This is a genomic window from Nostoc sp. (assembly GCF_036917535.1).
Lineage (GTDB): Bacteria > Cyanobacteriota > Cyanobacteriia > Cyanobacteriales > Nostocaceae > Nostoc.
Genome location: NZ_JBALDA010000075.1, coordinates 1 through 57,671 on the forward strand (window position 1 = coordinate 1; position 57,671 = coordinate 57,671).

General features: G+C 41.0%; 51 protein-coding genes and 1 pseudogene (1 of these 52 running past the window's edge). 20 read left to right on the plus strand and 32 right to left on the minus strand.

All coding sequences use genetic code 11. The annotated features are described in order from the left end of the window. Positions 1–296: 296 nt before the first annotated feature. The 3 genes from V7K56_RS23825 to V7K56_RS23835 form a co-directional block, all read right to left on the minus strand. Positions 297–524, minus strand: a complete 228-nt coding sequence (locus V7K56_RS23825; RefSeq protein WP_334914224.1) for a hypothetical protein — start codon at positions 522–524, stop codon at positions 297–299. A 19-nt stretch (positions 525–543) separates the two neighbouring features. Beyond that, positions 544–2,859: a heavy metal translocating P-type ATPase gene (locus V7K56_RS23830; protein ID WP_334914226.1), complete on the minus strand. Its 2,316-nt coding sequence runs from the start codon at positions 2,857–2,859 to the stop codon at positions 544–546. Positions 2,860–3,044: 185 nt separating this feature from the next. Next, positions 3,045–3,239, minus strand: a complete 195-nt coding sequence (locus tag V7K56_RS23835; protein ID WP_334914228.1) for a heavy-metal-associated domain-containing protein — start codon at positions 3,237–3,239, stop codon at positions 3,045–3,047. 417 nt (positions 3,240–3,656) lie between these two features. Between V7K56_RS23835 and V7K56_RS23840 the strand changes: the two genes are divergently transcribed. Further along, positions 3,657–5,120: an RtcB family protein gene (locus tag V7K56_RS23840; protein WP_334914230.1), complete on the plus strand. Its 1,464-nt coding sequence runs from the start codon at positions 3,657–3,659 to the stop codon at positions 5,118–5,120. A 527-nt stretch (positions 5,121–5,647) separates the two neighbouring features. On the opposite strand, the gene V7K56_RS23845 is transcribed toward V7K56_RS23840, so the two are convergent. The 3 genes from V7K56_RS23845 to V7K56_RS23855 all read right to left on the minus strand — a co-directional run bounded on the left by V7K56_RS23845 (position 5,648) and on the right by V7K56_RS23855 (position 10,006). After that, positions 5,648–6,844: an acyl-CoA dehydrogenase family protein gene (locus V7K56_RS23845; RefSeq protein WP_334914231.1), complete on the minus strand. Its 1,197-nt coding sequence runs from the start codon at positions 6,842–6,844 to the stop codon at positions 5,648–5,650. An 856-nt stretch (positions 6,845–7,700) separates the two neighbouring features. Further along, positions 7,701–8,030, minus strand: coding sequence for a hypothetical protein (locus tag V7K56_RS23850; RefSeq protein WP_334914233.1), 330 nt, complete (start codon positions 8,028–8,030; stop codon positions 7,701–7,703). Between the two features lie 410 nt (positions 8,031–8,440). After that, a complete protein-coding gene (locus tag V7K56_RS23855) occupies positions 8,441–10,006 on the minus strand; it encodes a protein kinase domain-containing protein (RefSeq protein ID WP_334914235.1) in 1,566 nt (521 codons plus the stop codon). Between the two features lie 557 nt (positions 10,007–10,563). Here V7K56_RS23855 and V7K56_RS23860 point away from each other — a divergent pair. From V7K56_RS23860 to V7K56_RS23880, 5 genes are all read left to right on the plus strand, one after another. After that, complete coding sequence (locus tag V7K56_RS23860) at positions 10,564–11,349, plus strand: HAD family hydrolase (RefSeq protein ID WP_334914237.1); 786 nt, start codon at positions 10,564–10,566, stop codon at positions 11,347–11,349. Between the two features lie 171 nt (positions 11,350–11,520). Next, on the plus strand, positions 11,521–12,699 hold the full coding sequence (locus V7K56_RS23865) for a DNA double-strand break repair nuclease NurA (protein WP_334914239.1): 1,179 nt from the start codon (positions 11,521–11,523) through the stop codon (positions 12,697–12,699). A gap of 408 nt (positions 12,700–13,107) precedes the next feature. After that, on the plus strand, positions 13,108–15,801 hold the full coding sequence (locus V7K56_RS23870; protein ID WP_334914241.1) for a PAS domain S-box protein: 2,694 nt from the start codon (positions 13,108–13,110) through the stop codon (positions 15,799–15,801). 149 nt (positions 15,802–15,950) lie between these two features. Further along, complete coding sequence (locus tag V7K56_RS23875; protein WP_334914243.1) at positions 15,951–16,148, plus strand: hypothetical protein; 198 nt, start codon at positions 15,951–15,953, stop codon at positions 16,146–16,148. A gap of 21 nt (positions 16,149–16,169) precedes the next feature. Further along, on the plus strand, positions 16,170–16,679 hold the full coding sequence (locus tag V7K56_RS23880) for an FHA domain-containing protein (RefSeq protein WP_334914245.1): 510 nt from the start codon (positions 16,170–16,172) through the stop codon (positions 16,677–16,679). A 135-nt stretch (positions 16,680–16,814) separates the two neighbouring features. On the opposite strand, the gene V7K56_RS23885 is transcribed toward V7K56_RS23880, so the two are convergent. Further along, the gene (locus tag V7K56_RS23885) at positions 16,815–18,989 is read right to left on the minus strand and encodes a DEAD/DEAH box helicase (protein ID WP_334914247.1); all 2,175 of its coding nucleotides are present in this window, start codon (positions 18,987–18,989) and stop codon (positions 16,815–16,817) included. A 138-nt stretch (positions 18,990–19,127) separates the two neighbouring features. Between V7K56_RS23885 and V7K56_RS23890 the strand changes: the two genes are divergently transcribed. Then, on the plus strand, positions 19,128–19,559 hold the full coding sequence (locus tag V7K56_RS23890) for a DoxX family protein (RefSeq protein WP_334914249.1): 432 nt from the start codon (positions 19,128–19,130) through the stop codon (positions 19,557–19,559). A 29-nt stretch (positions 19,560–19,588) separates the two neighbouring features. Continuing rightward, entirely contained in the window at positions 19,589–20,146 is a 558-nt protein-coding gene (locus V7K56_RS23895; RefSeq protein ID WP_334914251.1) for a DUF2808 domain-containing protein, read from the plus strand. Between the two features lie 397 nt (positions 20,147–20,543). Here the strand turns inward: V7K56_RS23895 and V7K56_RS23900 are convergent, their stop codons facing one another. The 3 genes from V7K56_RS23900 to V7K56_RS23910 form a co-directional block, all read right to left on the minus strand. Then, entirely contained in the window at positions 20,544–20,987 is a 444-nt protein-coding gene (locus tag V7K56_RS23900; RefSeq protein WP_334914253.1) for a type II toxin-antitoxin system VapC family toxin, read from the minus strand. Between the two features lie 2 nt (positions 20,988–20,989). After that, positions 20,990–21,262 (minus strand): DUF2281 domain-containing protein, encoded by a 273-nt coding sequence (locus V7K56_RS23905; RefSeq protein ID WP_334914255.1) that lies wholly within the window; start codon positions 21,260–21,262, stop codon positions 20,990–20,992. Positions 21,263–21,478: 216 nt separating this feature from the next. Beyond that, positions 21,479–22,867 carry a serine/threonine-protein kinase gene (locus V7K56_RS23910; RefSeq protein ID WP_334914257.1) on the minus strand — a complete coding sequence of 463 codons (1,389 nt, stop codon included), beginning with the start codon at positions 22,865–22,867 and terminating at the stop codon, positions 21,479–21,481. Positions 22,868–23,037: 170 nt separating this feature from the next. Here V7K56_RS23910 and V7K56_RS23915 point away from each other — a divergent pair, with 170 nt between their 5' ends. Then, on the plus strand, positions 23,038–23,274 hold the full coding sequence (locus V7K56_RS23915) for a hypothetical protein (protein ID WP_334914259.1): 237 nt from the start codon (positions 23,038–23,040) through the stop codon (positions 23,272–23,274). 17 nt (positions 23,275–23,291) lie between these two features. On the opposite strand, the gene V7K56_RS23920 is transcribed toward V7K56_RS23915, so the two are convergent. After that, positions 23,292–24,341: a serine/threonine protein kinase gene (locus tag V7K56_RS23920; protein ID WP_334914261.1), complete on the minus strand. Its 1,050-nt coding sequence runs from the start codon at positions 24,339–24,341 to the stop codon at positions 23,292–23,294. Between the two features lie 336 nt (positions 24,342–24,677). Here V7K56_RS23920 and V7K56_RS23925 point away from each other — a divergent pair, with 336 nt between their 5' ends. The 3 genes from V7K56_RS23925 to V7K56_RS23935 all read left to right on the plus strand — a co-directional run bounded on the left by V7K56_RS23925 (position 24,678) and on the right by V7K56_RS23935 (position 27,971). Then, a complete protein-coding gene (locus tag V7K56_RS23925; RefSeq protein ID WP_334914263.1) occupies positions 24,678–25,997 on the plus strand; it encodes an acetyl ornithine aminotransferase family protein in 1,320 nt (439 codons plus the stop codon). 29 nt (positions 25,998–26,026) lie between these two features. Continuing rightward, positions 26,027–26,923 (plus strand): alpha/beta hydrolase family protein, encoded by an 897-nt coding sequence (locus V7K56_RS23930; protein ID WP_334914265.1) that lies wholly within the window; start codon positions 26,027–26,029, stop codon positions 26,921–26,923. Positions 26,924–27,056: 133 nt separating this feature from the next. After that, positions 27,057–27,971: a DUF1338 domain-containing protein gene (locus tag V7K56_RS23935; protein ID WP_334914267.1), complete on the plus strand. Its 915-nt coding sequence runs from the start codon at positions 27,057–27,059 to the stop codon at positions 27,969–27,971. Between the two features lie 66 nt (positions 27,972–28,037). On the opposite strand, the gene V7K56_RS23940 is transcribed toward V7K56_RS23935, so the two are convergent. Continuing rightward, entirely contained in the window at positions 28,038–30,572 is a 2,535-nt protein-coding gene (locus tag V7K56_RS23940) for a beta strand repeat-containing protein (RefSeq protein WP_442940157.1), read from the minus strand. 674 nt (positions 30,573–31,246) lie between these two features. Between V7K56_RS23940 and V7K56_RS23945 the strand changes: the two are divergent. Further along, positions 31,247–31,506 (plus strand): annotated as a pseudogene (locus V7K56_RS23945) (IS5/IS1182 family transposase); the annotation flags it as partial. A gap of 366 nt (positions 31,507–31,872) precedes the next feature. Here V7K56_RS23945 and V7K56_RS23950 read toward each other — a convergent pair. The 14 genes from V7K56_RS23950 to V7K56_RS24010 all read right to left on the minus strand — a co-directional run bounded on the left by V7K56_RS23950 (position 31,873) and on the right by V7K56_RS24010 (position 44,302). After that, on the minus strand, positions 31,873–33,255 hold the full coding sequence (locus tag V7K56_RS23950; RefSeq protein WP_334914271.1) for an HlyD family secretion protein: 1,383 nt from the start codon (positions 33,253–33,255) through the stop codon (positions 31,873–31,875). 118 nt (positions 33,256–33,373) lie between these two features. Then, positions 33,374–34,714: a polysaccharide lyase family 7 protein gene (locus tag V7K56_RS23955; RefSeq protein WP_334914273.1), complete on the minus strand. Its 1,341-nt coding sequence runs from the start codon at positions 34,712–34,714 to the stop codon at positions 33,374–33,376. Between the two features lie 89 nt (positions 34,715–34,803). Then, complete coding sequence (locus V7K56_RS23960; protein ID WP_334914275.1) at positions 34,804–37,026, minus strand: peptidase domain-containing ABC transporter; 2,223 nt, start codon at positions 37,024–37,026, stop codon at positions 34,804–34,806. A 115-nt stretch (positions 37,027–37,141) separates the two neighbouring features. Beyond that, complete coding sequence (locus V7K56_RS37210) at positions 37,142–37,327, minus strand: beta/gamma crystallin-related protein (RefSeq protein WP_442940153.1); 186 nt, start codon at positions 37,325–37,327, stop codon at positions 37,142–37,144. Next, entirely contained in the window at positions 37,317–37,487 is a 171-nt protein-coding gene (locus tag V7K56_RS23965; protein ID WP_334914277.1) for a hypothetical protein, read from the minus strand. Before V7K56_RS23965 ends, V7K56_RS37210 begins: the two co-directional genes overlap by 11 nt. A 91-nt stretch (positions 37,488–37,578) precedes the next feature. After that, entirely contained in the window at positions 37,579–37,959 is a 381-nt protein-coding gene (locus tag V7K56_RS23970; RefSeq protein ID WP_334914279.1) for a beta/gamma crystallin-related protein, read from the minus strand. 692 nt (positions 37,960–38,651) lie between these two features. Then, positions 38,652–38,981 carry a hypothetical protein gene (locus V7K56_RS23975; protein ID WP_334914281.1) on the minus strand — a complete coding sequence of 110 codons (330 nt, stop codon included), beginning with the start codon at positions 38,979–38,981 and terminating at the stop codon, positions 38,652–38,654. 215 nt (positions 38,982–39,196) lie between these two features. Then, positions 39,197–39,955 carry a helix-turn-helix domain-containing protein gene (locus V7K56_RS23980; RefSeq protein ID WP_334914284.1) on the minus strand — a complete coding sequence of 253 codons (759 nt, stop codon included), beginning with the start codon at positions 39,953–39,955 and terminating at the stop codon, positions 39,197–39,199. 318 nt (positions 39,956–40,273) lie between these two features. Beyond that, the gene (locus V7K56_RS23985; protein WP_334914286.1) at positions 40,274–41,044 is read right to left on the minus strand and encodes a biotin/lipoate A/B protein ligase family protein; all 771 of its coding nucleotides are present in this window, start codon (positions 41,042–41,044) and stop codon (positions 40,274–40,276) included. A gap of 80 nt (positions 41,045–41,124) precedes the next feature. After that, positions 41,125–42,327 carry a bifunctional phosphopantothenoylcysteine decarboxylase/phosphopantothenate--cysteine ligase CoaBC gene (gene coaBC / locus V7K56_RS23990; RefSeq protein ID WP_334914288.1) on the minus strand — a complete coding sequence of 401 codons (1,203 nt, stop codon included), beginning with the start codon at positions 42,325–42,327 and terminating at the stop codon, positions 41,125–41,127. Positions 42,328–42,445: 118 nt separating this feature from the next. Then, positions 42,446–42,658 carry a protein IsiD gene (gene isiD / locus V7K56_RS23995; RefSeq protein ID WP_094351471.1) on the minus strand — a complete coding sequence of 71 codons (213 nt, stop codon included), beginning with the start codon at positions 42,656–42,658 and terminating at the stop codon, positions 42,446–42,448. Positions 42,659–42,813: 155 nt separating this feature from the next. Continuing rightward, positions 42,814–43,428, minus strand: coding sequence for an alpha/beta hydrolase (locus V7K56_RS24000; RefSeq protein ID WP_334914290.1), 615 nt, complete (start codon positions 43,426–43,428; stop codon positions 42,814–42,816). Between the two features lie 120 nt (positions 43,429–43,548). Continuing rightward, positions 43,549–44,016: an SDR family NAD(P)-dependent oxidoreductase gene (locus V7K56_RS24005; protein WP_334914292.1), complete on the minus strand. Its 468-nt coding sequence runs from the start codon at positions 44,014–44,016 to the stop codon at positions 43,549–43,551. After that, entirely contained in the window at positions 44,000–44,302 is a 303-nt protein-coding gene (locus V7K56_RS24010; protein ID WP_334914294.1) for an SDR family NAD(P)-dependent oxidoreductase, read from the minus strand. Before V7K56_RS24010 ends, V7K56_RS24005 begins: the two co-directional genes overlap by 17 nt. A 498-nt stretch (positions 44,303–44,800) precedes the next feature. Here V7K56_RS24010 and V7K56_RS24015 point away from each other — a divergent pair, with 498 nt between their 5' ends. Next, the gene (locus V7K56_RS24015) at positions 44,801–46,099 is read left to right on the plus strand and encodes an MFS transporter (protein WP_334914296.1); all 1,299 of its coding nucleotides are present in this window, start codon (positions 44,801–44,803) and stop codon (positions 46,097–46,099) included. A gap of 517 nt (positions 46,100–46,616) precedes the next feature. On the opposite strand, the gene V7K56_RS24020 is transcribed toward V7K56_RS24015, so the two are convergent. Next, positions 46,617–47,186: a Uma2 family endonuclease gene (locus V7K56_RS24020; RefSeq protein WP_334914298.1), complete on the minus strand. Its 570-nt coding sequence runs from the start codon at positions 47,184–47,186 to the stop codon at positions 46,617–46,619. Positions 47,187–47,443: 257 nt separating this feature from the next. On the opposite strand from V7K56_RS24020, the gene V7K56_RS24025 reads away from it, so the two are divergent. Beyond that, positions 47,444–47,653, plus strand: a complete 210-nt coding sequence (locus V7K56_RS24025; RefSeq protein ID WP_334914299.1) for a hypothetical protein — start codon at positions 47,444–47,446, stop codon at positions 47,651–47,653. A 244-nt stretch (positions 47,654–47,897) separates the two neighbouring features. Further along, a complete protein-coding gene (gene purH / locus V7K56_RS24030; protein ID WP_334914301.1) occupies positions 47,898–49,418 on the plus strand; it encodes a bifunctional phosphoribosylaminoimidazolecarboxamide formyltransferase/IMP cyclohydrolase in 1,521 nt (506 codons plus the stop codon). A 609-nt stretch (positions 49,419–50,027) separates the two neighbouring features. On the opposite strand, the gene V7K56_RS24035 is transcribed toward purH, so the two are convergent. The 3 genes from V7K56_RS24035 to V7K56_RS24045 form a co-directional block, all read right to left on the minus strand. Next, entirely contained in the window at positions 50,028–50,453 is a 426-nt protein-coding gene (locus V7K56_RS24035) for a hypothetical protein (protein WP_334914303.1), read from the minus strand. Beyond that, complete coding sequence (locus V7K56_RS24040) at positions 50,450–50,749, minus strand: hypothetical protein (RefSeq protein WP_334914305.1); 300 nt, start codon at positions 50,747–50,749, stop codon at positions 50,450–50,452. Before V7K56_RS24040 ends, V7K56_RS24035 begins: the two co-directional genes overlap by 4 nt. A gap of 154 nt (positions 50,750–50,903) precedes the next feature. Beyond that, positions 50,904–51,422 carry a DNA topology modulation protein gene (locus tag V7K56_RS24045; protein ID WP_334914307.1) on the minus strand — a complete coding sequence of 173 codons (519 nt, stop codon included), beginning with the start codon at positions 51,420–51,422 and terminating at the stop codon, positions 50,904–50,906. A 274-nt stretch (positions 51,423–51,696) separates the two neighbouring features. Here V7K56_RS24045 and gatB point away from each other — a divergent pair, with 274 nt between their 5' ends. Both gatB and V7K56_RS24055 read left to right on the plus strand, forming a co-directional pair. Continuing rightward, positions 51,697–53,172 (plus strand): Asp-tRNA(Asn)/Glu-tRNA(Gln) amidotransferase subunit GatB, encoded by a 1,476-nt coding sequence (gene gatB / locus V7K56_RS24050; protein WP_334914309.1) that lies wholly within the window; start codon positions 51,697–51,699, stop codon positions 53,170–53,172. Between the two features lie 52 nt (positions 53,173–53,224). Continuing rightward, positions 53,225–53,491: a hypothetical protein gene (locus V7K56_RS24055; protein ID WP_334914311.1), complete on the plus strand. Its 267-nt coding sequence runs from the start codon at positions 53,225–53,227 to the stop codon at positions 53,489–53,491. Here V7K56_RS24055 and V7K56_RS24060 read toward each other — a convergent pair. Together V7K56_RS24060 and larC are read right to left on the minus strand one after the other, a co-directional pair. Next, complete coding sequence (locus V7K56_RS24060) at positions 53,456–54,052, minus strand: hypothetical protein (protein ID WP_334914313.1); 597 nt, start codon at positions 54,050–54,052, stop codon at positions 53,456–53,458. The two genes, V7K56_RS24055 and V7K56_RS24060, sit on opposite strands and share 36 nt — an antisense overlap. Before the next feature lie 471 nt (positions 54,053–54,523). Further along, entirely contained in the window at positions 54,524–55,813 is a 1,290-nt protein-coding gene (gene larC / locus V7K56_RS24065; RefSeq protein ID WP_334914315.1) for a nickel pincer cofactor biosynthesis protein LarC, read from the minus strand. Positions 55,814–55,916: 103 nt separating this feature from the next. Between larC and V7K56_RS24070 the strand changes: the two genes are divergently transcribed. Then, on the plus strand, positions 55,917–56,576 hold the full coding sequence (locus tag V7K56_RS24070; protein ID WP_334914317.1) for an L-threonylcarbamoyladenylate synthase: 660 nt from the start codon (positions 55,917–55,919) through the stop codon (positions 56,574–56,576). A 405-nt stretch (positions 56,577–56,981) separates the two neighbouring features. Beyond that, positions 56,982–57,671, plus strand: the 5' portion of a protein-coding gene (locus V7K56_RS24075) for a HetZ-related protein (protein ID WP_334914319.1). The gene runs 531 nt beyond the window's last position; the window shows 690 of its 1,221 coding nt (coding positions 1–690); the start codon lies at positions 56,982–56,984; its stop codon lies beyond the right edge, outside the window.

Genomic DNA, 57,671 nt, shown 5'->3' on the forward strand with positions numbered 1-57,671 from the left:
ACGAGTTATTAATAACCTCCAAAAAAAGGCTCTAGCTTTAGGTTTTGAGCTTGTTCCTCAGCCCGAAGTAAATACGGTTTCTTAGGAGAGGGATACCTTTTGCGGGTTTATCCGGTTAGGTGCAAGATATGAGATGACAAGCGTGAATGTCAGGAAGAGTAATGTTTTTACCTCCTGCCCCCTGCCCCCTGCCTCCTGCTATAAAAGCATTACTTTCAGGCTGGAAGAATATCAGCGACCATCATGAGAAGACAATTTGTGCGATTATTCAAAACACCTCTTAGGACTGACACTAATCAGGAATCAGGACTTTTATAAAGAATAAACCACCACAACTCTAGTCCAATTAAAGCTAAACCAGCGATCGCAACACCAGTTTTCAAGCCCAAAGGTTGCTCAATGCTTTGAAATTGGCTAGTTTGCCTTGATGAATGGGCTGGCATTTCTGCTAATGTTACACCTGATGTCCCAGTGATCAGCACTAAAGCTATCAGGCTTTCCCAAAGCATTTTTTGACTGAACATTTGCTAAATTACCCTGCAATTATGAGCTAATTTTTGGTTGAAATTTACGCAATCTGAGGGCATTGCTAACAACAGACAGCGAAGAAAGAGCCATCGCCGCGCCGGCGATAATTGGATTGAGTAACCAACCAAAGATAGGGAACAAAATTCCCGCCGCAATCGGAATACCAATGACGTTGTAAATAAAGGCAAAGAAGAGATTTTGTTTGATATTGTTGATAGTGGCGCGACTAAGTTGAATTGCTGTCACAATTAAGAGCAAATCGCCAGAAATTAAGGTGATATCGCTAGCTGCGATCGCCACATCTGTTCCCGTACCAATGGCAATTCCCACATCAGCTTGTGCTAAGGCTGGCGCATCATTTATCCCATCACCAACCATTGCGACAATTGAGTGCTGAGTTTTCAGTGAGAATTTACGAGAATTCTCTCCCCTTGCTCCTCTGCCCCTCTGCTCTGTTTGCAAAGCTTGAATAATCGCTGCCTTCTGATCTGGACGCACTTCAGCAAAGATTCGCCCAATGCCAACTTGTAGAGCGATCGCATCAGCAGTTTTACGATTATCTCCGGTGAGCATTACTACTTCTAAACCTAACTTTTGTAAGGCTTTCACTACTGCTGCTGACGAAGGTTTTAAGGCATCAGCAATACCAATTATTCCTTGTAGTTCACCATCTACAGCAATCAAAATAACTGTTTTACCAACCGCTTCCCAGACATCTTTATATTGCTGGAGACTGATGGTGTTAATTCCAAGTTCTGTTAACCAGCGTTGTGTACCAATTTGCACAAGCTGATTTGCAACAACTGCTTGCACACCACTACCTGCATTAGCCACGAAGTTCTTTGCATCTATTAAATTCACTTCTTGAGACTGGGCGTATTTCACCACCGCTTCTGCTAAAGGATGCTCAGAATTGCGTTCTACCGTTGCTGCTAATTGTAAAAGCTGGAGTTCATTACCATTAGCCGTGCCGTTGACAGTTACAAAGTCTGTAACTGTCGGTTTCCCTTGAGTTAAAGTGCCAGTTTTATCTAGAACGATGGTTTGAATTTTGTGTGCTAGTTCTAAGCTGTCAGCACCTTTAATCAAGATGCCATTTTCTGCACCTTTGCCCGTCCCCACCATTACAGATGTGGGGGTAGCTAAACCCAAAGCACAAGGACAAGCGATAATCAGTACACCCACTGTTGTCATTGTTGCTAAGGTGAGGTTGCCAGTGAAATTAAACCAAATGATGAAAGTGGCGATCGCAACGGCAATCACAGCTGGTACAAACCATCCTGTCACTTGATCTGCCAAACGTTGAATAGGTGCTTTAGAACCTTGGGCTTGTTGCACTAATTTGACGATTTGAGCTAAAAATGTATCATTTCCGATTCGTGTCACCCGAAACTGAAATGCACCTGCACCGTTTATCGTCGCCCCAATCACCTCATCTCCTGGCTGCTTTTTGACTGGCAAACTTTCACCCGTCACCATTGCTTCATCTACTGTCGAAGCGCCTGCAATCACTTCCCCATCTACCGGAATCTTTTCACCAGGACGCACCAAAATCACATCATTGATTCTGACTTCGGCGATGGGGACATCAATTTCTATTCCATCACGGATAACTCTGGCATCTCTAGCTTGCAGTCCAATTAGTTTGCGGATGGCTTCAGAAGTTTGTCCCCTAGCGCGATTTTCTAACAACCGCCCCAGCAAAATTAAGGTAATGACAATAGCGGCAACTTCATAGTAAAGATGAGGAATCAAACCCTGAGCAATAAAAAATTTCGGAAAAACAGTGACAAACAACGAATATAGATAGGCTGCACTTGTACCCAAAGCAATTAACGTGTCCATCGTCGCCGTATGGCGCTTGAGGGATTTCCAGCCATTGCGGTAAAAAGATCCACCACACCAAAAGATTACGGGTGTTGTCAACACTAACTGCACCCAAGAATTCTGAAGAAAACTTGGAATTAAGGGTAAATTTAGCCCAGTCATCATGGGCAACGATCCTAAAAGTAGGAAAATGCTGATTACACCTCCCACAACTACCTTGAGAGAGAGTTGGCGTTGTAATGCTTGCCTACTCGCTTTCTCAGCATCATCTTCTTCAAAAAGCAATTCTTCTTGGAGTGAATCAGAAGAGTATCCCGCAGCAGCGATTGCAGCTTGGATTTTCTCTAAATTCGCTACAGAGCGATCGTATTTGATGGTAGCTTGCTCTGCTCCAAAGTTAACGTTGCAGTCAATCACCCCAGAAACAGAGCGAATTGCCTTTTCGATATTGTTGGCGCAAGCAGCGCAACTCATGCCTCGAAGTTTGAGTGTGAGAGTATCCATAAATAGATAAACCCCTGTAATTAGTGTGAGAGGAGCGTGAAGGAGGCAGGAGGCAGGAATATTATCTGTTGTTCTCAACTCCATCTAATTCCAAGCCACCAAATCATAAATTTTGATTGGGGACTTAACACGACAGGAGGCTCCAGAGCATTATTCCTTCTGCCTCCTGCCTTTCTTGTTAAAAATTAAGCAACTGGATAACCCGCAGCAGCTAACGCTTCCTTAATTGCTGTTTCTGATGCTTGAGTTTCTACACTGACAAGCTTGGTTGTTGGATCAGCCTGAACGCTAGCATTGGCATCGACTGCCTGAAGTGTTTTGGTGATGGTGGTTGCACAAGCAGAACAAGCCATATTGGGCACTGTGAGTTGGAGAGTCATAGATTTACGGGATAAAATGAACAACTTAGCCAGATCGAGCTGGATGACTGAGACGTATCCCTCACACATCAGAAATTTCTGGTTGAGAGTCGCCTTGAATTTATCCTAGACTCTCCAGCCGACTGGAGAGTCTAGAGATTTTTAAAAGTTTTTCGCTAAACTTCAAATTTCTTTACAACTTTGGTTTAACTGAGTAACGTTGCCCATCAAAATACAACGTACTACAAGACACTTGTCATCTGCTGAAAGTGTATGTTATTAAGGCTATATAACCACATTAGTCAGAATTAACCTGTTGTTTTCCCCACAGTTCTGGGAAAATGACCTTCTGCATTAATTGAGACGCGGCTGCTGAACCCAAGTCTCCTCATTTCTTCACAACAAAGGATCTTTTTTAAGACCTTATTTGGAGTATTCATGCAGCCAAAAAATCTCAAACGTCTCCTGCGTGCTTTAGAGCGGCAAGGTTTAGATGTAACTTATAACAATCGCACTTATTTAGTTCGTTTAGTTAATTCTCCCGATGCTCCTGTAGCAGAAGTACTACTACCGGAAGACTTCCTTGTAGAAGCTAAGGCACTGAAGCAGTTAGCGAATTTAGCAAGCGTCCGTCACCCGTCAGGTGGATGCGTTTGTCGTGCCTGTGCCACGCCTGACTTTCACCCAGGTGATGCGGGTGTTGCCATTGGTTCAGTGATAGAAACTGTGGGTCAGATCATCCCTGGTGCTGTCGGTTCTGACATTAATTGTGGGATGCGCCTCCATGTTGTTGATTTGACAATTGAGGAATTCCTGACAAAGCGCGACCAATTCGTAGAAAAGATGAAAGGGGATTACTTCTTTGGTACGCGTGATGTGACAATGACTGCTCAAGCAATGCAAGCTCTATTTCAGTATGGAGTTCCCGGTTGGCTGGATACCATGCTAGATAAGCCTACAGGGAGTGTAATCAAATCTGATTTGCAGCAACTTGCTCAAGAGAGTGATGGCTTTGCCAACGCCAAGGGCGAACGCATCTTCTTAGGTGGTTCAATGGATGGTAACTGGAAACTAGCGCCTGAAGAATTAGTTCCCGACGCTGGATTAGTACGCGATGGTGGACTAGCAACCATTGGCGGTGGTAATCATTTTGTCGAAGTGCAGCGGGTTGATAAAGTCGAAAATCGCCCACTTGCTCACGTCTGGGGAGTGCGTGAGGGACAGCTAGCTTTTATGATTCACTCTGGTTCTCGAAATGTGGGTAAGTATATTGGGGGAAGGTGGCGAGATAAAGCTAAGGCGATTTGGCAAAAAGGTCTAAAGTACCCTGATTCTCAGATTTTTCCTCTCTCTACCCATTCTCACCCTGAATTAGTCGCCAGTTACTTGCAAGCTGAGGCAACTGCTGCTAACTATGCCTTTATCAATCGTCTGCTGTTAGCGGAACTGCTACGTCTGCGTTTACGGGAAGTATACAAAGATGTAGAAGCACCTTTAGTTTATGACTTGCCCCATAACATCACCTTGCCAGAAGGTCAGGGATGGGTAACACGCAAGGGCGCTTGTCCTGCCCATCTAGGGCAACCAGTGATTATCCCTGGTTCAATGGGTGCTTATTCTTATCTGATGGTGGGTAGAGGCAATCCAAGATTTTGTAATTCGGCTTCACATGGGGCGGGAAGAATTCGTTCTCGCTTCAATCTCAGTCGTAAAGGTGCATCTCAAAGTGAAGCAGAACTGGGATTAACTGGGATAGACTGCATCACCCTGCGTGAAGAACGTCGAATTGAGGAAGCACCTGCTGCATACAAACCGATTCAGTCTGTGATTGATGTGCAGGTTGAAGCAGAAATGGTAGACGTTGTGGCGCGATTGAGTCCGGTGTTGACGTTTAAGGCGTAGCTGCCCAATAAAAAGCCCCTGGTTAAAACCAGGGGTATCCATCTTTATTCCCTCATTTAGAATCGCATCTGTGAAGCTATAATAAATCCGTGTTAATGCGATAACTGCATATAATAATGATTATTTTGCAATCAGCAAATGAAAAGGGGCTGGAAGGTTAGGTTTGAATCATTCGTGAGAGGTTTAGGTCTGATATCATTTGTCAATAAGCAAGAGTACTCAAAATATAGCTGAAAAGCCGGGTTAGAAACACAATTTTTAAGCAGGCGATGCCTACAGCGGGCTACGCCTACGCGTCATCTTAAAAAGCATCACTCATTCTTACGTAAAAAAAATATATAGTATTAAATTTGATACTTAACTTTGATACAAATTTTTAGCGTAACTACTATTGACAAAACTCACTTTGTTTTTAAATATTACGAATGAGGATTGGTGAGGCTTCTGGAAAACTTTTCGGTCTACTAAATTTAGCTAAAGAAGCGCGATCGCACTCACAAGTTTTAGAGTCAAGCTTATTCAATCCATTATAAAAAATTCACGATTCCCAGGCGCAAGACTTCTCGCGTAAAGTCGCAGGAATACCCGATAGTTGCATCGGCAAGAAACTTGCCAGCCAAACACTCTCTTGTCACCCCATAGCCCCCAAGAATTTCAACTGCTGTTTGTGCGTTTTTGATTGCAACATCCACTGCAAAAGTTTTGGCGGCTGGTGCTTTGACTGTGGTAGCAAGTTGGGGAGAAGTTTCTGCTTGAAGGGCTGCATCCCATACTACCAGTCGTGCAGCCTGGGTGTTAATCATCATATTCGCTAATTTTAAAGCTACTGCCTGATGTTCGATAATCGGACGACCCCAACTAACTCTTTGCTTGGCATAATTCAAAGCATACTCATAAGCAGCACGAGCCAAACCAACATAAGAAGCTGCCAGCCCAATAGCTACTTCTGGAACTAACATCAATAGTTTTCCTGCTTCCCCTTCAAGTCCAATCAGATTTTGTGCAGGGACTAGGACGTTATCTAGGGAAATCTCAGCATGATGCGAGGCTTTCCAACCAATCATTTGTGTCTTTTTGCCAAACTTAATCCCAGGTGTATCTGTTGGAACATAAAAGATGGACAAACTTTCGCGCAATGGTTTATCCATCGCTGTACGGGCAATGATAAAGTAGGCATCCGCAATTCCAGCATTTGTAACTAAGGAGGATTTTGTTCCATTGAGGATGTATCCATCACCTTCACGTACTGCAAAGGTCTTCATCCCAATATTGGAATCTGGGAACGGGCAGAATATATCAGAGGTGGCGACATTAGGTTCACTCTCTGCGGCGCTGAATAGATGTGGTTTTCCTGATTTTACAAAAGATAATATTCGTTCTTGCTGTTCTTGGGTTGCTGCTCTGCTGACAAACAGCGACATCGCTGCGGTGAGATTAAAGTAACTACAAGCAATGCTGACATCAACAGCGCCTATTTCTTCTAACACTACAGCCAAGTCTATGCACTTTCCACCCACACCTCCTAGTTCTTTTGGAACCATCAAGGATGTGAATCCCAATTCAGCTCCTTTATAAAACACCTGTTTGCAGAAATCCCAAGGTTCCATCTCTAGATTGTTAGACTCTTCGATTATCTGAACAATAGGCCCAATCTTATTTTGAGCAAAGTCACGCGCTTGTGACTGCAACATCTGCTGTTCTTGAGTGAGGCTAAAGTCAATCATTTTTTATTTTTTCTTTATTCTTACAACGCAAATATATAGCTTTCTAAGCAAATGCTTTACAATATACTTTTTTCAACATTATTTAATCTAATTTTTGAACCATGTTAAAAAATATTTTAAATTTATTTCTTTACGACTTCAATGATTTATTTTTTGATAGAGAATAGATTATTTTTAGATCTAGTTGCATGAAATATTTGAGAAATGCTGACAGCTATTATGTTTGCATTCGTGATAATTTAAGATAAGGCGTATTTTGTCAATCAGTTAAAATACTCAAAATTTTCTTCTTGAAAAAGATAATGGTGCTGAGACAGAGGGGAAAGATACAAGCGTCGCTTGCCTTCTTCCCCTCTTTATTTAATTATCATTATCTTTAATGTCTTTAATAGTTTAAATAGGGACTGAAAAAGTATTGTAACAAGAGAATAACTTTGTAAAAAGTGAGGCTCACTTCTCAGGTAAATTAAATTATCATACGTTGAAGTTTTGGCACTCGTTTTGTGTAAATACTAGCAAATTTAAGTAACCTAGATTGTGGCGATCGCCTTTTGATCGAGTGTAGATTTTAGTTCCTATCATAGCCTTTGAACATGGAAACCACTGTTTCAAGATATTCTTCAATCATCAACAACAGTAGAGTTAGGGCACAAAGATTATCAATCGTCTAACAGCCGACTTGCAGAAAACTTCTCCAGAGATGAAGGTATTTCCAGTTCGCAATCTCAAATATGTGCAAGTATGTGCGGAGATTTGCTAAAGCTTATGCAGACGAAAAATTTGTACAAGGAGATACAAAAAACGGAGAAATTATCAAATACTTTCTCCGTCTTTCTGCATCTTCAATAAATAACTACTAAAAAATTCTATTTCCTTCTTCGTCAACTCGCATTTCCCGAATTACGTCAGAAATCTCTTCAGCATCTTTAACATGGTGAAGTGCCTTTTTTTCGCCGTTGGGTTCATCTACAACGAAGTAAGTCGGGACTGTGATTCTCTCGCCTGTAATGTCTGGTACATCATCAACCGCTGCCTGTTTAGCCTTCTCTTCAACTGATTGAGGCTTATCAGAAATTTTATCTCCTGGATTCACGGTTAAATTTTCTTTGTTTACGTCTAGCTCACGAGAATCCCGATCTTCAGTTACTGGTTGATTAATTTGATTTTCTTGATTTTTCTCACTCATGGCGCTTTCAGTTGTTAAAATATGGAACTCGACTAACAACAGCTTAAAAAATTAAAGGTATAAAGAATTCTTTCTCTGGAGAGAGTTTAAGAGTATATTTTGAAGATATTTTTTGAAGAACATATCTTAGGTTATAGTCTAGCTCTGAAGTTGATAAATAACCTCATACTTCAGAAATAAATAGTAATTAAAAATTTAAAGCTCAGGAGCAACTCTTAAAAAAAGCAAACTTTCTGAAAATTAACCGATAGTAAACACAAATATACATTAATCTAGTGCGATCGCACCGTAGTATAGTAGAAGACCTTTGTTAGAAATAGAACTGTAAAGTGGGGCAAAGCCCCTCCAAAAACGCCCACTTCACCGCGTTGAGGGATTACCAGACTACCTACTAAAACCTTTAGAGCGAACTATTTGGTATCATTAACAATCCATCTGCTATTTTGGGCATCCCACAAAAGGAAAAAGCGTACAGAACCAGGAATTACTTTTCCAGTGTTCATCAAATATTTTAATTTAGCATTTACTGTAGCTGTTTGTGTACTTGCCTCTACCAAACTAACTTGTTCGATATCTACACTTTGAACCTTCCCCCCCCACCAGTCAATGTATGAAAGATAGCCATCTGGATGCAGCCGTTTATTATTTTGATAACTAGGAGATAGTTGATTCCATCCAGTTTGAAAATCACGTTTATTAATAGTTTCAAAATAATTTTGCACAGCTTGTTCTGGTGTTAGTCTATCGATTTGAGGCTGTGTTGAAGAAGGCAGTTGAGCAGATTGAGTGGGACTAGTAACGTTATTGCTGGGAAATTGCGATCGCGCAGATAATACTTCTTGATCCTGTGTTTCTTTACTTGTAGTAGGTTCTGGAGTGATGGAAACTGGAGATTGTGCAGGTGTCGGCGTATCTTGCACTTCATCGCGGGTTGGGGATGAAACGCTTGACTGTACCACTGATTGAGGCGATTTACTAAGGACAAAACCAATGATTATAGAACCACCAATCAAACCACCTGCAATTAGACTAGCGAGAAATATTTCTCTGTGCCCAGTATTTTGATGGGGAGGTTGATACGAAGGCGCTGGGCTGACAGAAACTGTATTTTGAAGCGTTGCAGGAGGTGCAGTTACTGTAGGCGGGAAGGTTGCTGCACCAAATTGCAAGACTTCCAGCATTTCTTTAGCAATGGCAAAGCGATCGCGTGGATGGTAGGCGATCGCCCGATCTATCACCTGTACCATTGTCTGGCTTACACTCCAAGCATATTTGTGCCAGACAATTTCCCCGGTACATGGATCTGTTTCTAATTCTTGTGGCTGTCTCCCCGTGAGGAGATAAATTGCTGTGATTCCTAAACTATATAAATCACTAGAATAAACTGGTCTACCTGCTGCTTGTTCACTTGGCATATATCCAGGCGTACCAATCACAATCGAACTGGTAGGATTTCCTTGGGAATTCACCACTGTTCCCATCGTTTCCCGTATCGCGCCAAAATCAATCAGCACTGGCTTACTATCGCTATGACGCAAAATGATGTTATCTGGCTTGATATCTCGATGAATAATCCGCTGATTGTGTACGTATTCTATTACTGGTAATAAATCTACTAATATTTCTTTTACTGCACTTTCACTTAATGAGCCTTGCTCGTGAACTTTTCTAGTTAAGGTATCACCTTCAATCCACTCTTGAACTAAATAGAATTGACCATCTAGCTGGAAGTAAGCATACAAAGTGGGTATCTGTTTAGTTGCACCGCCCAAGTCTTCTAAAATTGACGCTTCACGCTTAAACCTCTCTTGCACCAACTGGTAAATTTGAGGATTATTTTGAATTGGTCTAAGTTGTTTAATTACACAACGACGGTTAGAAGGCATTTGGGTATCTTCTGCCAAGAAAGTTTCACCAAATCCGCCACTTTCCAAAGTCCGAATTACTCGATAGCGTTTGTTTAGCAGTGTTTGCATAAATTAGCACTAGTAAGGACAAGAGGGTTTTGTCCTGTTGTCCCATTTACTTTCTTTACAATTTAGTTTTTTGGTTAGCAGCAATCTAAACATTCTTGAGTTCATTTCACTAAAACTTAGTATATTATGCGTCAATTAGGCTACTGCCTGAAACAGTTAAAATCACTAGAATATAAGTATTTTAAATGTTAATTACTGCGTACTAATACTGAAAATAAAGCTAAGTGCAGCGTCTGTTAGAAAAGCAAATAGAATCTTGAGAAGAATCAGTTTATTTGTCCTTGTTATGGATCTCAATACGATTTTCAGGGTCGAGTTGTTCGTGGTCTAGTTAAACGTTCTTTACCACTAATCACCGTAATAGTCAAGCAAAAGCAAATTCGTTTAGTTAATCGCAAACCTACTGTAGATTCTGGTTAATCTACTAATAACCAATCAAATGTCACAATTTCACCATACTTTTTCAGCAAGTTATAAATTATAAAAGACTAACAAAAATTACTGCATGATTTAAATTTGTCGGATAAGCTGACAACAGCAGTTTTATTCTCAAACCAATGACCACAAGTAGTCCCAAAATTTTAGCCCTGGACTTTGATGGAGTGATTTGCGACGGATTAATTGAATATTTTGAGGTAGCATGGCGTACCTACTGTGAAATTTGGTCTTCTGCTAACGACACACCGCCAGATGATTTAGCTTTAAGATTCTATCGGCTAAGACCTGTTATTGAAACAGGTTGGGAAATGCCCATTTTAATTAAAGCCTTGATAGATGGAATTCCTGACGAAAAAATTCTTCATGAATGGGTAAGCATTGCCCCACAAATTTTGTTAAATGACAAGCTACAAGCAAAAGAAATAGGTGCAAAAATAGATAAGCAGCGAGATGAATGGATTACCAGAGATTTAGGTGGTTGGCTGAGTCTGCATAGATTTTATCCGGGGGTAGTAGAAAAAATCAAATTAACTATTGACAGTGGAGTTAAGTTATACATCGTGACAACTAAAGAAGGGCGTTTTGTCCAGCAGTTGTTGCAACAAGAAGGAGTGAATTTACCACCAGAAGCAATCTTTGGGAAAGAAGTCAAGCGTCCCAAATCTGAAATTTTGCGAGAATTAATCCAGTCAGCAGAAGACAAGTCGGTTAGTCTCTGGTTTGTAGAAGATAGACTCAAGACATTACAGTTAGTCCAACAGCAAGCAGACCTTGAGAATGTGAAACTTTTCCTTGCAGACTGGGGCTATAACACCCAAGCCGAACGGGAATCTGCTCAAAACGATCCGCGAATTCAGTTGTTATCACTTTCTTTGTTTGCCAAAGATTTCTCAGCTTGGCTTTAATATATTAAATATCTAGTGAAAAAGAGACGTAGCAGTGCTACGTCTCTACAAGGGTTCTAAATAATGCATATTTAATTTATGGACATATTTATATAAATCAAATATGTATTTTATAAAATTAGATGAAATAATAACTTACAAGTATTCACTCCTCACATCGCACTTACTTTTATGCTTGACCTAACAAAACTGGCGCGAGAAATGCAGGGTTTAAGTCAGCATCTTACTTTAGAAGCTGCTGCCAGTCGTCAGCGTTTAGAACTGGCACAACAACATTTAAAAAAGGCTTACGAGTCTCAACAAGATTTAATTGATCGCCAAGAAAAATGGCGCGATCGCATTCTCTTTACTAATGCTACCCCAATAGAACCACTAGAAACCTGCATCGATATCCCAGTTCCGCCAAAAATTCATACTGTCATTGCTACCGATGGTTCTCAAATTGCCCCTAACCATCATGAAATTGCTTACTGTTATCTGCTAAATATCGGCAGAGTCGTCTTACACTACGGACAAAATCGCCATCCGCTACTCGATAGTTTGCCAGAAGTATTTTACCGCCCAGAAGATTTATATATGTCTCGGCAGTGGGGAATTAGAACTGAGGAATGGATGAGTTTTCGCCGCACTGCTTCAGAAACAACGGTGTTAGCAGAACTTGCGTGTAGTGCAGCGCCAGCAGAAACGCCAGCGCTAGCGATGGTAGATGGTTCGCTAATTTACTGGTTTTTAGAACAATTGCCGATGGATGCACGCGATCGCATTTTACCCCCCATCCTGGAAGCTTGGCAGCAGATGCGTGAGGCTAAAATTCCGTTGATGGGCTATCTTAGTGCTTCTCGCAGCATCGAAACCATGAACTTTTTACGGCTATTGGCTTGTCCCCATCCAGTACCAGACTGTAAAAGTCATTGCCCAAATCAGCTAGAAAAAGTACCTTGTAAAATTTTTGAACAGTTACGAGATACTTCTGTTTGGGCAACCAGGCTCAAACCCGGACAACGCAGTACTTTATGGCGCAGTAATTCCCCAATTCTCGAACTCTACGGCGATCAAACCATTTACTTTTGCTATGTCCACGTTGGTACCGAAATCGCCCGAATTGAAGTTCCGGTATGGGTAGCGGAGAATGCAACTATGTTAGACCAAGCACTAGGACTGATGTTAGCACAAGTGCAAAAAGGATATGGCTACCCTGTAGCGATCGCTGAAGCGCATAATCAAGCAGTAGTAAAAGGTGGCGATAAAGCGCGTTTCTTTGCCCTACTCGAACAACAAATGATTAAAGCTGGTTTAAAAAATGTTGGAACTTCCTATAAAGAAGCTAGAAAGCGCGGGAGTATTGCTTAAAATAATTCGTAATTCGTAATTCGTAATTCTTAATTCATAATTGAATTCTTAACTACGAATTACGTCTTACAATCTTAATGCCTTAGCTACTTAAGGAAAATGACAAATAAAAAATTACGTAACACTTCTTATCTTAAATTTAAAATCTAAATGTTTACTTTACAGCTTTTTAGGGAACCCTTTATTTAGTAGAGAATTAAGTCAACAGCTAGCTTACTCAGTAAAAACTAGTAGATACTTATTAGCTTTACTATCAAGTTCATTACGTTTTTATTCGTAAGTAACCAGTCTTAGTCCTAACTGACATTAGGCAAGTCTCTAGATTGAAATATTTTATTGCAATGATTATTCCATTTTAACAATAAACGTATTAACTTTTCTTTCAAAACCTTCATACCTAAAAAGCTGATGAAACTAGTTAAATCTGAGTACAAACAATCTGAAGAAAAATATTCTCGATTTTTCTCACTTTCTATAGATTTATTGTGTATTGCTAATTTTGATGGTTATTTTAAGTATTTAAATCCAGTATGGACAAAAATATTAGGTTGGTCAATTGATGAACTAGTTGCTAAACCTTTTATCGAATTTATTCACCCTGAAGACCGTGAATCAACTATTGCAGTAGCCCAAAAAATTACACAATCTGTAGACGCAATCAGGTTTGAAAACCGCTATCTTTGTCAGGATGGTTCTTACAAATGGCTATCATGGAATGCGACTGGCTTTACTGAAGAAAAATTGATTTATGCAGTAGCTCATGACATTACTATTAATAAAAAAAATCAGATAGCGCTAAATAATTCTATCCACGAGTTAGAAGCTTTTAAATTTGCCTTAAATGCCCATTCACTGGTAGCTATTACTGATAGAACTGGAAGAATAACCTATGCCAATGACCTATTTTGTAAAGTTTCTCAATATTCTCCAGAAGAACTTTTAGGGCAAGATCATCGAATTATAAACTCTGGACACCACACAAAAGAATTTTTTGCAAATTTATGGAAAACTATTGCTCAAGGAAAAGTATGGAAAGGAGAAATTCAAAATAAAGCCAAGGATGGTACTTTTTATTGGGTAGATACTTTGATCGCCCCAATGTTGGGACAAGATGGAAAACCTTATCAATATGTATCAATTCGTACAGATATTACACAGCGCAAGCTTTCAGAGTTAGCTTTATTAGAGCGATCGCGCTTGTCAGTTTTGAGTGCAGAAGTCAGTTTGGCCTTATCTCAAAGTGGCACACTTCCAGAAATTTTGCAAAACTGTACAAATACTATTTCCAAATATCTTGATATCGGCTTTGTTTGTATCTGGACATTTGAAAGACAGACAAACCAGTTACAATTGCAGGCTGGCGTTCATTGCACAGATATTACTTGTAGTGCTTTAAGCGATACCCAAGATTTCCCAGAGCATATCGCTTTAGTCAATAATATTATTGGCTTAATGATTCAAAATCATCAAGCAATTTTTAACGAAGAATTATCAATTAATAATTCCAATGAACTTCTCAATTCTACATTATCAATTTTACGATTTTCTGCTTATCCCCTAATAGTAGAGCAGCAAACAATCGGTATAATGGCTTTATTTAGCAAGCAATTATTTACCGAAGCAACTCATAACCTATTAAATTGGATTGCTAATAATATTGCTGTAGCTATTGACCGAATCTGGGCACGAGAAGAACTTTTCAGTCGTCGGGAAGCTTTATTACTGCGTTTAGCTAGTCAAATCCGCAGTTCTCTTAACCTAGATATGATCTTAGAAACTGCTGTGAATGAAATTCGCAGCTTATTACAAATTGACCGTTGCTACTTTCTTTCTTATTTACCGCATCCATCTCAACCAAGCCTGACTATTAGCTATGAAGCACGAAACCCTAACTTGGCAAGTATGTTAGGCAGTATTCCACTGCAAAAAAGCACTTTTTTGACTCAAAACCTTCTGTCTCAAGAACTAAGCTGCATCGACAATATTAATAGCAAATCACATCTCGAATATGATGTGCAAGAATTTTTAACTGAGTTTGGTATCACATCTCAACTAATGCTACCAGTTAAGAGTAATTCTGGGGAAATTGGAGCAATTGTGTGCAGTCATTGTAGTGGCGATCGCATTTGGAATAACAGTGAAATTAGCTTGCTACAAGCTGTTTGCGATCAACTAGCGATCGCTATCGATCACGCACAACTTTATACCCAAAGTCGCGCTGCTACTTTAGAAGCTCAAACTCAAGCTGAAAAACTCACCGAAACCTTGCATAAATTGCAACAAACTCAATCTCAACTGATCCAGAATGAAAAAATGTCTAGCTTAGGACAATTAGTCGCTGGAGTTGCCCATGAAATTAACAATCCAGTTAATTTTATTCATGGCAACTTAACCTATGCTAACGAATACTTTCAAGAGATGCTAACTCTTTTGCACCTTTATCAGCAACACTATCCCCAACCCGTAGCAGAAATCGAAAAGTTTGCTAATAGAGTTGATTTAGAATTCATTACTGATGATCTTTCTAAACTCCTATCTTCGATGAATATGGGTACTAATCGTATCCGGGAAATTGTTTTAGGATTGCGAAATTTTTCTCGTCATGATGAAGCAGATAAAAAACGAGTTGACATTCATGAAGGAATTGACAATACGTTATTAATTTTGCATCATCGCTGGAAAAATAATGGAATTGGCTTGGATATCTCTATAGTTAAAGAATATGGTGAGTTGCCTTTAGTTGATTGCTATCCTGGGCAGCTTAATCAAGTATTTATGAATATTTTGACTAATGCGATCGATGCCTTAGAAGAGTCAATGGTCAGGATAAAAACAAATCAAAAACCACAAATTATAATTCGTACTGAAATTTTAGAGAGTAAATTTGTTGTTATCCGAATTGCTGACAACGGATTAGGAATGGGAGAAGATATTAAGAAGCGGTTATTCGATCCATTTTTTACCACAAAACAGGTAGGTAAGGGAACAGGTCTAGGATTGTCAATTAGCTATCAAATTATAATAGAAAAACATGGTGGAATTTTGAATTGTTTATCAGAACCAGGAAAAGGCACAGAATTCTGGATTCAAATTCCAATTTAAAAATACTCTACGTTTAAAACGCCACGATTTTATATAAAGCTGTACAAAAATATGTAAATTGAGTAGTAGTGAAAATTGCAGATAATGGGCCAGGTATGACCTAAAAGGCGAAAAATAAACTGTTCGATCTATTTTTTACCACCAAACCTATGGGTCAGAAAACAGGGTTAAGCTTATCGATTAACTACCAGATTGTGGTGCAGAAACACTCCGAAGTACTGCGGTGTGAACCAGAATTGAGTAAAGAAACCGAGTTTTGGATTAAGATTCCTTTATATCAGATGGGGGAATCGGTAAGCCATAATGGATTTAAATTACCTACTGATTTGCAAAAGTCAAAAGTTTAGAGAAATTATTGACTAAAAACTATGCAAAATTTAAGTACATCTAGCATCATAGGACTGAGTTTAGAGCTTTTTCATGTCCAAAGCAACACTACTTTTGATTTACCACCAAATACTGCGGTGTTTCATATCGGTAAACCCAATGACCAAATTCCGCCAGATATTGATGTTTCCAACTTGCCAGATGCAGATGTAGTTTCTCGCATCCATGCACAGATTCAAATCTACAAAAATAATTACTTTATTGAAGATTTAGGAAGTTCTAATGGAACATTTGTCAACAACACTAGATTAGAACCTAGAATACCTTATCAAATAAATTTAGGAGATAAAATAGACCTTGGACAAGGAGAAAAAGTCACATTTATATTACAAGATAAGATACAATCTCAACGAAATCTTCTTCCTCTTGCCAGTTCCACAAAAATGCAGGCTCAAATTGCTGTTAATAGCAGACAAACTCCGGTGAATTGGACAACCAAGTATATAGGCTTTACTTTAATGGTAATGTATTTGCCTCAGTTAATCTTTTAGTTTTTGTAGCTTCATCTGCTTTTTTTTTCGCCGGATATCAACTTTTGAATACTGGAAAAATTTTAAATTATGATTTGCGATCGCTCAAGAAATTAATTAAAAAATAGCTCTTTATAAGAATTACGAATTATTTTTTTACTCTTTCCACAATGCCACTTGCTGTTTCAGTTCCCTCATATCCAAATAATCGTTAGCAAAAGCTTTCCATAAAAGTGAATGAGGAATAAAACCATCATATTTTTGAATTTCCGGCGCTTCTGAAGTACTAACTAAATCTTCTGAGGTAATTCTTTGTTCACATAATGAAGTAATTTCACGATAAAGATATTTAAATTTATCTTTGCCTAATTTAATTATCAAATAATAGGGATTTATTCCACCAATACTTGTAATTTCTAACGATTCCCGGCAGTAGGAGTTGAGTAATCTTTCTAAGGTACGATAAGCAACCGTACCCATCCAAGGAAAAATGCAACATTTACCTTTTTCTAATTGCAAAATATTCTGCTTATCTAATCCAACCTGCTGAACCAATTGACGAACTTGACGCAAACGTTGCAAAGCATTTTTTTGTAAGTAACTATACTCGATATTCTCAAATAAGACTTGCTGCATTCGTTGCAAAACTTTGGTATGAATAGTACCACTACCACCACGCCAATAAATACTAGCTTTACCCTCAGCTTGTTTAACAAAAATAGCCTTTTTTTGAAAGTCAACTTCTACGACTTCCCAAGTTCTCCCAGCTAAAGCAAATTGATTACCAACAGGAAGTGGCGTGACAATACTGCCAATTTCTGTTGTACCTTGTTTAACAATGTATTCTTGCTGTTCAGCAAAGACAGCATAAAACTGAAATTTCCTCACCACCTTTTCTCCTGCCAAACCCAGGATTAATTTACCTTGTTCAGTATGCTGAATATGACCAATATCAATTAAATAACGTAGTAATAGTTGTAAATCCTCTTTAGAAATCGTAGCAAAGGGCGGCAGACTAAAAATTTGTTTAGCTAAAGCATTAGCTGAAATTTCTCCTGCGGCTGTTAAAATACTCATTGTTTGGTGATAAAGCAAACTCAAAGGATATTTAATTGGTCTAATTGGTTCAATCCATTGTTCCTCTAAATAAAGTTGAACGATCGCAATACACTGTAAAAGTTGCCAAGGGATTTGTTCTGGCAGAGAAGCTTCTGATAATGGCTTCTCTTCAGTGCATACAAAACGCATATCAGCAGCTTCACCTCTTCTACCACTGCGTCCCAAGCGTTGTAAAAAGCTAGCTACAGATAAGGGTGATTCTAACTGAATCACTCGCTCTAAATAACCGATATCTATCCCTAATTCTAGAGTCAAAGTGGCGGCGGTAACAGCTGGATTGTTGGGTTGACGCATCGCATTTTCAGCAGCTTGCCGTAAACTAGCAGATATACTCCCATGATGTACATGATATATATCTGGTAGTCCTTGTTTTTTGGCAATTTGTCGCAAAGATGCAATTACAGATTCGGTTCGTGTGCGATTATTAGCAAATATCAAGCATTTGCGAGACTTGCTGAGGTTGAAAATATATTGTTTATCAGCTGTCGCCTCTGATTCATCTACTTCATCAGTAATATAAAAATGTTCTACAGCTAGTTTTATTTGGCGTTTTATACCGTCAACTTTTGGTGTAATTACTGGCTTATCTGTTCCCGAATGTAGCCAATCTTCAGCTATGGAGTAATCACCAAGAGTTGCCGACAAACCAATACGACGCGGTTGTTTTTGCGTCAACTTCGCTAAACGTTGTAATTGGCAAATAATTTGACAACCGCGTTCTGAACCGATAAAGGCGTGAATTTCATCAATGATGACAAACCTTAAATCACCAAATAAGCGAGGTAGGTCTTGATTTTTGTTAATTAGCAAACTTTCTAAAGATTCTGGGGTAATTTGAAGAATGCCTTGCGGATTTTTTAAAAGCTTGTTTTTTCTAGTTTGCGAAACATCGCCGTGCCAGTGCCAAACTGGAATATCTGCTTCTTTGAGTAAGTCGTTAAGACGCTCAAATTGATCGTTAATTAAAGCTTTGATTGGACTAATATATAATGCGCCGATGGTGGCAGCAGGGTTGGTATGTAATAGAGTCAAAACTGGTAGAAAAGCTGCTTCTGTTTTACCAGCAGCAGTTGCAGCAGTAACTAGCAAGTGAGCATCAGTGTCAAATATAACTTGACAAGCGGCAATTTGAACTGGACGTAATTCAGTCCACTGGTGATGATAAATATATTCTTGGATGAAGGGTGCAAGTCGGCTAAAGGCATCGCTCATATTTTTTATGGATGAAAGTGTTAATAACAGGTAATTTTTGAAAAATCTTGTCAATTTTACTCCTATTGACTCAAGGCAGATTAACAACTGTCAGTCAAACTGAAGTAATAGGGGCAAGTATATAATGAAGCAAAAACCATGAAGAAGTATAAGGAAATATTACGTGTCATCCTTGCTATATCCATCATTGTGGTTGGAGTGACACACTTTGTAATTCCAGAACCTTATGTCAAAATTATGCCACCGCAACTTCCTTACCCTTTAGGATTAGTTTATCTCAGTGGTTTTTATGAAATTTTGGGTGGTATTGGGTTATTAGTTCCGCCTGTAAGTCAAGCTGCTGCTTGGGGACTTATTGCTCTTTTTATTGCGGTTTTCCCTGCCAACATCAACATGGCGGTTAATCATATTCAGCTAGAACATATACCAAATTCACCTTGGGTACACGTAGTTAGACTTCCCTTTCAAGCTGTTTTAATTGCTTGGGCTTGGTGGTACACGAAATCTTCGGTTGGGGAAAAACAAGCTTCTATCATTCCTAAGTCATTGATTCCCAAGGAATTAGAATGAGAATAAGTGCGTTTTTTTATATCTGAATCATGCGCCTTGCAACTTTGTTTGGAATAACACTTTCGTTAGCAATAGGTATTGGAGAAGTTACGCTTCCGGTGACTCAAGCTGTGCAGCTTAGAGATGGCCTAGTCTATTTCGTCCAACCGCCGACACTTGTTAAGGCGACAACTACTTACAACGAGGTGAATGTTTGGGGCGCAACTTACTATTTCACTATCAATCTGCCGGAGAATGCTGGAGAATCCCTTCAGAAGGTAACGATCGCCCAAAAAGAGGGATCGGAAAACATCCGCTACAATCTTGATGATACCCATGCATTTGTCGGCACACGCGATCACAAAGAAACGCAACTGCAACTAGGTTCAGTCATAGGCGAGAGCAAGACACGCACTGTTTCTGTAATCTTTGATCCACCTGTAACTCCAGGACAGACAATTACAATCGCCCTTCGCCCTGTGAGTAATCCCAGCTTTTCTGGTGTTTACTTATTGGGTGTTACAGCATTCCCTGTGGGTGAAAAATCTCACGGTCAATTTCTCGGCTTTGGACGGTTTCAGTTTTACAGCAATAGGGGAAGTTGGTGATTCCTATAGAGGGAACAGGGAATAGGGAACATTTTCTAAAAGTTGTGTTATAAAAACGGGCAAGAGTCTTAAACAATACGAAACGGCTTACCATCAAGCTTTTTTGTTAAATATCTTTGATGACTCAGGAAAAATTAGCTGTATTTTTCCTGAGTCGCTGACGTATACTCTGATTTTTCAGTAAATGCGTAATTCCTACAGAAATGGAATCAAATGCTACTGAAAATAATCAATTTTTAGCGTTTAATCATCAGTAATCTTTAAAAAATAGAAACAAATTATGTTAAGTATTCCTATTAAACTAAATTTGGGAATGGGTGTGGAGATATTTGTGAGATGCGTGGAGAAGTTTTTTAGTTGAGTGGATGTAAATTGGATATTTTTTTAGTCTGCTAATTTATACCCAACTTTCCCAAGAAATTTCTCTTACTTGTCGCATTCGCTTGAAGTCGCTGTCAGATGAAACAAGAGTCAATGAATGACGTAAAACTGTAGCAGCTATCCAGAGGTCATTTTCACTAATGCCTATGGTATTCAATTTAGTTGTTTTACGTTTATTTTTTTCTTTTGGACCAAATTGTTTGATAATTTCTGATTTAAAATCACCGTATATTTCTGTTGTTTCTTTGTCGATCCCGTATAGGTTAATTCGTTTGATAAATGCATTGATTTTTATTAAATTAGCAGCTTTTTGATGTGAATTTTGCGCCATAAAGTGCAACTCACCAGCAACAATAACACTAGTTGCTAATTGTACCTGACCAAGCGATCGCAAGTGATTCACAACACTAGGCATCCCTTCCATCAAAAAGGAACAGTGATTAGTATCCAATAGATACATAATTACAATTCTAGAGGTATCCGACTGTCATGAACTAGTTGCAGGCATTCTCTAATATCTGAACCTTCCCAACTGCCCACAAATTCTAATAAATCTTCAGCAGTAGAACCTGTTAAGGTGTGCTCTGTTGTAAGCGTTTGAGCAGGTTGGCTGTCTGAAGATATACTATTTTTTTCATGTTTGACTTGCAAAAATTGCACAAAGTCTAAAATTTCCTGCAATAAGGGTTCAGGTAATTTTTCTAGTTCTTGGTTAATTTGTTCTTTAATAGTCATTATTATCCCTGTATTTACATGGTTGAAAAACTGGGTATTGAATTTATATCCTAATCTAATATTGATTGCGGCTTTTTGTGTTTGCAAAGCGTGCGCCTGAGTACCTCGCTTATTTAAACAGTTCCAAGTAACGAAAAGCTAGAACCCGCAAGGCTTCGTGGAATATATCTTGTTCACAAAGTTTTAGAAATCTCGTAAACCTTTATACATTACAATTTACAAGTCTGGACGCGAGAGAAGAAATACCCGGTAATTGTGCTGTCTTGCTGAAAAGTACAGTGCTGTCTCTATAAGCCCCCAAGTTTTTAATGGCGCCACAGGGAGATGCCCCTGGGTAGAGTCTGTTATCAATTTTCTTAATGGCGCCACAGGGAGATGCCCCTGGGTAGAGTCTAGCGAATAGTTGTATTCATTATCCTTTACCCAGCCTTCATTATTGCGCCAGCCTAAGCGATCGCCCAAAAGACACTCCGTTTCATAATCTACTTTGCCACCGCATTCTAACCAAATGCGTTTTTGTACGCTAAAGCCAAAATGACCATTGCTGTATTTTACCCACAATTGGTCAATTGTGCGTAAATCTGTGCAGGGAAAATTTTCAATGGATTCATAATTAAGCCAGCCTTGCTGTTCTCTTTTGGCTACTTTCAGCATGACTCTGGTGGTTTCTTGGTTTGCTGCTTTCCATTGACCCGCTTTGAGCAAATTTTCTAGATTTTGGTAATCTACCCCCACATCTGAAGCTAATATCAATTCTGTTAGATTAGCTTCAGATGTGGGGAGTAAATTCAACCACTCTTCCATTGTCTGGGGTCGGTCTTTTGCCTCTAATGCCATGCCTTGCAGAATCGCTTCATTTACAGCATCACTAAGACTAGGGACAAGTTGCTTTGGTGATACTAATTCCTCTTGCTCATACTTGCGGTCAAAGGAATTGGTGGGGCGTTGTCCAGTGATGGCATAGTACAAAGATCCAGCTAAACAGTAGACATCAACTGTTGGGTGACGAATCCCTTTGCGTAACTCATACGGTGCAAATACTTTGTTCCCAAAAGACCTAGACAATGTACTCGGTGGGGACATATCGCTGGCAATACCAAAGTCAATTAATACTGCTTTGCCTGAGTTAGGAATCTCTGAATTAAAGTTGAGCATAATATTGGGGGGAGTGACATCGAGATGAAAGACTCCTTTTTTATGTACCTCTACCAAAGCTAAACCCATTTGGCGGATGTATTTTACAGCTTCAGTTTCAGGTAATTTCCCTTGGCGTTGTACGTATTCCCATAAACTCTTGCCTGCTATATATTGCATCTCTAAGCAGTAGCAACCATCTTCTTCAACAAAAAAGTCGAATACTTGCACAATATGGGGATGTGAGTCTGTACAACACATTGCTAGCATCCGTGCTTCTTTTTTGAAGCGTTCAACATATTTGGGATAATCTGGATCTCGTTGGACGCTGATGTTGGGGGTTTTGATGACGACTCGGCGGTTTTGCTTGGTATGCATTGCTTGGTAGGTAACTGCAAAACCGCCACCACTCAACTGTTTTTCTATTTTGTATTTGCCGTTATGTATTAGCTGTCCGTTTTGCCAGAACATATACCCACATTTATTGATGGCTAATGTTGATTCTGACACGCTTTTTGTGAGTTATGGTAGTTGACGTTGGTGAATTAGAAGATGGATAGCTCACGCAGAGGCGCAGAGACGAAGATTGAGGTTTTCTGGCTATTGCTAAAATAACTATTGGAGTCGCAAAAGCAACAAATGTGACTTCAAAACTAACTATTGCAGTCGCAAAAGCAACAAATGCGACTTCAAAACTAACTTTTGGAGTCGCAAAAGCAACAAATGTGACTTTAAAACTAACTATTGGAGTCGCAAAAGCAACAAATGCGACTTTAAAACTAACTTTTGGAGTTGCAAAAGTAACAAATGCGACTTTAAAACTAACTTTTGGAGTCGCAAAAGCAACAAATGCGACTTCAAAACTAACTATTGCGTAGGCGTAGCTGGTTGCTTATTACCTATTTTGTGGTTGAGTGGGGGATGATGGCGTTTGTTGTGTTGAAGGATTGGTCGGTGTTGATGGACTTGAGAAAAATCTATCAATCAATTGAACACCATTATTAAGTGCTGAAATCAAAGGTTCTATCTTAGTTGCAAGTGCGGCAACTGCGAGTATTGCTGCTAGCAGTATCTGTAAACGTTTATTTCCCAAACTAGGAAAAGCAAATCTCCTTCTCCAACCCAATTCTTTTAACCAGTCTTCTACTGTTTCGGGACGGTTGTCGGGTTGTAGTTCCATTGCGTGGAGAATCGCTTGATTGACGCGATCGCTAATCTTATCATTCAATTCCTTAGGTGGAATTAAACGCTTATTGTTATCTTGGCGCTCAATAGCACTTTCTGGCAGTTTTCCTGTTAATAAAAAATATAAAGTTGCAGCAAGAGAATAAATATCAGTCCAAGGTTTACGTCGCGCCTGTTGTCTAGGAGAGTTGGAATACAGTTCAATTGGTGTAAATTTATCAACTAAGTTACCGCGACTTGACACTGGGTTATCAACGAATCTTCGTGCTAAGTCGAAGTTTATCAAAACAACCAGATGCGTACCCGCCCGCAAAATAATATTTTCTGGTTTCACATTTCGATGCAAAAATCCTTGTTCATGCACTACTATGAGTGCTTTTCCAATTTGTTGGATGTAATCTAAAGCCTCTTTTTCAGGGAGAAATCCTCGCGGTTGGACAATCTGGGCTAAATTATCTCCTGGAATATACTCCATGACCATGCATTTTAAATCACCTGACTCGAAGGTATCAATGACTTGGACAATATTCGGATGTTTGCATATTGCTAGTTTACGGGATTCATCTGCAAAACCTGATTTTAAGCGATCGCGGTCTTCGTTACTTAATTGATTAAGCAAATTGGAATCCAATGTTTTAATTACAACATTATTGCTACCTCGATTCTCAGCAAGGTAAGTAATAGCAAAGTTCTCCTGTCTTAAATTTTGTTTAATTTCATACTGATCGCGGTGTAACTTTTGTCCAGATACCCAAGTCATTGGTTGATTATCTCAGAGACTTTTATTAATTTTTGCATATAGCCATTCTCTTGTGGATGCGATGCCTACAGCGGGTTACGCCTACGCACCTGGAAAATGTGTGTTATAAAAGCGGGCAAGAGTTTAAAAAAAATACGAAAGTCTTTACCATGAAGCTTTTTCGTTAAATATCTCTAAGGATTCAAGAAAAAGTATTTGTAATTTTTCACGATCGCTAACGCATACTCTAATTTTTCGGTAAATGCGTAATTCTTACAGCAATGGAATCAAATGCTACTGTAAGCAATCAAGCTTTAGCGTTTAATCATCAGTAATCTTTAAAAAATTGAAAAAATTATGTTAAGTATCCCTATTAACCTAAATTTACCTTGTATACCCCGTTTAGTAACTTCCTTACCTGGGCCTCGTGCTCAAGCAATTGTACAACGCGATCGCGCCGTAACTTCTCCTTCTTACACCCGCGATTACCCATTAGTTGTATCTCGCGGGCAGGGCTGTATGGTAGAAGATGTGGATGGCAATGTATTTCTGGATATGACCGCAGGTATTGCTGTCACCGCCACCGGACACGCTCACCCGGAAGTTGTCAAGGCAATTCAAGAACAGTCGGTGCGTCTGCTACACATGTCAGGGACGGATTTTTATTATGAACCAATGGTGGAACTAGCGGAACAATTAGCAATTCGCGCCCCTTTTCCTCACCCACAAAGTGATACTACGTTTCCCGCAAAGATATTTTTCACCAATTCCGGGGCAGAATCCAACGAAGGAGCAATTAAACTAGCTCGATATTACACCAAGCGATCACTAATCGTAGCATTCTTAGGCGCATTTCACGGACGCACTTATGGGGCAATGTCTCTCACTGGTTCCAAAGCAGTGCAGCGAGCTAATTTTGGGCCTTTAGTTCCTGGGGTAACTCATATCTCCTACGGCACTCACGCTAGCTTAGATTACTTGGAAAAACAGTTGTTTAGCACAATTTTACCACCGCAAGAAGTGGCGGCGATCGTAGTCGAACCAATTCAAGGAGAGGGTGGATATATCGTACCCGAAGATGGTTTTTTGCAGCGGATTCGGGAGATATGCGATCGCCACGGTATTCTGATGGTAGTGGATGAAGTACAAGCGGGGATGGGGCGGACTGGTCGCTTATTTGCGATCGAGCATTGGGGTGTGATGCCTGATATCATTACTACTGCTAAAGGTATCGCCAGTGGTATGCCATTAGGAGCGATACTAGCCAGACCAGAGTTAATGACTTGGCCTCCTGGTTCTCACGCTACAACATTTGGCGGTAATCCCGTAGCTTGTGCTGCTGGTATTGCTACACTGCGATTGCTAGAAAGTGGTTTGATGACCAACGCTACCCAAATGGGAGAATTATTACAAGCTAGTCTTACCGAGTTGCATCAAAGATTTCCGAGAGTATCGCCGCCACGAGGTAAGGGTTTGATGATAGCGGTAGATTTATTGGATGAACAGGGTAATCTCAATTATAAATTGCGCGATCGCATTATTCAAGAAGCTTTTTTACACGGTTTATTGTTACTAGGTTGCGGTAAAGCAGCAATTCGTTTCTGTCCCCCTCTAGTTATCGACAGCGACCAAATTCAGATAGCCCTTCAAATTATCAGCGAAGTGTTAAGCTGCTAAGGAAAGTGGATTTAATCAGGATCTAGGATATGTCTAGTCTAAATTCATTAGAATTAGCAGGTGTACCTGTTCTGGTACGTCCGCCTACGAATACAGACAGACCTGCTCCACTCATCATCCTCTGGCATGGCTTCGGCCCGCCTGACAGCGAAAAAGTACTTGCTGAGACATTGCCTCTAGAAAGCGTCGAAGCTTGGAAAGCCTACCTGGGACTGCCGCTTTTTGGTCAACGGCTTCCAGAAGGCGGCACTGACGAACTTATGCGTCGCCAGATTGATGACTATGTACTCAGACTACTACTACCGATAGTCGAACAAGCTACACATGAGCTACCAGAAGTGGTTAAGGCGCTACAGCAGCGTTTCAGCATTGACCCGAACAAAGGCATTGGTTTGTTCGGCTTTTCAGCAGGTGGCTTTACAGCTCTACTGGCGCTATTAGAAAGTAAAATTCCAATTGCTGCTGCTGTACTAGCTGGAATAACTAAAAACCTAGATACTGCTGTAAATAGTTATGAGCGTATTGTACAAGAAACCTATTCTTTTCTTAAGGAGCAGTACCCTTGGGTAGAGGAGAAGCATAAAAAATATTCTTGGTCTGAGAAATCAGAAGTAGCGAAACAACGCCTAGATTTTATAGTCCGTGCGGAAGAAATAACCAAAATAAATCCTCTTCCTGCTACCTTATTCGTGCATGGTATGCAAGACGAGATATATAAGGTCAGCGATACGGAAAAACTTTATGCTGCGCTCTTAAGACAATATGAACAATTGAACCAGTCGGAACGGCTATCAATGCAAACCTTCAGGTATTTGGCGCATCACATTAAATCAGCAGCAACAGATATTTCGCCAGAACAGCGACAAGACATTGCGATACTTCAAGAGACAGTCGCTAACTGGTTCAGCAAGTATCTGACTGTTTAATTAATAAAGATGCAGTATGTTACTAAATAGCCAGGGCATAACAAGAGCCACAATTGCAGGTTATTAAATCCACACTTCTAAACATTCACTTGTGCAGAGATGGCGAATTATCTTTACTATTGACTAATGCTTTATGAAAACCGAAATTGCCCTTCATTTATGGAAATTACTTTGGCAAGAATACAGCACTAGGGTAAATCATGCCCGTACCTACCAGCAAATGATTACTACTGCGGGTGGCACTGTCGCCAATGACCACATCGCCTTTCGGTCTTTACGTTTATTAATAGATAGTCCACAGGGTCAACTTAACTTGGGAATTGACCACCTGAGGCAACTTGCAGAAGCTTTAGGTTACATGGCAACTGGAGAGTATACTTTTGCTCAAACTCATCTGTATGCCCGTCATTATCGTCATCCGCAGCAAGAGGAATTTAACTTACCCAAACTGTTTATCAGCGAGTTGATTGTCGATGAATTGCCTGCTAATATTGCCCAACTCATCTCTAAAACAGTATCTTCAATCCCAGATGAACTGAACTCACCCCTTACTCTTCTACAAAAAGACGGGAACATTGAAACCATTGCCAAACAACTCCAGCAAGTCTTCACCCGCCCTTGGCAACCTCCCCAGCGTTCTGTTGTCGAAGAAGTGAATCAGGTTACTCAGTATGGGGCTTGGGTGTTGCTGCACGGATATGGTGTCAACCACTTTACAGGCTACGTCAACAGACAAAACACCCCAGAATATCCAGACATTGATACTACCGCCAGTGGTTTGGCTAACCTGGGTGTACCAATGAAAGCAGAGATAGAGGGAAATGTTGCTTGTGGTTTGCGGCAAACTGCAACTCAAGCAGTAACAGAAATGGTGACGGTGTTAGATGATAACAGTGGTGCAGAAATTCTGATTCCTTGGACTTACGCCTATTATGAAATTGCCCAGCGCTATCTAGTAGAAGTGGAATCTGGAGGGCAGGTACTTTTCGATGCTTTTTTAGGAAGTAATGCCCAGCAATTATTTGAAATGACTCGTCTATCTAAGTAGTTCAGCGCTGTTAGTAAAGGATTCAATTTCAAAGTTCCGAGCTAGTAGTTTCGTGTTTGGAATGAACTACGCTTGCAACACAAAATCTGATGCCATAAGAATTGGCGCACCAGTTAGAGTTGCAAATAGACCACCACTGCCAAAACCAGCTGCGCTACCATTTTGGTTGTAGAACAACTGCCCACTCACAGCGTCGTAGATAATTTTTGCCGTGCTAGTTCCGGCGGAAGTTGTGATTTGAAAATCACTCTTGTTACTAAAACCTGTTCCGGGAGTAGAAGCGATCGCACCAAAGGTAGTCTTATCCAGTACAATCTTGTCACCTTGGGAACTGTTGAAGTCACTAATGGTATCTAGACCAACACTACTCACCACAAAAGCAGCATCAATGTTGTAAAGGAATCTGTCAGCACCCGTACCACCTGTGAGTACGTTGTTACCTGCACCACCAATGAGGGTATCATTACCTCCTCCTCCACGTAGATAGTCATTGCCACTCTTACCATCAATCTTGTCATTACCCCCCTGACCATTAATTACATCATTGGAGTTATCAAAACCAGAGATGTTATTATTCAAATCATTGAGGAATGTAACCGTGTTTTTATTGAAGATGCTACTAGGATTTAAGTTTGCATTCAAGACATCAAAACTGTCAGTGATGCTGCTCTGTCCATCAAACAGGATATTGCCGATTGCTAGTTGATTACCCGATGCGGGTAAATTATCCAGATTTTCTAATTTGAAGTTTTCCAGGATGACTTTAGTATTGCTTGTATTTTCAAAAGTGACTTCTAGATTATTGCCGTTTTGAGTTAATTGCAGGTTTTTTGCAGTCAATCCACTACCTGTAAATTGCAGTGTATCAACATTAGTAATCACAGCTAATAATCGGTTTGAGCCTTTACCTAAGCCAGCAAAATCGGTGATAATGTCATTGCCATCGCCAGAGTGAAACACAAACTTATCTTGACCGCTGTTGCCTGTCAGGGTATCGTTACCAGCTTTACCGTCGATGATGTTGTTTCCAATTGTGCCAAAAAGAGTATCTGTACCAGCAGTTCCTGTCAGATTAATGGTACCGTTACCGCCTATATTCTTCCCCCCAAACACCACATAGCTCTGCCCCGAGTCTTTGCCGTTAGGAGAGGCACTTCTTGCCCCGATAATCAGGTCGTCGATGCCATCGCTGTTAATGTCTCCCGCACTGCGGCCACCGCCTAAGAAGTTATATGCATTAATGCCGTTGATGACAAAGCCGTTAGTGCCGTAGAGGGTGGAGAGGTTGAGTTGAGCATCAAAACCCCCCTTGCTGCCAAACACTACGTAGTTCTGCTCTGAGTAGGCAATGCCGTCAAGGGAGGCACTTCTTGATCCGATAACCAGGTCGTCGATGCCGTCGCTGTTGATGTCTCCCGCACCGAAGCCACCGCCTAAGTAGTCATATGCATTAATGCCATTGATAGCAAAGCCGTTAGTGCCGTTGAGGGTGGAAAGGTTGAGTTGAGCATCAAAACCCCCTTTGCTGCCAAACACCACGTAGCTCTGCCCTGAGCCGTTGATGCCGCCGTTGGGGTAGGCACTTCTTGCCCCGATAATCAGGTCGTCGATGCCGTCGCTGTTGATGTCTCCCGCACTACTTACAGATTCACCTAAACCGTCATATGCATTGATGCCGTTGATGGCAAAGCCGTTACTACCGTTGAGGGTGGAAAGGTTGAGTTGAGCATCAAAACCCCCCTTACTGCCAAACACCACGTAGCTCTGCCCTGAGTAGGTGATGCCGTTGGGGGAGGCACCTGGTGTCCCAATAATCAGGTCGTCGATACCGTCGCCGTTGATGTCTCCCGCACTACTTACAGAGAAGCCTGAGTTGTCACCTGAATTGATGCCGTTGATGGCAAAGCCATTAGTGCCATTGAGATCCGAAAGGTTAAATTGGGCATCAAAACTCCCCTTTTTACCAAACACCACGTAGCTCTGCCCTGAGGCATAGGAGCCGTTGAGGGAGACACCTGGTGTCCCGATAATTAGGTCGTCGATACCGTCGCCGTTGATGTCTCCCGCACTACTGACAGAGATATTTGTGAATGTACGTGTATAAGCCCCATTGATGGCAAAGCCGTTAGTGCCGTTGAGATCCGAAAGGTTGAATTGGGCATCAAAATCCCCCTTGCTGCCAAACACCACGTAGCTCTGTCCTGAGATGTTGATGCCGTTGGCGGAGGCATCAATTGCCGCAATAATCAGGTCGTCGATGCCGTCGCCGTTGATGTCTCCCGCACTGCTCACAGAGAAGCCTGAACCGTCACTTGAATTGATGCCGTTGATGGCAAAGCCGTTAGTGCCATTGAGATCCGAAAGGTTGAATTGGGCATCAAAATCCCCCTTGCTGCCAAACACCACGTAGCTCTGCCCTGAGAAGGCGATGCCGTTGGGGGAGGCATTATATGCCCCGATAATCAAGTCGTCGATGCCGTCGTCGTTGATGTCTCCTGCACTACTTACAGATGCGCCTGATTCGTCATCCGACTTGATGCCGTTGATGGCAAAGCCGTTAGTGCCGTTGAGATCCGAAAGATTAAAAGTTGAATTTGCCATCATTTCTTCAGTATTAGTTTTTATGAGTTATTTCTGCGTTAAGCGCTTTAATGAAATTTTTTGTGAGCAATCATCTGGAAATATGCTTGCTTTGTTACTGCGTTGTATATTAGGCGATGTCTACGACGGGCTACGCTTACACACTTGTTCTCTTCTAAAATTAATTTACATATCTATTAATATTTACCCGCTTACCCTCTCTGATGCCTTTCTACTGCCACATCTGAGCGATAGCAATAATTGAATAATTTGTCAGCTTGTAATTTGTAATTAAAAAATTTAATTGCGAATTACAAGCAGTCTTGTAGTGTCAGCTAGTAACCTATAGCAGTCCTAAATCATTTGCGAAAATTCTATATCTCTTTTTTCTTTCCTCCCTTTGTGTCCTTCTCTACGAGACGCTACACGTTGGTAAAAGCCTCTCGTAGAGAAGGCGTTCTTCTCTAACGAGACGCTGCGCGTTGGCGGTTCGTTTCCTTATTTATATTTTTCACGACTCATTTAGGATTGCTATGTTTTATTTTGTAAGCAAAAATTACTTTAATAACCGTTAAATCACTTAAATACTCTTATGAATATCTAAGCATTGTCAACAGGCTGGGTATCATTCTGATAAAGTTAGAGTGAATTTTAGGAAGTGCTATATTAAGTTTTTGTGTCGCGATAGCGTGCTCTGTCAGGCACCTCCTCATCCTAAAGACGAGAATCTGCGCTCAATGCGTCAACTTGGATGCAAGCTTTTGGTCGCGACAAAGCGAGTATCATCGACGTTCTTTGTCTGAAACAGCCATGTTTCGCTTCAAAATCATTTTTGCAGGCAAGTTACGGCGACGCTTTTTCGACAATCAAGCCGCCCTTGTTATTCCTGCAATGTGCAGTTCTCAATCCCATGATCCAGTTGGGCAAACCAGACAGTTATAAAGTGGAAGACTAATTACTAAATTGCTTTGAGAGAGGTGTGTCTTTTTTTGTTTCATGCAACAAAGCCACCTTATACCAATTCAAAATTCAAAATTCAAAATTCAAAAAGCCAGACAGAACAAAGGTATGTCCGTATGTATCTGTTGCATTCTTTTTTCAAATTGGTATTAGATAACCAGCAAGTAAACTACACCCTCTTATAAGGATAGATAGAAAATTCACGGTAGGATTGCTAGAAATAATTACGGCGTTGCAGAACAGTGGGATGAATTGGGGCAAGCAGGGGAGGCAGGGGAAGCAAGGGGAGAATTTTGGAAGTTACTAAATCATCCCGCAACTATGCAACGCCATAATTACGAATAGTTACAATGCGATCGCCCTAAATGTCTGCAATCAACCTTGCCTTCCTCAAAAAGAATTGCATTACAGTCTCTTCTCTAGAAATAATATCAACTGTACCTTCCATTCCCAATTGCAGCGCACACAGGTGTTTGTCCCTACCTAGAGAAAGGCTTTCTGGCTCAATTGTTACCCCATAAAAAGCACCAACGGCTGCCATTTTTTGATTGGCAGATGTAGTGTCGGTGGTATTAGCAGCATTCCCTTGAGGTGCAATCGCATCCGGGGAAATTGTCTTAACCTGGCCTTTGAGAGTACCAAAATCTGGATAAGGACAAGCAGAAACCCGCATTTGTACCTTTTGACCTTGTTTCAACTTATTTTTATCCTGAAGTGCTACTGCTGCTTTAATCTCCAAGGGAACATCACCGGGGACAATTTGGGCAATCTCCTCTCCAGCAGGCACAGTTTGACCAGAGTTTCGCAGGTTTAATTTAGAAATGATTCCGTCTGCTGTGGCAGTAATTCTAGTCTGGCTGAGGTCGATATTTACTTGTTGAAGTTCGCGGGTGTCGCTCTCTAGCTGTTTTTGGATTTCAATTCGTTGCTGGATTAGAGCAAGGCGTTCTTTATTTAAAGTCGCAATACTGGCTTTCCCTGTAGCTTTTTCTTGGGCAATGCGTTGAGAAGCGATCGCTACTTGTGCATTACTAGGATTGAGAGCAGTTTGGACATTTTGCAATTTAGCTTTAGCTGCCTGAAAAGCTTGTTCTTGCTGGCGAACGGCTAGTTGTGCTTCCTCAAATTGATCTTGAGACAAAGCTCCGGCTTTGGCTACAGTCTCATAACGATTTCGCTTTGACTGGGCTGCTTTCAGACCAGCATCCGCAGCTTTGACATTGGCATCTGCTTCTTGGACATCAGTAGCGGTAGTAATAACTTTATCTTGATAGTCCCGGCTGCGATCGCTTAATTCAGCTTCAGCACCAGCAATAACCCGGTTGATGCGCTCAGTTTCAGCTAAAACCTGGCTATTAATGGCGTTAATCTGGGCATTAATTTGAAACAGTTGTAAACGACTTTGCCCAATGTTACTTTGCAGTTGGCTCTTTTTGGTTTGCAGCTTCGAGTTGTCAATAGTAGCAATCACATCCCCTTTTTTGACAACTTGATTCTCTGCAACAAAGATCCGCGTCACTTGACCTTCCGTAGCAGCTTGAACCAGCCGCAATTCACCAGCAGGGCGGACGAGTGCCTGTCCTTTAACTGTCACTTTATATTTGATAACAGAGGCGAGTGGAACGCCTAACCCTACAGCACAGACAAGAACTATTCCGCCCCAAGTAGTCCAACGACCAAGTGGCGGGAGAAACTCGTTGTCTTGAATTGGGGGCAAGTAGTCTGAGTTGGAGTAGTTAACCATGATGATTGAACTTACGTATTGACAAATTAGACAGACAATGTGATTAAATTCAAAATTCAAAATTCAAAATTTAAAATTAAGAAAGCCAGACATCACAAAAGCTGAAGGCTTCTGCGGATTAGCGTAGGGTAATTTTGCGTACTTCTATTTCCGCGTAAGCGTAAGGGTCAGTCTCGTATTTATTAGCAGATAAGTTTTTGTTCACACACACAGTGTTAGTGTTACCGTAAATATCAGTCTTTGAACAAGCTTGAATATATATGCCCGCTTTGAAGTAACAGGAACCGATGATACCCGTCATCTTCACTGTACCAGTACTACTGGTTACACCTGAACGTAGGTTTTTATAGGTGACGTTAACATTACCACCGGATCTAACAGCAATGTCGATAGTCATCGGATCGCCGATCTTATAGGTACTGTCGAGAAGCTTGGTAGTAGTGTCGTTGTTGAAGCGGGCTTCAAGCTTGCCGATGTCCGTCGAGCCGTTGGCAAAGTCCGGGCCGAAGTACTTTACCATCATCAGGTCGTTTTTTGAGTCATGGATCTGCGCAATGGTGGCTTCCGGCTTCTTTGTGGTGCTGTGCAACAGGGTCTGTTCCAGGTACATGCCATGATCGGTATTCGTACAGCTCCAGGCAGCGGACTCCGTTCCATCATCCTGCATTTCACGCAGTTCAGAACGGGCGTAAGCAGTATTTGTGCTTGTACGTGCGCCCCCAGCGATCGCTTTAAAAAGCACACCATTCTTCGCAGCATTCAGACGAAAATATTCTGAATTACTGTATGTCTTGAGTTGCGGCTGCTTAATTTCCGTTGCTTTGTTTGAGTTGGGCGGAGAATTCAAGCTGATTGGCAGGGTGATCTTCCACTTGCTTAGGTCAAGCACATCGGCCGGGTACTGAGCGTTACCACTTGAGACCTCATCATTTGAGGGATTTGAAGTATCACTGCTCTCACCATTTGAGGAATTGGAAGTACCACTGCTCGTACAGCCATTGGTCGAACCCAGAGAATTAATTTTCAATTCGTCGATACGCAATCTCGAATCGGTATCACCCACAATCTTGATCGCGTTGGCGGGTTGGTCGGTGACGTTTTGCTTGTTTTCATTGCCTTTGCCAGAGGTGTTACTAACCACAGTAGTCCAGGTTGCACCATTGTCCTTGGAAAGCTGTACGCTGTAGGTATACTTGTTCGTGCCGTACCAGTTAAGCACCAGATCATCTACGCGCTGGCAGCTACCGAATCTCGCAGTTATGGAAGCACCACGGGCGGCAGCCTCCCAGTGGGTATTCTTATTTTTGTCAATAGCGTTGTCCGCAACAAACGAACCACTAGTAGATGTGGCAGTAGCATCGCTGAACGACACAACGGCAGGCAACGCTACAGAAGCACTACCTATAATTGCAGCCGAGACAGCTATCGTAAAATACTGCTTTGAAAATTTTGTATTCATTCTTTAACCTCTGTTGAATATTCAACAATGAGTTGTTACTTAGAGCAGATGAATGATATTTTTTGTCAATGCGTAAGTCATAAATGATTTTATTTGCTGATTGCGCTGAATTTGCCGTTAGAGTGAGAATTGGAGGATTTAGCTACTAAACCATTTGTGAATGGGTCAACGCTGTCTAAGAAGTCTAAGTGTTCACCAGCCTGATAGCGTAGAGCCTCTGGAGTGCCTTGGATTTTTAAACGCCCTTCTTCCAGCAGTACAATCCAATCAGCCCGCCCGATGACTTTGGGGCGATGGCTAATCATAATTGTGGTTTTACCCTGCCGATGGGAAAGCAGTCTATCTAGCAGTTTGGCCTCACTTACTGGGTCGAGAGCGCCAGTGGATTCATCTAAAATTAATATTGGCGGGTCAGTAACTATAGCTCTAGCGATCGCTAATCTTTGTCGTTGTCCACCAGAAAGATTCGCGCCAAATTCCCCTAAAACAGTTTGATATTTATCGGGCAGTTTACTAATAAACTCATCTGCACCAGCAATCTCGCAAGCTTGCACAATTTGTTCAAAGGCGATTTGAGGATAGCTGAAGCGGAAATTTTCAATAATTGAGCGACTCCAAAAGTGAGGTTCTTGAGGTACTAACACCACCTGTTGCCGCAGACATTCCATTGAGAGGTCTTGCTGATTATAGATGCCATAGCGGATATTGCCAGATTGGAGAAAATACAAACCTGCAAGCAGTTTGGCGAGGGTGCTTTTACCACAACCGGATTTACCAATCAGCCCAATGACTTGACCGCCAGGGATAATCAGCGAAAAATCTTGCAGCAAGTCAACTCTACCTGCGTGGTGGAAATTAAGGTTAGTGCAAGTAATATCTATATTGCCCTTCAGTTCTGCCCAAGGCTTTTTCTCGTCTTTGTCGTCTTCTGGGGTAGCATCAATCACTTCTGTCAGGCGTTGGATGACAATCTGGGCAGTGATGAACTCATCAACTAAGCCGATAACTGAACTCAAAAAGCCGAGAAAGTTGCCACTCATTCCACTAAACGCCAGCAACTGTCCGATGCTTAAGGTGCGATTAATTACTAGATAGGAGCCTAACCATAGTAAGGCAATATTCGTGCAAGTAGAAAAAATATTAGTGATTGTGCCGCTGTAAAGCCCCAGCTTCATCGTACTCCAGCCCAAGTTAGCAAGCCGACCATAATTTGCCTGATACTCCTGCCAAGCTTGGGGAGTGGCTTGGGTAGTTTTTAGCACCTGCACACCGCGAAAAGTTTCAACGAGAAAGCCTTGGTTTTCTGTACCCAAGACAATCGCATTGCGAGTTTTCTGGCGCAAAGCTGGGAGAAAAAGCAGGTTAACAAGGGTGACAATCATAAAGGCAGCCAGGGAAGCCAAAGTCAGCCCCCAACTGTAAAAGAGCATGAAGCCCAAGGAAACTAAGGCGATAAAAAATTGGCTGGGTAAACCGAGGACAATTTGAGCAACTAGCTCATTAATGTGATCTACATCAGCAATTCGGCTGACTACTTCCCCACTGCGCCGTCCTTCAAAATACGAGAGGGGTAAACGCAACAGTTGTCGTCCGTATTCTAGAATCAGTCCTAATTGCAGTCGTTGACCAAAGTGACCAATTAGGTGAGATTGTACCAAACCGATCGCACTGCTAAATAGATTCATAGCGATCGCTCCAATTGCTACGACAGTTAGCAGTTGGGTATCTCCCCGCACTAACACGTCATCAGTAAGCAATTGCATCATTAAAGGAGAGACAAGGGAAAGTAACCCGATGACGATGTTAATTGCGATCGCTTGAATCAGAATAGTGCGATAGGGCAAAACCCGCATCAGATAACGCCCAAAGCCGCCAATTTTATCATCTGATTGCTGATAAAAGCGGCTGTCGTCTGGCGTTAGCAGCAGCATGATGCCATTGCCCCACCCTTCGAGCAACTCCTCGCGGGTGAGATAGCGGATGCCTACACTAGGGTCAGCGATTACGTATTTTCTCCCCTTTTGCCCGTATAAAACGACCCAGTGGTAGCCTTTCCAGTGAATGATGGCTGGTAGAGGGGCTTTATGCAATTGGTCAAGCAGTTGCTCTGAGGCTTTGACTTGACGCGTATTAAATCCTAGAGTTTCTGCACCCCGCCTCAAACCCAGCAGGCTGGTTCCCCGTGATCCTGTACCAACTGCTTCCCGCATCCGACTGATGGCAAAGGTGCGTCCGTAGTGTTTGGCAATAGTGGCAAGGCAGGCAGCACCACAGTCTTCTTCGCTGTGTTGAAGTACACTTTGGTAGCGCATTTTTCTTCAAGACCTATCTTATTTTGTTTTTGAGCATAAAAAATCCCATGTAGGAGCGATCGTTCTATGCCCCTACAGGTGTCGCCGTGCTGTACGGTTTCGGTTTTCTACGGGATTATTTTATACGCTGAACCGATGAGATCGAATCGTTAGGCAAGCCTACGTCAAAGAAAAGATTCGGATACTTTCCTACTCCTACTCGCCTAGACGTCCCCGTGAAATTCGCGCCTGTCCATAACAGCCATGTACCACGCTTAACTATAGCTGAGGTAGTTAGGTCATTTGCGGTATCACCTAACATTACGGAGACTTTTGTTTGTAGCTACTATCCGCCCCCTAAATTTATCGCCATTGTAAAGTTCTAAGTCCGCACCGCCTTCGATGACGGCTGCTTCTTCAGAAGTTAATTCTGTAAATAGTTGTTGATCAGAACTACAAATTGCTTTGTCGTTGTTTAACATTATCACTTTCCTTCATTTCAGATTGATGGTGATGGTGAATTAGTAATAAATTGTTTAAGGAATTCTGGGAGTAATTATGCGTCTGAGAAAACTAAACGAGGCGTCTGGACGCAGGAATATCGCTGCGTCTGAGAGAACTAATCCAGTCGTTTTGAATCCCTATTCGTTGTAAGTCGGTTAAATAACTACTTATCGGTCCGACAAGTGTTACAGCACGACCTCCCTTGTTTATGTCTTGATAAAACACCCATGATTCATTCTTATCAATATAAATAGATGAGGTTTGGTCGTTGAAATTGTAAATGCGTAGGTCGTCAGTACCTTCAGAAAACTTCAGCACTCGCCCTCCTCGCTTTCCCTTTCCTCCATTAAGGAAATCATTCTCGTATAAATATGCAGCACCTCCGCTACAGGTAGCAGCAACCTCATTGTCGAGTTCCTGAAACAGTTGTTCATTCTGAACTTTTTTCATCTTCTTTATCCTTGCAAGTTACAATTGTTCTGCTGTTGATTGTCTTTCATCTTTTCACTCTTAATAGAGTGTCATTTGTTCTGTTGTATACTGCCGATAAGATGCCTAAAGCATCTTAATATCAACCTTTTACAAACTACTTTGTTTGAAAAGTAAGCTGTATTAATAAAAATCAGCTTTGATTACTGAAAGGTTTCCAAGATATGAGTATTGTCGGATAAAGCTTTTAGTCTTAGTATGCTTTAAACAATCAAGTTTAATTCCTATATTTAGGAGTGTAGAAAATAAAAGTTTGAGGAACAATGCACATTTTGTTGTTAAAACTATTAATTATGTTGCTAGTGATTGACACTAACATTAGAGGATGTTTTAAAAGTCCCGAAAGGTATAATTTTGGTATTCAGCACGGGGTTAAGTGCAACGAAAAATTAAGGTTTTAGCCATGTACTGAGATGCTTGGCTGTGCTAATTATGAGAGCAAAAGACCCTTTTAAAACATCCTCTTAGAATGCTGAGTATTAGTCCCAGCTTGATTATTAATAAATATTTTGAGAAATCTATAAATTCACTAATTAAATAGAGTGTAAGTCGTTTGATTGAAAACCAACAAACAATAGGGGCGAGGCATATTTCGCCCCTACGAAATTGTAGCAGAGTATGTAACTCAGCTAGAACAGGACTCTAACCCAGAATTATCCTACTTTTATGAAGGATGAAACCTTGTTATTAAGCCCAGCAGGAAGTACATACTTTCCTTTTCCATAGGTTTTAGCAAAACCCTTATAGTCAGCATCTGCGTACAATCTCCATTTACCACCCTTGACTATAATCGAGCTAGTCCGGTCGTTATTTATCAGCCGTGGTTTGCCGCCATAGTTGAAAGAGCCTAGCAACTCCTTATAATTATTCGTATCGTAGAATTGTATGTTATAACCGCCCCCAATAGCAGCAGCAGTCTCATTATCAAGTTCTGTGACAGCAATTGCATCAAGTTGATTGAAATGTTCTTTGGTGGTTAACATTGTCACTATCCTTTATTTCAGATTGATGGTGAATTTGTATTAATAGGAATCAGGTTTGATTATTGAAAGGTTTGCAAGATATGAGCATTGTTGGATAAAGCTCTTAGTCTTAGTCTGCTTTCAAGAATCAAGTTGCATTCCTATATTTAGGAGTATAGGAAATAAAAATTTTAGGGACAATGCACATTTTGTTGTTAAAACTATTAATTATGTTGCTACTGATTGACACTAACATTAGAACGCTGAGTATTACGCCAAACTTGAGGTGTAGTCCCATGAAACTGGCGAAATTGACGAAAGAAATATCCTTCATACTGGTAGCCGATTGCACAAGCAATCTGATTAACTGGCTGGTTAGTTTCCAGAAGCAAGGCACGCGCCGCTAGCATCCGGCGTTCAAAAATCCAATCATTTACTGTTTTTCCCGTTTTGCGTCGCACTAGATTGGTTAGATAAGCTGCGGAATAACCAAGTGCAACAGCTACGTCACTTAAACCAATCGATTGATGATAATTAGCTTCGATATAATCAAAAACTTTCTTTAGTTGAGGGCAAGTAGGAAAGAGCCGCTGTGGTTCTGATATCCGCTGATATTTAGCCAAATCCCACTGCTTTGAGCCAACGTGTTTTTCTAGTCGAGGAGCGATCGCTTTCAATAATTCTTCTGTAGAATCTAAAGTTGCCTGAAGCAAAGAAAGGGACTTTTCTAATTCTATCTGTGTCTGCTGATCGGAAGCTTTCTCACGACAAAATTGCTTTTTAGCAGTGGTTAATTTAGCTAAAAGCTCTTGCACTTTTGACTCTAACGCTCTATTGGTTCTCTCTAAGGCTAAGAAACTCTGCTGCTGTAAGGGTTCGCGTAGCGTCTCGTAGAGAAGCTCGTCGCAGACATTGCTTATATCACGATCCCAGATATACGGCAGTGTGACTTGAAGAAAATTGCGTTGTTCTAAAATCCCGTTGCTAGAAACCATACTTCCACAAAACTGATTATTTTGAGTTGCTAGCTATTACTCGGTGAGTTATGTCTGTGTTTTATGCAAGGCATTAGTTTTTGTAAAATTACTTTACAAAACTAATGGCAAAGGTGGATTATATACTTTCCAGGTGTGATAAATATCAAAACCTTATTAGGTCTATAAATTTGAGCAAAACCCATAACTAGTTGTGGAAATACTGGACTTTTGATTCCGATAAGTAAGCGGAGGTTCGCAGAGAATATCCAGACAAACTTCCAGCCCCCCAAGTTCTATAAAGAGAGATTGCTGTGGAAAATCACGGACTTTACTACGCTAACGCACTTCATAAAGCGATCGCAATTTGAGAATATCTTGCCATTCGAGATCGGTGAATGGTTGAGTAACTAGTTCTATACCAAAGTACTGTTTTGCCGTCTCTGTCAGTGTATCCACAATCTTTGCAATCCAGCCATCCTCTTGGTGTGTGTTGCAAAGTGAGGTATTCCACGGAGCCGATTGTTCAAAGATTTCTTGAAATAAATCTTTGTCTGTAGACAAAATCATCGAGCCGTGTTGAAGAATAGTATTTCTTCCCTTGCGTTGAGCACTACCAATAAATTTACTTCCATCGGCTGTAACCAAGTCAGCCGCTGTTGCTGTGTTGAAACAACTGGGATTGTGAATATAACCTCGTCCAGCAGAACCATAATTTAACTCAATACCCAAGGTTTGCCAGCCTTGGATCAAAAAGTTACAGATGTTTTCATAAGTACCCCAGCTTTTTCCATTACTAGCTAAGGTAATCAGGGCGTAGGTTAAGTTCCCTTGGTGGAGAACAGCTCTACCTCCCGTTGGACGACGAATTAGATCGAGTGGCTGTCCCTGGTAAATCAGATTATGCCATTCGGCAGGCCATTGTTTTTGCAGATGTCCCAAGGAGATAGCATAAGGACACCAGGTATAAAAACGCAGGCTAGGCGGATGTTGTCCCTCTTCACATTGGTTGAACAACCAAGCATCGATCGCCATTTGCACTCCTCCTGATGTCTGAAGCATTGGAATCAGACGCCAGGTGGATGGTGACTCGGTTGCTAATTCTTTCATAAGCTTCAGACTCTGCAAACAGATTGACATTATGATGTCAGTATTTAATAATACTTTTGTTTCAGATTATCAGGAAGAATCTATTTGACAAAATCAAATAATTGATGTGACATTTCTAATTTAGAACAAGGTGTAATTTCTACCTGATTTCCTTGACTATCTAAAAATATCGCTTGATTATTATCACTCCCAAAACCACTATCAGCTCGATCAATGGGATTAGCAACGATCGCATCTAATTTTTTCTTATCTAATTTTTCTAATGCAGGCTTGACAATATCTCCAGTTTGTGCAGCAAAACCAATTAATATTTGATGCGGCTGTTTATGTTGTCCTAACTGGGCGACTATATCCGGTACTGGTTCTAGGGGTAAGGCTTGGGGGAGCGATCGCTTGGGTAATTTCTCTGTACTATAATCTCGTGGCTTCACATCGGCCACGGCTGCTGACATTACAATTACATCAGCGTTGGGTAAATATTCCAGCATCGCCTGCTGCATTTCGTCGGCACTAATGACGGGAATTGCTTGTACGCCCAATGGCACATCCCAGTTAGCTGGACCATGTACTAGGGTGACGTTTGCCCCTCGGTGAAATGCGGCTTGAGATAGCGCCAATCCCATTTTACCTGTGGAAGGATTACCAATAAACCTCACTGGGTCAAGAAATTCTCGCGTTCCCCCAGCGCTAATTAACACTCGTTTACCTGCTAAATCCCGTTTGCCTTGAGTGTGTAACAACGATTGGATGTGAGCCAAAATTTCTGGAGGTTCTGCTAATCTACCAGCACCGATGCGATCGCACGCTAATAACCCTGATGCTGTACTCATTCCATGATATCGACTATCTGTCAATAACTGTTGCCAATTTCGCTGTACTGATAACTGTTGCCACATATCGGTATTCATTGCGGGTGCTAACAGCACGGGACAAGTAGAAGCCAGCACAGTATTTGTGAGTAAATTATCAGCCATCCCATAGGCTAACTTTGCTAATGTATTAGCTGTCAAAGGGGCAATTACCATCACATCTGCCCATTCACCCAACTCAATATGCAACGGACGAGAGTGAGTTGGTTGCCAAAAATCATCATCTGTGTAGGCGGGATGACGAGATAGAGTAGCTATTGTCAGAGGCGTGATAAATTTTTGCGCCGAACGAGTGAGGATGACTCGGACTTCCACCCCGGTTTTAAACAGCGTCGAAACCAGTTCACAGATTTTGTAGGCGGCGATACCGCCACCTACACCAATTAGAACCCTGTTCAATTTTGGATTAATCATGGTAAAAAGTTAGGAGTAAGTAGTAACTTAGGAGCAAGTGGTTACGAATATTAATTTCCAACTCCTAATTCCTGTACAGACAAGGGTTAATCACGTCTCTCCTAACTCTCAACCTCAACTAAGCTTCATCGTATGGTTCCAAGTCTAAGAGGTAGATATAAGGTTCAACTAACTCTGGACGCTGAAATGCGATCGCTCGCAATAGATGCCAATCATTTAAACCCTCAAAAGCATTACTATAATTATCCAGTTCCAGACGTGTAGCTAGTTCTTCTACTTCTACTGCACTCATGGCAGCAATTTCTTTTTGGGAAATGCTTAGAGTTGTCATAATACTTGCCCCTCCCTTATCCAGCACTCACCTTCAGCATGGGTTAAGTTGCGCTCTTTCGCAGCCACCCAATATATATTACTCATTAGAAGTCATTAAGTTCGTGAAAATTGTCAGAATTTGTACCAGAATTTATAAAAAATTCGTAATCCTGACTAAGCAATTGTATTTACAACAAAATTTCGTAGTACCTCTAACGTTTTTGGATCTATTTCATGCCCCATATCAAATTCATGGTATTCTACTGCCACTCCTAGAGACTTTAGAGTTTCTTTTGCTTTCAAAGCAGCTTGTAAGGGCACAACTTCATCATATCTACCGTGAGTGATTAAAGTTGGCGGAATCCCACTTTTAGCTGTTGTTAGTGCGTCAGAATGTAAATACCCGCTCATGACAACTAAACCTGCTAAGGGCAATTTTGAGCCGACATCTAAAGTCATTGCTCCACCTTGAGAAAATCCACTCAAAATGGTACGTGACAAAGGTATGCCAGTGGTACTTTCTAAAGATTCCAAGAAATCTGTTAGCAGTTGCCGACTTTCTGCCAAACCTTGATACATATTTTCTACCCGCAGGTCATACCATGCCCTCCCTATAAGGGAATAGGGATGAGGATAAGGTGCGTTGGGTAATACAAATTGGTAATCGGGTAAGTTGAGCAAAGGTAACAAAGATGCTACATCCTCAGCATTAGCACCCCAACCATGCAAAGTAACTATTAAACCTGCGGGCGGTTGAGAATTGGCTGTGGGGACGTTAATAAATTGCAAAGACAGAGGTCTACTCCTAAAATGTGACTCCTTTAGTAGATCCTATCTCTTGAAGTAGATTTAGGTATTAACAAGGGGATGCCACTTCGACAGAAACATCCACCCTATTAGCTAAACTTTTTACCAAGGTACTGGTTGACCGAGATGAAAAAAGCCACCACTTGGTCCATCGTCAGCAAGCATCGCTAACTCAACGCCGGTTTTCGCTCCTTCTGAGATATCTATCATTGCGCCTTCACCGCCTAATTCAGTTTTCACCCAACCTGGATGAGCGCTATTAATCTTTACAGGAGTATTGCGTAACTCATGGGCTAAATGGACGGTGAAGGAGTTGACTGCTGCCTTAGAAGCATTGTAAGCAAATGGTTTAGAGTCATAAATTGGTGAATTGGGAGTAGCATGAAGTGTCAATGAGCCTTCAATACTAGAGATATTGACAATTCGACCACTAGAACTCTTTAAAATTAACGGTAGCAGTACTTGAGTCAGTTCAACCAAGCCAAAAAAGTTGGCGTTGAATGTCTGTCGAATAATGTCTATTGAAACAGAACTGGCATTACTGGTTAACCAGTCACCATCCAAAAACACACCTACCTGCATTGTTAATTAAAATATCGAGCTTACCAAAAGAGTCGCTAATCTGTTGAAAAGCAGACTGAATTTGAGTACTGTTAGTTACATCAACAGCGATCGCTTCAGCCGAGACTCCTTCATGATGCAAGTTACTGGCTGCCGTTTTTGCTGCTTCTAAATTCCGGGCTGCTATCAAAATCGTCAATCCGTGTTGTCCCAGCTGACGACTCATCTCTAGTCCTATACCCTTATTTGCCCCAGTAATCAAGGCTACTTTATTCTTGAGTTCGCTATTTACCATCGTTAGCCACTCATATTGAATTAAGGATCTACGATGCATTAAAAAACACTATGTTTAAGCGTTGTTTAAATACTCTCACGAAGTTGTAGGCAAGAAAACCTAGAAAAAAGGCTAGGTCTTGTCTAGAAGTGCGAGCGATCGCTAAAAACTGTTTCTAATTGTGTAAAAATCCTTCTACCTGCCACAGCTAACCAAGGAAATGTTCGATAGTGAGGTACTACGGGTATGATCAAGCCTTGAGGAGTTAGAGAAGCGTCCTAGTACCGCAAGGCGGAAGTCAAAAGTCAAATGTCCCGACATTATTCGTTGCGCCCTAGCGTAAAAATGACCATCAGTCTTTGGGTTTAACCAAAATATAAATGCAAGTGAGCTTCATCTGATGCTGTAATCTGTATTTAGAAGTAGAGCAATCAATGTAGACATAACCCTACCTTGCTCAAAGGCGATTACTTGAATTTGAACAACAGCAACCGCAAGGGATAATATCGGACAAATAAGATGACCTCAGATAAAACGTTTCAACAAAAGGTATTAAACAAGGTAAGTCGGCGGATCATTCCCTTATTGTTTGTGCTTTATGTCATTGCTTATTTAGACCGCGTTAATGTCGGGTTTGCAGCCTTGCAAATGAATCAGGATTTGGGCTTTAGTTCCACAGTTTACGGTTTAGGATCAGGGGTCTTTTTTCTGGGCTACTTTTTGTTTGAAATTCCTAGTAACCTGATCTTAGAAAGAATTGGTGCTAGGGTTTGGATTGCCCGGATTGCCATCACTTGGGGAGTAATTGCCGTCGGGATGATGTTTGTCAAAAGCCCTTTGAGCTTTTACTTGTTGCGTTTTTTCTTGGGTATTGCAGAAGCTGGTTTTTTCCCTGGGATTATTCTTTACCTCACATATTGGTTTCCCACAATTCAACGCGCTAAAACCATAGCTTCATTTATGGCAGCAACTGCTATAGCTGGGGTTGTAGGAGCGCCCCTTTCTGGTCTGCTACTGACTCTACATGGAATTGCCGGATTAACGGGTTGGCAGTGGTTATTTCTAGTAGAGGGTTTACCCGCCATCGTTATGGGTTTTGTAGTGCTGAGTTATCTATGTGAACTTCCACAGCAAGCTCAATGGTTGGAACCAGAGGAGCGTTTCTGGCTCCAGGAGAGATTGCGCTTAGAATACGAGCGCAAAACTAGCTATAACAATTACACCTTACTCCAAGCTCTTGTCAATCCTAAAGTTTGGCTACTGAGTCTAATTTATTTCACTCTAATAATTGGTCTTTATGGTATTAGTTTCTGGCTACCACAAATTATTAAAAGTTTTTCTGGATTAAGCGACCTCTGGGTAGGATTTACCTCAGCTATTCCTTATTTAGTAGGTGCGCTGGGAATGGTCTTTATTAGTAATCACTCAGACCAAACTAGAGAACGCCGCGCTCATGTTGCTATCTGTGCTTTCATTGGATCATTTGGATTAGTTCTTAGTGCTTACTTTCATCAGCCAGTGACTGCTCTAGCATCCCTTTCGTTGGCAGCACTAGGAATTTGGGGAGCTTTAGGACCATTTTGGGCTTTACCTACCGCCTTTTTAAGCGGTACTGCTGCTGCTGGCTCTTTAGCTTTGATTAACTCTGTGGGCAATTTAGGAGGATTTGTTGCTCCCTACGTTATTGGCTTAGTCAAGGATGCCACTAATAGTTTTACTGGAGGATTGCTTGTAATGGCAGCAACACTACTAGTTAGTGGAATTCTCACTCTGTTAGTGCCAAATGACTCTTTTCTAGAGCGATTGGATACTCTGTGAAGCTGAACAATACAATAGACCTGTCTTGAAAGTCTACTTTCATCCTTGGTTGTGAGCCGAAGGCTCATGGAGGTCTCTTGCAAAGGTTGCTCAGGAAGATTTAATTTTGGGGAGGCAAAGCTCGTAATTGTAGAGAGCAGCAATCAGATTAAACCTTAGAGGTTGTTTGAAAAGGGTTGGCTTGAGCCTCAAGTATGACTCAGGGGTACACTCTCAAATCCCAAAACTCCGATTCTCTGGTAGCAGTTTCTTGGTAGCCAGGGTAGTGAAACACACGCTTGAGGACTTTTCAAACATCCTCTTAGCTTGACTTTATCCATTTTCTATAAACGCTCAAGCTAACGCTGAAATCTTTGTGGGACTGTGGTTTTACTTTTTCGATTTCACCGAGAATCAGTGACATGGAAAAAGTTTTTGCTAAAAAGCTAGGGTTTTTGCCGTATAAAAAAACCAAGTTCTTAATTTTGGATAAAGTCGAGCTTAGCTGATTATGATTATTAATAAAAATTTAGGGATTTCATCCAGCTTGTTGAAAGATTGCGTGAGGGGTAATTTCCAATTCTGGTAGCAAATCATCAGTAATTACTTGATGAGATCGATAAGTAGTCGGCACGGAAGATGGCGCAAATACAGTTACAGTTCTAGCTTTTGTATCAACCACCCAAACACGAGAAACACCAGCTTTCAAATAATCAGTCGCTTTTTCGGCAATTTCACCAAAAGTTTGACCAGGTGAAATAATTTCTATAACTAATTCAGGTGCGACGGGACAAGCTTCGTCTAATAGCCAATCAATAGGAAGAAGGTTATGAGAAATATAGGTCAGATCGGCTACAGGCATCCAATCTTGTTGATTTCGTGTTAGTTTAATTGCCCATCCAATCACAACTCGACCCTTTGCTTGTGCCCATGCAGACAATAATATAAATAAAGTACCAGTAGTCGAGCTATGAAAAAATTTTGGTGACATTTCATTATCTTTATATTTGGGTACAGCTTCACCGTTAACAAACTCGTATGTAATGTCTCCTTCGGGAAGTGCGAGAAATTCTTCTAGGGTTAGGCGTTGATTAGAAGACTGAACCATAGGGGTTATGTGCGTAAAAGATGCTTACTTTTAGTTTAGGCGATCGCCAATATTAGAGACTAAGCCCACTTAATCATTATTTCCAGCATTTTCGATAGTAATTGATAGTTATATCAAAGCTGACTCTAGAGAATGTAAGCATATAAATTACACAAGTCAATTTGTCAAGACAGGTATGTTTTACGTTTACAAGACTTTTTCCAACTTTTTACACAAATAAATAAGTTGTTTTCATGCTAATATGTCTATTTAAAAAGATGCATAGTCGTGAAAAATCTAAAGAGAATTTTACTGGCGTTAGCTGTTGGAATGGATTCGATTTTGAGATAATTAATGCTTTAGTAACAGAAGGATTGTTAGAAATAGAAGCAAATAAAAAAACTCTGAAAATGAATAAAAAAGCTATGAAAGCTGCAAGAGAGATTTTACAAAAAATTAATATTGACGGAGTAGATAGACTACTATAACAGCGAGAATATCATGCAGAATATATTAATTACAAGAGTCAATTAGATATTATGGAAGGGCAAGAAGAAGAGGAGGAATAAATATCACTCTGCTACAATGCTTGTTATCTGTAGCAGCTTTAATCGAAAAAGGTGATGACCAGATGGTTATTAACGCTATTATTCCTAATGGTCTTGAACTAAAGCAAGGCTTATGCAAAACTTGAGATCCTTCGCTTCCAGCCTACTTTTAAGGAATTGATCAATGGTGCGTCTAGCCCTGCTGAGTGTATCTAACAAAACTGGTTTAATTGACCTAGCCCGTAGCTTGGTTGAAGAATTCGACTTTGATTTAATCAGCAGTGGGGGAACAGCACAAGCCCTCAAAGATGCCGGACTCTCTGTTACCAAAGTTGCAGATTACACAGGTTCACCAGAAATTTTAGGTGGTCGAGTCAAAACTTTACATCCCCGAATTCATGGCGGGATTTTGGCCAGGCGAGATGTTCCCCAAGATATTACAGATTTAGAAAATAACCAAATTCGCCCGATTGATTTAGTAGTGGTGAATCTATATCCTTTCGAGGAAACGATCGCTAAACCAGGAGTAACATTATCCCAAGCTGTTGAGCAAATTGATATCGGTGGCCCAGCAATGCTACGAGCATCATCGAAAAACTTCGCTCATCTGGCTGTATTATGCGATCCAGCACAGTATGATGAGTATTTGCAGGAATTACGCCAAAATAACGGCGTAGTATCCCTAGAGTTTCGGCAAAAGGCGGCATTAAAAGGGTTTTTGCATACTGCTAATTACGATCGCGCGATCGCATCTTACCTCGCCCAAGCACAGCAGTACACTCTTAGCGGTACACAATTGCAATCTCTGCGTTACGGCGAAAATCCTCATCAACCCGCCACTTGGTATCAAACTGGTTCTATCCCAACGGGATGGGCAGCTGCAACAAAACTGCAAGGGAAAGAACTTAGTTACAATAACTTAGTTGATTTAGAAGCTGCACGCCGAATTGTTGCTGAATTCATTGACACCCCAGCTGCAACGATTATCAAACATACAAATCCCTGTGGTACGGCATTGGGAAGCACTATTTCCGAAGCGTACCAAAAAGCGTTTAACGCTGACTCTGTTTCTGCCTTTGGTGGGATTGTCGCACTCAACCGTCCGATTGATGCGGCTATAGCTAGCGAGTTAACTAAAACATTTTTAGAATGTGTGGTTGCACCAAGTTGTGATGCAAAAGCTCAAGAAATCCTGGGCAAAAAATCTAACGTGCGGGTTTTGACTCTAGCTGATTTGAGCAGTGGCCCTAAGGATACAGTGAAAGCGATCGCAGGTGGTTTCCTTGTCCAAGCTAGCGATGACGTGATTGCTGATACCAGTCAATGGCAAGTTATGACTGAACGTCAACCGACACCCGATGAATTAGCCGAATTGCTATTTGCGTGGAAAGTTTGCAAACACGTTAAATCGAATGCCATTGTTGTGACCAGCGATCGCACTACACTAGGAGTAGGTGCTGGTCAAATGAATCGCGTCGGCTCAGTTAAAATAGCTCTAGAACAAGCTGGGGAAAAAGCCAAAGGTGCAACTCTCGCCAGCGATGGATTTTTCCCCTTTGATGATTCAGTCAAAACAGCCGCAGCAGCAGGAATTACAGCCATTGTCCAACCAGGGGGAAGTTTACGCGATAAAGATTCAATCAAAGCTGCTAACGAACTGGGTTTGCTGATGGTCTTAACTGGTATACGTCACTTTTTACACTAAATTATTTCCTGAAAGGTGTGCACTTTTCAAAGTGTCACTCAATATACTTACCCTTGGATAGAAGCAATGATATTCTTTAGTTGTGTGTGAGGAGCAAGTTAAAAATAAAAAGCGCCTGGGGTGGAAACACGGCAACACTCCCAAGCGCTTTTTAATTGGGCACAAATTAGATCGCTTGTACAGTTTTGAAAGTCTCACTTAATATACTTGACCTTTGATAGAGGTAGTGATATTATTGATTCGTGTGTGAGGAGCAAGTTAAAAATAAAGAGCGTTTGGGGTGGAAACACGGCAACACTCCCAGGCGCTTTTTAATTAGGCAGAAATCAGATTGCTTGTGCAGTTTTGAAAATCACTCAATATACTTGCCATTTGATGGAAGTGGTGATAATGTTTATTTGTGTGTGAGGAGCAAGTTAAGAATAAAAAATGTCTGGGGTGGAAACACGGCAACACTCCCAGACATTTTTTAATTTGCGTACAGAAATTATATAAATTAACACTTCCAAAATAACTTCATATTTTTACTTCCAGTTAAAGACACGAATATTGTTAAAGTTAATCACGTCAACTTCTACACTCGGAAGATAATTTGCTAGCTTGAAGTCATCAGTTAGTACAAGATACTTTCTTTTTGACAGAGTTAGGATTCCACTGTGCAGTAAGTCCAAATTTAAAAAATTTTTCAGTATTAACAGCATCTAAACTCTTTACATAATATTCATCCAACATATCAACATTTTGAACAAATAGAGCAAATATTGCAAAGCAATGAGAACGTTCAGGTTCAACAAGTTTATCGACAAAGTTAGAGACTTCAGTCAAAATATTTGGGGTTGTTATAAGTTTCCGAAATCTGCTAATGATTCTTAGCAAAAGATCATAATCTTCTGGTATAAATTGCTGCGTTCGATTAAATCGGGTTATTCTTTCTCGATTGACCGTCCCAACAAAGTAAAGAAGTAGGATATTTGTATCAATTAAAATTCCCTTTTGGTGATAACGACTAATTAGGGAATTAATCACATCTTTCATACTTGTCTAATTTTCATTGCTTCTACTTCGCCAGTTTGAGAATTTACTTTAAAGAGTTTATATTCTCGTTCATACAACACAAGAGTAGAAGCCATAGAGGGAGCAATTAAGTTTTCAAATTGGCTTTTAGGAGGTTTTTTAGGAATATCAAACCCTAAAGTAATCAACCAGAAGCTTTTATCTTCAGAAAGTTCAACTTCTTCAAGTCTCAAATCTTTTAATGAAGAACCCATCATGTCTTGTATGGATTTTATGTATTGATATGCAGCATTTACTGCTGTTTTGACATCAATCATAATCTATGATTTTAGTTGCTTCCTAACTTAATTTACTAATTTAATACTTTTTTATACTAATTTAACCTGGATTATTGGTAATTGGTTTAGTAGATAAATAATAATATATACTTTATATAGGTTTTTCAGATAATTTTAATAAAAATTAATTGAGTCAATCTGAATAGTGGGAAATATTTTGTAAAAAATCTCTAACTTGTGTTGGTTTGCGGAGAATAATAACTTGCTGGTTTGGTGTTACTTGACTAAGTTTTTCTAGAATTCCAGGACGACGAATAATTGGGTATGACCAGATATATTTGAAAAATTCCCAATTCAATCTTTCAGGACAATCTGATGCCATATCAGGTCTGGATTGTCTAGCATACATGAAGCGACGTTTAATCACTCGCGACAAACATAAAAGTCGGGGAAAGTCCAAAAAAATTACTGTGTCTGCAACTGACAAACGAACGTCAAGAGTACCGCTATAGTTACCATCCATAATCCAAGATTCTCGTCGGGTTAGGTCTTGAATTATGCTCTGCCATTTAGTTTTTGGAGTCTCAACCCAACCAGGATTCCAGTACCAAGCATCCAAGTGAATCACTTCTAAACCTAAGATGTTTCCCAGTTCACGGGCTAGGGTAGATTTACCAGCACCCCCAGAACCAATGATTAAGATTTTCTTCACCTTAGAGGTTGTTTGAAAAGTGTCAGCTTGAGCCTAAAATGCAACTTAGAGAAGCGATTGCAAGTCCTATAACCCTCATTATCTCGTTCAAATTCTCGATAGCCAGAGTAGTCAAACATACGTTGGATGACTTTTCAAACATCCTCTTAGATTTGCATCTCCCTTTTATAGCTTAAAAGGTAAGCATTGCTCACCCAAATAACCGTCTTCAGGGCAACTCAATAGGCCGCTACAATAGTACCACTACAAGGATTATGCCCAAATTATTGATATTATGACCACTGCTACGACTGTAAAAACTGAGTATGAAGCGATTATTGGTTTAGAAACTCATTGTCAACTGAGTACAAATACCAAGATTTTCTCTCATAGCTCTACGGCATTTGGTTCTGACCCCAATACTAACATTGACCCAATTTGTATGGGTTTACCTGGGGTCTTACCTGTACTCAATCAAAAAGTATTAGAATACGCCGTCAAAGCTGGTTTGGCACTAAATTGTCAAATCGCTAAATATAGCAAGTTTGACCGAAAACAGTATTTTTATCCAGATTTACCCAAAAATTACCAAATTTCTCAATACGATCTACCGATCGCAGAACATGGTTGGTTAGAAATTGAGTTGGTAGATGCTGAGGGGAATCCGATTCGCAAACGCATTGGCATTACGCGTCTGCACATGGAAGAAGATGCTGGAAAATTGGTACACGGAGGTAGCGATCGCCTTTCTGGTTCTTCCTATTCTCTGGTAGACTACAATCGCGCAGGTATCCCATTAGTAGAAATTGTTTCAGAACCCGATCTGCGTTCTGGACTAGAAGCTGCTGAATATGCCGAAGAGTTGCGGCGGATTGTCCGATATCTCGGCGTGAGTGACGGCAATATGGAACAAGGATCTCTGCGCTGCGATGTCAACATTTCCGTGCGTCCAGTCGGACAAAAGGAGTTTGGCACTAAGGTAGAAATTAAAAACATGAACTCCTTCAGCGCCATCCAACGAGCGATTGACTACGAAATTGAACGCCAAATAGCTGCAATCGAAGCAGGCGAGCGCATCATCCAAGAAACTCGGCTGTGGCTAGAAGGCGCTCAATGCACAAGTAGTATGCGGGTGAAAGAAGGTTCTAGCGATTACCGCTACTTCCCTGAACCAGATTTAGCACCAATTGAGGTGTCAAACGAACAATTAGAGCAATGGCGTAGCGAACTACCAGAATTACCAGCCCAAAAGCGCCATCATTATGAAAGTGAGTTAGGACTTTCGGCTTACGATGCGCGAGTGTTGACAGAAGATCGTTCAATAGCCGAATATTTTGAAACTGCGATCGCATCTGGAGCAAATCCCAAAGCTGCTGCCAACTGGATTACTCAAGATATTGCAGCCCACCTGAATAAGCAAAAACTCACTATTACTCAAATCGCTCTGACTCCCACCAATTTAGCAGATATTATCACTCGCATTGAAACAGGCAAAATTAGCAATGCTCAAGCTAAACAAAAGTTGCCAGATTTGCTTAGTGGTATTTCTCCTGAGAAAGCCTTTGCCGGACAAGAGTTAATCACCGATCCTAGCGTACTGGAACCAATTGTTGATGAAGTCATAGCTGCCAACTCCAAAGAACTAGAAAAATATCGCAACGGTAACACTAACCTCAAAGGCTTCTTTGTCGGACAAGTTCTCAAAAAGACAGGCAAACGTGCCGATCCTAAGCTAACTAACGAATTGGTCGAGAAAAAACTGAACGCCTAGTACCGCAAGGCGGAAGTCAAAAGGAGCCAGTGCGTTGGGGAGACACTGCGTTGTGCGGGTTCCCCGCGTTGAAGCAAGTGTCGTCGGGTTCCCCGACTTGAAGCAACTGGCTCTCAAAAGTCAAAAGTCAAAAGAATTGTCTGACGGGCTTTTGTGCCATTTTGAATGGTCTGTTTATTTCCGCCGCGCTGTACCTAGTGGTCTGTCACACCAACTTTGCTGGGTGATGATTTTGGCTTGGGTCGCACAAATAGTCCACACTATCGAAGTTGAGGAAATAACCTTAGGTTTTTTTATCGCGTTGAATTTCGTTTTCTAGTTGGCCCAGAGGCACTACTGTTAGCTGTGACACAGTGCGTTGCTGAGTTATATCCTGGCGGCTGCGATCAAGAAAGTGTTCCGTGATATATCCGTAGCGCCTGCCTCGGTAAAAACTGGGTTTGAGAGTGTTATCGTTTCTGTGATATATCAGGGTGGAAGATACAAAATCTTGAGCGATCGCAGAATCGTACACTTGTCGAATCAGATTAATTCCAGCGGAATTCTTCGGATCGAAATTGAAAGATGTATCACTAGACCGATAATCGACGGTTTCTCGGATCACCAAGCCATTAGGTGCCCAAACGGCAAAACTTAACTCCTTGCCAAGGCATTTAGATGTAGAGTACAAATCGGGTTCTACCGTTTGTAATTTGATGCTAGGCATGAGGAAAGCAATCAACTGATGATTATCTGACCATCGTATTACTGTCTCAACGTCTTGCCCTGGTAAAGCTGCTGCTGGGAGATTAACACAAACGCTAAGGGCGCTGATTAAGCCTACTAAAAAACTAAACTGAAACTTAGACATGTTGGTGTAGATCAGTTGAATAGGGGGCATTATTGACTTGTGCTTAAAAACTTCAACGCTATAACGTTGCTTACAATTAACAATATATAAAATTTAGTAAGATCTGGATAAAGACATTGTGTCAATACCTGAATCGAACTATTAAATAGTGGATAGTGCATAGCTTATCAGTTTTATTTAAAAGTAATCCGAAGTGTTGTTGTACATAAACTTATTCTTTAATACGTAAGCGACTCTGATCATTTCGAGTATGACAATTCTCTAATTGGATTAGTTAGTGCGAATTATTTGAAAAACATCATTACTTAAACTAGAAAAATTCATATCTCTAAAAATGTCGGGAAATGGAAGTTTTCCATCGCTCAAAATATGACAATCGAATGCGAATGGCACGCTTGTAAAAGCGAAACACGGTAGAGTTTATTGATGTGTGAGCAGAGGCAGAACCTTTAGGATGGCATTCCCAGTACGAGACTGGGAACGAGGAACAAGGAATTTGTATCAGCCATTGACTAAATACCAACGCTGTAGTGCCAGCCGTTGAATTTCGCGCCAAGGAATATTATGCTTTCGGGCTAAGTCTGCACAATCTTCATATTCTGGCTGCACATTTGCAATAACTTTTTCTGGTGATTGCCCTTTCCATGCTATCTTGACACGCACTTTGCCATATTCCGTTTCCACTTGTTGAATTTCCCGTTGTAAAATGGCGCGTTGCTGAGTTGTTCGCCGAATACCCAAAGTTGTAGTTTCGCGGAAGATAACTGCTTCACAACTGAGTAAATTTTCTGGATGACAAATCACAGTTAGCAAAATCCCCGGACGGGATTTTTTCATACCGATCGCTTGGGTAAAAACATCCAGTGCCCCAGCCGCAAACAACGCCTCAAACACATAGCCAATCGCTTGTGGACTTAAATCATCAATTTGGGTTTCTAATACCGAGATGGTTTCCAAATTTGAGCTAGTAGCTTCAGAATCACTGAACTTTGCCTGTAAACTTACACTTTCACCCAACCAGAGGCGTAAAATATTGGGAATGGGTAAATTTATGGTTCCTGCGCCCAGTCCTATCTGCTTGATAGCGATCGCAGGTGGTGAACCAAAATCTCTTGCCAAAGTAGTGGCGATCGCTGCTCCTGTTGGTGTTACTAATTCTCTGTCAATGCCATTGCTATAAACTGGACAACCCCGCATTTCCCACAGCTTTAATACCGCTGGGACTGGTACTGCCATCTGACCATGTGCAGCCCAAACAGTGCCGCCCCCAGTTGGAAACGCCGAGCAGTAAAGTAGGGGCAATCCTTCGTTATTGCTTTCAATCCCCAACCAATCCAACCCCAGGCAAGTACCCACAATATCTACGATCGCATCTATAGCACCCACCTCATGAAAATGAACTTTTTCAGGTGAAATGCCATGCACCGCCCCTTCTGCCACCGCTAGCTGCCGAAATACCGCTAAACTCCAAGCTTCTGCCCGTGATGGCAACCCCGCTTTGAGAATCATCTGCTCTATTTCTGGCAAGTGGCGTGTGTGATGGTGACTGTGTTCGCGATCGTAGTGATGATGGTGATGGCGATCATCGTGTACTAAATCTACATAAACTTTAGTCGCCTGCTGACCATTCCGTTGAACAAGTTCTGCTTTTAAGTGATATTCCTGTTCAATACCTAACCTATTAAGTTTTTCAATTAAATACTCTACAGGAACACCCAAACTTACCAATGCACCCAGGCACATATCACCAGAAATTCCTGTCGGACATTGAAGATAAGCGATTTTATTCATAAAAAATTAGTTATTAGTCATTAGTCATTAGTCATTTGTTATTTGTCAAGAATCATTTTTTATTCTCCCCTATCCCCAATCCCCAGTCCTCAATCTCCGTCCTATGGCAAAAATTTTCCCAGTTCATCCGGATAATCCTCAAATTCGCCGAATAGAGGAAATAAAGTCGGCGCTCTCTAGTGGAGCAGTCATGCTTTACCCTACTGATACAGTCTATGCGATCGGTTGTGATTTGAATGCTAAGTCGGCGGTAGAACGAGTACGGCAAATTAAAAAGCTAGCAAACGATAAACCATTGACATTTTTATGTCCCTCGCTTTCAAATGTGGCAACTTATGCCTTCGTAAGTGACACAGCCTATCGGATTATGAAACGCTTGATTCCAGGGCCATACACGTTTTTGCTCCCAGCCACGAAGTTAGTACCGCGATTGGTGCAAAGCCCCAAGCGGAAAACTACTGGAATTAGAGTACCAAACCATATTGTGTGTTTGGAATTGCTGGCAGCGTTGGGCAATCCGATTATTTCAACTTCAGTACATCTGCCACCAGATGAACCAGATAATGGCATGATTCGGATAGATCCTGAAACGATTCAGTCGCGGGTAGAGCTATTTGATCGTTTGGACAAGTTGGTAGACATAATTGTAGACACTGGTGAGGAACCTACATTTGAAGTATCTACTATCTTGGATATGACTGGAGACGAAGCAGCAATTATACGGAGGGGTTTAGGTTGGGAAACAGCAGCAGCATGGGTATAAGAATTCCACTTCATAGGCGCACCTCTTTGTTTCGGAAATTGTGATAAAAATAACTCCAGTTTTAAAATTGTCATATTTAAAAGCGATGTCTAGGATCGGCTATTCGGTGAGGCAGTGGATATAAGAGGATGGTGGCAAAACTTGGCACAGTAAGGTATTTGACAACTTTAACAAAATGGCGGGTACTCGTGTGCCAGCGTTGAGATGGTGGCTTGTGAACAAAACCGACACATTGCCAGAACTGTAACTCTTTCGTATTTCCTATAGTTTTGATATATGAGCTTTAGATGTGAGCATTATATACGGCAAGTCTTGATGGATGAATGCCTAAAGATTCTCCAGCCCAGGACGGTCTTGATTGCTGTGTCTGCGTTGTAATTACGGTGCAATACTACTGGAAAAGTCATGAAAGCTAACGTCGTCAATCTACCCAACTCTACACCCATTTTTGACAACCACATTTCGACTGAAGAATTTTCAGATAGCAGCAGCGATCGCTTGATTCAATTGCTGTCTGAGGAAATGCAAGCGCAAGTGAAAGCAACACCCAAGTGTATAGAAGCTTTAGCAAAGCGCATAGCCGTAGAAGTAGAACGCATTTGCGACAAAAGCTCCCGCATTCAAACATCTGGGGAAATCAAGTCCTGGCAGATGACATTGGGAAGGCATCGGATGCAAAAATGCTTACGTTACTACCAACTAGGTTCTAAACAAGGGCGGGTGGAATTACATAGCAATTTGGGTGCTATGGTTTACCGTCATGTAACTGTATCTGGTTCGGAGTTGGGCTTTGATGCTCGTTACAGCCTGATTGAAGATTTTTTACAAGCATTTTATATCGAAGCAATCAAAGCTTTCCGTAGAGAAAACGAACTACCAGAGAATCACACGCCGCGTACTCAGCTGCAATTAGCTGAATACATGGCCTTTACAGAACAGTATGCTAAACGCCGGATCAATTTGCCTGGTGGTACAAATCAGCAATTGATTATCTTGCGCGCCCAAGGTTTTGCTCGTCGTCAGCCCCAAGAAACTACCGTGGATATTGAAATGGCGGTAGAGTCTGCTAAGGGTGAAGAAGCAGAATCTTACCAG

Bases quoted from the DNA above. Each gene is read 5' to 3' on its own strand.
- V7K56_RS23825 (WP_334914224.1), bottom strand. From the start codon at position 524: ATGTTCAGTCAAAAAATGCTTTGGGAAAGCCTGATAGCTTTAGTGCTG.
- V7K56_RS23830 (WP_334914226.1), bottom strand. From the start codon at position 2,859: ATGGATACTCTCACACTCAAACTTCGAGGCATGAGTTGCGCTGCTTGC.
- V7K56_RS23835 (WP_334914228.1), bottom strand. From the start codon at position 3,239: ATGACTCTCCAACTCACAGTGCCCAATATGGCTTGTTCTGCTTGTGCA.
- V7K56_RS23840 (WP_334914230.1), top strand. From the start codon at position 3,657: ATGCAGCCAAAAAATCTCAAACGTCTCCTGCGTGCTTTAGAGCGGCAA.
- V7K56_RS23845 (WP_334914231.1), bottom strand. From the start codon at position 6,844: ATGATTGACTTTAGCCTCACTCAAGAACAGCAGATGTTGCAGTCACAA.
- V7K56_RS23850 (WP_334914233.1), bottom strand. From the start codon at position 8,030: ATGAGTGAGAAAAATCAAGAAAATCAAATTAATCAACCAGTAACTGAA.
- V7K56_RS23855 (WP_334914235.1), bottom strand. From the start codon at position 10,006: ATGCAAACACTGCTAAACAAACGCTATCGAGTAATTCGGACTTTGGAA.
- V7K56_RS23860 (WP_334914237.1), top strand. From the start codon at position 10,564: ATGACCACAAGTAGTCCCAAAATTTTAGCCCTGGACTTTGATGGAGTG.
- V7K56_RS23865 (WP_334914239.1), top strand. From the start codon at position 11,521: ATGCTTGACCTAACAAAACTGGCGCGAGAAATGCAGGGTTTAAGTCAG.
- V7K56_RS23870 (WP_334914241.1), top strand. From the start codon at position 13,108: ATGAAACTAGTTAAATCTGAGTACAAACAATCTGAAGAAAAATATTCT.
- V7K56_RS23875 (WP_334914243.1), top strand. From the start codon at position 15,951: ATGGGTCAGAAAACAGGGTTAAGCTTATCGATTAACTACCAGATTGTG.
- V7K56_RS23880 (WP_334914245.1), top strand. From the start codon at position 16,170: ATGCAAAATTTAAGTACATCTAGCATCATAGGACTGAGTTTAGAGCTT.
- V7K56_RS23885 (WP_334914247.1), bottom strand. From the start codon at position 18,989: ATGAGCGATGCCTTTAGCCGACTTGCACCCTTCATCCAAGAATATATT.
- V7K56_RS23890 (WP_334914249.1), top strand. From the start codon at position 19,128: ATGAAGAAGTATAAGGAAATATTACGTGTCATCCTTGCTATATCCATC.
- V7K56_RS23895 (WP_334914251.1), top strand. From the start codon at position 19,589: ATGCGCCTTGCAACTTTGTTTGGAATAACACTTTCGTTAGCAATAGGT.
- V7K56_RS23900 (WP_334914253.1), bottom strand. From the start codon at position 20,987: ATGTATCTATTGGATACTAATCACTGTTCCTTTTTGATGGAAGGGATG.
- V7K56_RS23905 (WP_334914255.1), bottom strand. From the start codon at position 21,262: ATGACTATTAAAGAACAAATTAACCAAGAACTAGAAAAATTACCTGAA.
- V7K56_RS23910 (WP_334914257.1), bottom strand. From the start codon at position 22,867: ATGTTCTGGCAAAACGGACAGCTAATACATAACGGCAAATACAAAATA.
- V7K56_RS23920 (WP_334914261.1), bottom strand. From the start codon at position 24,341: ATGACTTGGGTATCTGGACAAAAGTTACACCGCGATCAGTATGAAATT.
- V7K56_RS23925 (WP_334914263.1), top strand. From the start codon at position 24,678: ATGTTAAGTATCCCTATTAACCTAAATTTACCTTGTATACCCCGTTTA.
- V7K56_RS23930 (WP_334914265.1), top strand. From the start codon at position 26,027: ATGTCTAGTCTAAATTCATTAGAATTAGCAGGTGTACCTGTTCTGGTA.
- V7K56_RS23935 (WP_334914267.1), top strand. From the start codon at position 27,057: ATGAAAACCGAAATTGCCCTTCATTTATGGAAATTACTTTGGCAAGAA.
- V7K56_RS23940 (WP_442940157.1), bottom strand. From the start codon at position 30,572: ATGGCAAATTCAACTTTTAATCTTTCGGATCTCAACGGCACTAACGGC.
- V7K56_RS23950 (WP_334914271.1), bottom strand. From the start codon at position 33,255: ATGGTTAACTACTCCAACTCAGACTACTTGCCCCCAATTCAAGACAAC.
- V7K56_RS23955 (WP_334914273.1), bottom strand. From the start codon at position 34,714: ATGAATACAAAATTTTCAAAGCAGTATTTTACGATAGCTGTCTCGGCT.
- V7K56_RS23960 (WP_334914275.1), bottom strand. From the start codon at position 37,026: ATGCGCTACCAAAGTGTACTTCAACACAGCGAAGAAGACTGTGGTGCT.
- V7K56_RS37210 (WP_442940153.1), bottom strand. From the start codon at position 37,327: ATGTTAGGTGATACCGCAAATGACCTAACTACCTCAGCTATAGTTAAG.
- V7K56_RS23965 (WP_334914277.1), bottom strand. From the start codon at position 37,487: ATGTTAAACAACGACAAAGCAATTTGTAGTTCTGATCAACAACTATTT.
- V7K56_RS23970 (WP_334914279.1), bottom strand. From the start codon at position 37,959: ATGAAAAAAGTTCAGAATGAACAACTGTTTCAGGAACTCGACAATGAG.
- V7K56_RS23975 (WP_334914281.1), bottom strand. From the start codon at position 38,981: ATGTTAACCACCAAAGAACATTTCAATCAACTTGATGCAATTGCTGTC.
- V7K56_RS23980 (WP_334914284.1), bottom strand. From the start codon at position 39,955: ATGGTTTCTAGCAACGGGATTTTAGAACAACGCAATTTTCTTCAAGTC.
- V7K56_RS23985 (WP_334914286.1), bottom strand. From the start codon at position 41,044: ATGAAAGAATTAGCAACCGAGTCACCATCCACCTGGCGTCTGATTCCA.
- coaBC (WP_334914288.1), bottom strand. From the start codon at position 42,327: ATGATTAATCCAAAATTGAACAGGGTTCTAATTGGTGTAGGTGGCGGT.
- isiD (WP_094351471.1), bottom strand. From the start codon at position 42,658: ATGACAACTCTAAGCATTTCCCAAAAAGAAATTGCTGCCATGAGTGCA.
- V7K56_RS24010 (WP_334914294.1), bottom strand. From the start codon at position 44,302: ATGGTAAATAGCGAACTCAAGAATAAAGTAGCCTTGATTACTGGGGCA.
- V7K56_RS24015 (WP_334914296.1), top strand. From the start codon at position 44,801: ATGACCTCAGATAAAACGTTTCAACAAAAGGTATTAAACAAGGTAAGT.
- V7K56_RS24020 (WP_334914298.1), bottom strand. From the start codon at position 47,186: ATGGTTCAGTCTTCTAATCAACGCCTAACCCTAGAAGAATTTCTCGCA.
- V7K56_RS24025 (WP_334914299.1), top strand. From the start codon at position 47,444: ATGCATAGTCGTGAAAAATCTAAAGAGAATTTTACTGGCGTTAGCTGT.
- purH (WP_334914301.1), top strand. From the start codon at position 47,898: ATGGTGCGTCTAGCCCTGCTGAGTGTATCTAACAAAACTGGTTTAATT.
- V7K56_RS24035 (WP_334914303.1), bottom strand. From the start codon at position 50,453: ATGAAAGATGTGATTAATTCCCTAATTAGTCGTTATCACCAAAAGGGA.
- V7K56_RS24040 (WP_334914305.1), bottom strand. From the start codon at position 50,749: ATGATTGATGTCAAAACAGCAGTAAATGCTGCATATCAATACATAAAA.
- gatB (WP_334914309.1), top strand. From the start codon at position 51,697: ATGACCACTGCTACGACTGTAAAAACTGAGTATGAAGCGATTATTGGT.
- V7K56_RS24060 (WP_334914313.1), bottom strand. From the start codon at position 54,052: ATGCCCCCTATTCAACTGATCTACACCAACATGTCTAAGTTTCAGTTT.
- larC (WP_334914315.1), bottom strand. From the start codon at position 55,813: ATGAATAAAATCGCTTATCTTCAATGTCCGACAGGAATTTCTGGTGAT.
- V7K56_RS24070 (WP_334914317.1), top strand. From the start codon at position 55,917: ATGGCAAAAATTTTCCCAGTTCATCCGGATAATCCTCAAATTCGCCGA.